The organism is Albidovulum aestuarii (assembly GCF_029961185.1).
Lineage (GTDB): Bacteria > Pseudomonadota > Alphaproteobacteria > Rhodobacterales > Rhodobacteraceae > Albidovulum > Albidovulum aestuarii.
The window spans coordinates 183,539-232,513 of sequence record NZ_JASBQQ010000007.1; the positions used below are offsets into that span (position 1 = coordinate 183,539).

Sequence of the window (48,975 nt, forward strand, 5' to 3'; positions counted from 1 at the left end):
GTCACTGTCGGCGCCATCCCCGCCTATGACACCGCCACCCGCTACCTCGCCAATGGCGGCCGCATGGTTGCGGTCGGCATGCCGCATTCCGGCGCGAAATCGCAGTGGGAACCTGTGATCTTCACCTATACCGGCAACGCAATGATCGGCTCCAACATGGGCGACACGGTCCTGCCCCGCGACATCCCGTGGATTACCGACCTTTACCTCCAGGGTCGCCTGAAGCTTGATGAGCTTATCTCTGGCCGTTGGACACTCGACCAGATCAACGAGGCCATCGCCGACACCAGATCAGGAGCCGCCCGCCGTAACGTCATCCTCTTCTGAATACACTTTCTGTCGAACAATACTCCGCGGGGGGAGGCCCGGATGACATCCGGGCTCGGGGGGCGCGAAGCCCCCCACCGCCGCCAGAAACAGGGACCACATCATGCGCCTAAAGGACCTCGAGATATTCACCGTCGCGCCCCCTTCCCCCGGCTGGGGCGGGCGCTACTGGATTTTCACCAAGCTGACCACGGACAACGGTATCACCGGCTACGGCGAATGTTACGCCTCTTCGGTGGGGCCGAAGGCGATGGAGGCGGTGATTGAGGATGTCTTCAACCGCCACATGGCTGGCGAGAACCCCGAAAACATCGAACTGATGTTCCGCCGCGCCTATTCATCGGGTTTCACGCAGCGGCCCGACCTCACGGTCATGGGCGCCTGGTCGGGGCTTGAGATCGCCTGCTGGGACATCATCGGCAAGGCGCTGAACCGCCCGGTTCACGCCCTTCTAGGAGGCAGGATCAATGAACGGCTGCGCAGCTACACCTACCTTTACCCTGAGGCCGGGAAAGAGACGGCGGAGTTCTGGGTCAACCCGGACATGGCTGCCGAGGCTGCTGCGCGCTTCGCCGATATGGGCTTCACGGCGGTTAAGTTCGACCCTGCCGGCCCCTACACAATCCGTGGCGGACATGACCCAAGCCAAAGCGACATCACCCGCTCCGCAGCCTTCTGCAAGGCGATCCGCGAGGCGGTCGGCGACCGCGCCGACCTTCTCTTCGGCACCCATGGCCAGTTCAACATCGCAGGCGCCGTACGCCTGGCGCAGGCGATCGAACCATACGGGCCCCTCTGGTACGAAGAACCGATCCCTCCCGACAACCTTCTCGATTTCGCTGAGGTGCAAAAGGCCGTGCGCATCCCCGTCGCCACGGGCGAACGCTTCACCACTAAGGCGGAATTCGCCACCGTCCTCAGAACCGGCGGCGCACGCATCCTGCAACCGGCGCTTGGCCGGGCGGGCGGCATCCTCGAATGCAAGAAGATCGCCGCGATTGCCGAGGTCTTCACCGCCCAGATGGCCCCGCATCTCTATGCGGGCCCCGTCGAATGGGCCGCGAACATCCAGCTTGCCGCTTCGATCCCCAACCTCCTGATGGTCGAGACGATCGAAACCGGCGGGGCCTTCCACCTGAAACTGATCAGGAATTCGATCAAGTGGGAAGAGGGTTACGTCATCGTCCCGGACGCGCCCGGTCTCGGCATCGAGTTCGACGAAGACCTCGCCCGCGCCCATCCCTTCACCGGAACGGGGCTGCACCTGCAGATGCAGGAAGCGCCCTGCGATTATTCACGCCCGAACTGGTTCGAAGGCGGTGCGCCTGCAACGAAAAAGCCCGGCTGATATCAGCCGGGCTCTCAAATCCTGGTTTTCCGTCGCTTTACTTCGGATACCGCGCGAAACGCACTGGTACCGGGTCGTGACGGATTGCCGCGTCTTCTGCCACAATCGGTTCTGCCACGGGCGGAACCGGCGGGACATAGTAAGAAACTGGCGGAACTTGATACTGAAGCTCGCTCATGCAGGCTGTCTCCTTTGCGAACCTGGGGCCGCATTCCCTTACAAAGTTCGACCCGGCGGATGGATCCGCCGGGTCGGGGAATAACGTTACTGGAAGACTTAGAGACTGCGACAGCCGTCTACAAGGGGGGGTGTCAGGCACATGACATCCGGGCGATTGTTTGCCGACATATCCTATGCGAACGACGCCAGCGCCAATGCACATGCAAGTGCCGCGACGAAAACGGCGGCCACCCGCAATCCATTGGTACGCAAGAATCCACGGTTCGAAGCCGTTTCATCGGCGTCAAAATTGTCGTGTTCGACATCCGTCGTCTCCGAGCGTTCGGCCGAAGATGTCGGCGCCGACGACGCGTCCAGCAACTCCAACCACTCGGTCGCCGATTGAATGCGCTTGTCCGGAAAGACGTTGAGCGCTGCATCAATGGATTTCAGTACGACCTCGGGATACTCGCCGAACCGGCCAGTCAAGGGGGTGTAAGGGTCGCCCTGATCGAGCGCCAATGCCGAAAGGCGCATCTGGCTGTCCACGGGCGGTTCGCCCGAGATCAGGTGATAGAATGTTGCTGCAAGTGAATACAGATCGCTCGAAGGCGTTTGCGCACAACCGGCGACGTAGAGTTCGTGCGGGGAATATCCGGATTTCACGACCCTCAACGTGGACAAAACCCTGGTTTTTCTGACGGCCAGATCCCGCGCAGAGCCGAAGTCGATGAAAACCGGTTCGTTCTCAGTGTCGATCAGGATGTTGTCAGGCGAAATATCCCGGTGAAGAATGCCGCGATCATGGATGTACTGAACGGCAACCAGTGACTTGCGCAGCCAGCTTTCGAAGACCTCGGGGGCGATAGGCATTCCGTCTTCGATGATTTCCATCATGTCGGAACCGTCGATATAATCGACCGCCATGTACGCTGTGTTGTTGTCGCTGAAGACCTGATGAACGGCCGCGATATTGCGATGCGAAAGCTTCGCCTGGTTGCGCGCTTCCTGCTGGAACAGCTTCACGACTCCGGCAAAGGACGCGGTATGAGCCCGGGAGCGTGTTTGCACCTTGTTCCCGGTACGACGACACATCGCGCTTGGGAAGCACTCCTTGATGACCACATTCCGGTCAAGGCTGTCCTTGGCCAGATAGGTAATCCCGAAACCGCCATTGTTCAGATATTCGGTTATCGAATATTGTCCACTGAGCAGAATAGTGCCGGGACTCAGCTCATCAGTGTACCGAGCATTCTCTTCGCCGAACTCGCGTTCGAAGCTTTCACTTGCAACCATTAACATTACGACCTCACTACCACGAAACACACTTATCTGATTTTGAGAGTATGTGCGAAAAACGCTCTTTGTTTGTAGGAAATACAGCAAAATCGTGGAAAGTATTACGGATATAGCGGCACTGTCTCTGCTACGCGCTCCGATATGCAGCGCGACGATTCCTGTCCGATTGCTCAGATGCTCCGATGGCCGGATCTCAGGACGGCGGTCCCGGTTCGCGGCGTAGCATTGCCCCGAAAAGGATACCGAATGTCCGGCTGCGCTTGCGGCCCCGGCACTCCGTGTTTTGTAGGGGCGGTGCAGGGGGCCGGGCTCACAGATTGGCGCTGCAGCGCTACAAGGACCCCAAACGCCGTTTGTCTATCCAATCGCCCCCGATCCGGTTCCGCAGGCAGGGTGCAGTGTCACGCATCGACCGCCTCGCGCATCCATTGCTGCAGGGTCTGGATCGAGTGCTCGGAATTCAACCCGCAATCGGGATCAAGTACCAGCGGGCCCGGCCGGTAGCCTCGACTTTTCAACCCTTTTGCCACGCTTTCCACCAACCGGATGTCCTCCTCAACCGTCGTCGCGCGGTCCTGGATCGCCAGTCGGCGGATCACCTCGCTGTCCTCGCCTCCGGGCGTGTACCAGCCGCGCCAGACGGTGCAGTGATCCACGTTATGCGCCCGCCAGTGGTATGTGTTCAGCACGTTGCCCGGATAGACCTGGAACGAGAACATCGGCCAGAGGAAGAACGACCTGTATTCACCGCCGTGCGGCACCGAGGTGTCGATCGGATATGTCATCTTGGACAGGTCCTGACATTCGGTCGTGTGCCGCAGGACGTAGCCCCTGTTCATCGGCTGGATGTCGTAGGTTTCTGGCCGGATCACACCGGTCGCGAAAGTCGGGTGGTTGATCGAGCAGTGGTAGCATTCGGAATAGTTCTCGACCGAGACCTTCCAATTGCACTTCTCGGGAATTTCGACCCATTCTAGGGGTTCGAGTTCGGCGATATGCGGGACATATTCGCCAAGCTCTTCGCGCACGCCCGGATACCAGTCGTCCATCGGCGCCGCGTTTTCGTCGAGGTTGACGAAGATGTAGCCGTGGAAGCCTTCCGTGCGGACCGAGGTCAGGCAGATCTTCTTGCGGTCGAAGCCCGGCACCGAATTGACGTTCGGTCCGGCGCGCAACTCGCCCGACAACTCGTAGGTCCAGGCGTGGTAGGGGCAGACGACGACACGGGTTGTGCCGGAGCCCTCGACCATCTGGTGGGCGCGGTGCTGGCAGACGTTGTAAAAGGTCCGGAGCTCACCGTTGCGGCCGCGGATGCAGAAGAGGCTTTCGCCCGCAATCTCGAAGGTGAAGTAGTCGCCGGGATTGCGGACCTGGGCCTCATGCCCGGCGAACTGCCATGTGCGGGCGAGAAGGCCGCGCATCTCGTTCTCGAATATCGCGGGGTCGGTGTAGTAGCGGGCGTCGAGCGAATGGACGAGCGGGGCGTTCATTCGGGATCCTCCAGATAGAGACCGAGCTGGTGTCGGCGTTTGTGGAACTTCTCGACCCGCTCGACGATCTCCGGGCTTGCCACCGCGATGACAAAACTCAGGAGTGTCTCCAGTAGTGCGATGATCGAAACCGACGAGGGGAAGAATTGCGGCGTATCGACCGAGACAGTGAAGCGATGCTGTGCGGCCATCACGATCGGGCTGGCGGGGCTGTCGGAAATGGCAATCACGGTCATGCCCTGTTCGCGGGCGATTCTGACCGTCTCAACGACTTCGCGACGATAGGGGCGACAGGTCATCGCGATCAGCACGTCGCGCCCGTCAGCCCAGGCGATGTCGTCTGCGGGATTTGAGCCCGCCTGCGGGATTGCGTGGAACTCCACCATGCCGGTGGAGGCGAGGTAGGTGAAGTTCCGGGCATTGGCGTTCATGACGCCGACGCCGACCGTGTAGACCCGGCGTGAGGACCAGATCGCTTCGGCCGCCGCCTTCAGCGCCACTTCGTCGATGCCAGCGAACGTATCCTCTATGTTCCGGATCGCAGAGCCGACCATTTCGGCATAAAGCGCGCCGAGCGCGCCTTTCCTGGAGACATCTTGCAGCCAGCGGGCGCGGTCGGGATAACCCGCCGATCCGCTGCGGATCGCCTCGCGGAAGGCGGCGCGGAAATCCTCGTACCCCTCAAAGCCAACCTGGCGCGCCATGCGCACCAAGGTGTTGGGCTTCACATTGGCAGATTCGGCGATCTCGCGCACGGTCGAGACACCGACGCAATGCGGGTTCTCAAGGACGTAACGCGCAGCCTTTTGCGCCTCGGGGGTCAGCGTCTCGAACTCCTCGGAGAGACGGTCTAGGACGACTGATGATACGTTTGTGCCATTCATGATTGACGATGGTATATCTGTCCCATTAGCCTGTCGAGTGAAAACACGACTCATCTCGGGAAATTCTAGAATGTCGGAACGCGCACTTCCCTCCACCGCCCGTGTCGTGATTATCGGTGGCGGGATCATGGGCTGTGGCCTTGCCTACCACCTCGCACATGAGGGCTGGACGGATGTTGTCCTTCTGGAAAAGGCGGAGCTGACGTCGGGCTCCACCTGGCATGCGGCGGGGCAGATCACGCATTCGACGTCGAGCTTCGCCTTAGGCAAATGCGTGGGCTACAACATCGACCTCTATTCCAAGGTACTGGAGGCCGAGACTGGACAGTCGGTGACATGGCATGGCTGCGGCTCACTGCGCCTTGCCTATACCGATGATGAGCTCGACTGGCTGCACCAGACGATTTCGGTCGGCAAGGGGCTCGGCTTCCCGATGGAGATCGTCGGGCCCGAGCGCATCCGCGAGCTGCATCCGTTTTACAATCTAGATGGGGTGAAGGCGGCATTGCACACACCCGACGACGGCCATGTCGACCCGGCGGGCGCGGCCTTTGCGCTCGCCAAGGGGGCGCGGCAACTCGGCGTGAAGGTGATCCGCCGCTGCCGCGCGACAAATGTAACCCAACAGCCGAACGGTGAATGGCTGGTCGAGACCGAGCAGGGCAACATCGCCTGCGAGCATGTCGTGAACGCCGGCGGCACCTATGCGCGTCAGGTCGCGCTTTGGTCGGGTTACGATTTGCCGACCACCTCGATGACACATCACTATCTGATCACTGACACGGTCCCTGAGTTTCAGGCGCTCGACAAGGAACTGCCGGTGGTCCGCGATGACCGGCTGGTGTCGGGTTACATAAGGATGGAGCAGAAGAAGGGCCTGATCGGCATCTACGAAAAGGCCAATCCCAACACCGTCTGGGAGAATCACTGCCCCTGGGAAGCGGAGAACGAGCTCTTTGAGCCGGACTACGACCGGATCATGCCGTGGCTTGAAAACGCGATGGACCGGATGCCGATCCTTGCCGATCTTGGCATCACCCGCGAAGTACACGGTGCGATTTCGCATCCGCCCGACGGTAATCCCCTGATCGGCCCGGCGCCGGGGCTGAAGAACTACTGGTGCTGCTGTGGCACCCAGATCGGTATCGGCTGGGGCCCCGGCCTGACGCGGGAACTCGCGCGATGGATGGTGCATGGCGCGGCCGACATCAACATGCGCGAGTTCGACCCACGCCGGTTCGGGCCCTACGCGGACAAGTCGTTCCAGATCACCAAGGCGAAGGAGGATTACCTCCTGCGCCACGAGATCCCGTTCCCGTTCTTCAACCGTCTCGACGCGCGGCCGGTGAAGCCCTCCGCGCTCTATGATGACCTGAAAGCCGCGGGCGCGGTCTTCGAGGAAGTTTACGGCCACGAGCGCCCGCGCTGGTTCGCGCCGGAAGGCGTCGAGGCCAAGGACATCTACGGCTTCCGCCGCACGAAACTGCACGACATCGTCGGCGCCGAAGTCCGCGCGGTGCGGGAGAAGGCGGGCATCATGGACATCTCGGCCTTCTCAAAGGTCGAGATCTCGGGCCCGGACGCGGCTTCCTTCCTCGACCGGCTGGTGCCGAACAGGCTGCCCGCCGTGGGCCGGATCGGCCTCACGCATCTTCTGAACGATCAGGGTCGGATCGAGCTGGAAAACACCGTCGTCCGGCTGGCTGAAGACCGTCTTTACCTCGTCTGTGCGGCCTTCTTCGAACAGCGGCTGGTCGATTACCTGACCTTCGCGAAGGCCGGTGAGGACGTCACCATCACCAACCGCTCTACCGACTGGGGTGCCTTGGCGCTGAACGGCCCGAAGGCGCGCGATATCCTCGGGGCCTGCACCAGCTCGGACCTCAGCAATGCCGACTTCAAGTGGATGACGGGGCAGGAGATCGCGGTCGGCGGCCACAGGCTCTGGGCCTTCCGCATGTCCTATGCGGGCGAGCTTGGCTGGGAGTTCCACGGGCCTCGCGCGGCGATCCAAGGCGCCTTCCGGGCATTGAAGGCGGCGGGCAAGCGGCACGGGCTGGCCGACTACGGCTCCTTCGCGATGAACGCATTGCGGATGGAGAAGGCGTTCAAAGGCGCGGGCGAACTAACGAACGAGGTTACCCTGCCCGAAGCAGACGTGATGCGTTTTGTGCGGATGGACAAGGCGTTCCGTGGCAAGGCCGCGACTGAAGCAGCGGCGGCAAGTCCGTTACGCTGGGTCTGCGCCTATCTGGAGGTTGCGGGCGATGGCCGATCCGACGGCAATGGCGGCGAGGCGGTGCTCGCGGGCGGCAAACAGGTGGGTACCGTCAGTTCCATCGCCTTTGGTCACTCTGTCGGAAAGCTCCTCGCCTTTGCATATGTGAAGGCGGACCACGCCAAACCGGCTACTGAGCTTGAGGTCGTCATCATGGGCGAGCCGCGCCACGCCAAGGTTCTGAGCGAACCGGCCTACGATCCAGAGGGCCGCGTTCCGCGTGGTGCAGCCTTGCAGGCGGTTCCGGTATGAAGATCACGCGGCTTACGCTCTGGGACGTTCCGTTGACGAGCCACATCGCCTATCACATGGCGGGCGGCAAGACCTGCGACACCGTCACCTCGGTCGTTCTGCGTGTTGACACCGATTCAGGCGTTGAAGGCTGGGGCGAGGTCTGTCCGATCCCGCATTACCTGCCGGCCTATGCAGAGGGCGTACGCCCCGCGCTCGAATACCTCGCACCGGTGGTGATCGGCGCCGATCCGGTGGGGTCGGAGGCGCTGATGAGCCGTGCCGATGCGTGGCTGCAAGGCCATCCCTATGCCAAATCGGCACTCGACATCGCGCTTTGGGACATCACCGGGAAGGTGGCAGGTCTGCCGCTTCACGCCCTCTTGGGCGGGCGGCAGATGACGGACATGCCGCTCTACCATTCGATCACCTGCATCGCGCCTGAAGAGATGGCGCGGATCGCGAAGGAAGCGCAGCGGGAGGGAATTACCCAGTTTCAGGTCAAGCTCGGTGCCGATGGTGATTGGCAGGCCGATGTTGCGCGTCTGCGATTGGTCCGCGAGGCCGTGGGCCATGGCCCGCTCGTTTACGGAGATTGGAACTGCGGTGCCACACGGCTCGACGCGACGCGGGTCGGCAAGGCGGTCGCGGACATGGACGTGATGCTGGAGCAACCCTGCGCCACGCTGGAGGAATGCGCCGCCGTCCGCGCCGCCACGGGTCTGCCGATGAAGATCGACGAGAACGGGTATGATACGGCCTCGCTCCTGAAGGCGTACGAGCTTGGCTGCATGGATGCCGTCGCGCTGAAACTCTCGAAATTCGGCGGGCTCAGCCCGATGCGGCGCGCGCGCGACCTTTGCCTGCATCTCGGCGCGAAGATGTGCGTCGAGGATACCTGGGGCTCGGACGTCACCACCTCGGCGCTCCTCCATCTCGCGGCCGCGACGCCGGAGCGGATGCTGCTGAATACCTGCGACCTCTCGGGCTATGTCGGCCCGCGCCTCGACCCGAATGCACCGTTCCGCAAGGCGGGTCGCATCGCGCCACCCGAAGGGCCGGGTTTGGGGGTCGCACCAGACCGGGATACACTCGGCCAACCCATGGCCGTCATAGACTAGGAGAGACCCCGTGCTCGACAAGACCGTGATGCAGAATTGGGCCGACCGCGCCCGCGCCGTGCTGCCCGCCGGAGGGTTCGGCAATTTCGACCCTTCCGTCTTCATCCGCGAGGGCAAGGGCGCGCGGGTCTGGGACGAGGACGGAAACGAATATGTCGACTACCTGATCGGCTCCGGCCCGATGCTTCTCGGCCACGGCCACCCGGAAGTGCTGGAGGCGGTGGCCGAGCAACTGCCGAAGGGCATGACCTTCTTCGCCAACAATGCGCCGGCCGTGGAACTGGCCGAGGAGATCTGCCGCGCCGTCGAATGTGCCGAGCAAGTGCGGTTCCTGTCCTCGGGCGGCGAGGCCGACATGTACGCGATGCGGCTCGCCCGCGCCTACACCGGCCGCGACAAGATCCTGAAGTTCGAAGGCGGTTATCACGGCATGTCTGCGGAGGCGCAGATGAGCCTCGCTCCGACGCGGCTGGTGAACTTCCCACAGGCGGTGCCCGACAGCGCCGGGATTCCCGAGGCGGTCAGGGCCGAGATGCTGATCGCGCCCTTCAACGATCCCGACTATCTCGAAAGCCTGCTGAAAGAACACGGGACCGACGTGGCGGGCATCATCGTCGAACCGCTGCAGCGGATCATCCCGCCCGCGCCTGGATTCCTGCAGGCGGTGCGGGATCTCTGTGACCGCTACGGCATCGTTCTGATCTTCGACGAGGTCGTGACCGGCTTCCGCTTCGCCTATGGCGGCGCGCAGGAAGCCTACGGCGTGACGCCCGACCTCTGCACGCTCGGCAAGATCATCGGCGGCGGTTTCCCCCTGGCGGCGGTGGCGGGCCGCAAGGACATCATGGACCATTTTGATAAGGCGATAGTCGGGGCGAACCGATGGCTGATGATGCTCGGTACGCTCTCGGGAAATCCGGTCGCCGCCGTTGCCGGGCTGAAAACGATGGAGATCCTGCGCCGAGATGGTGCTTTTGACACTCTATGCGCCCACGGTGAACGGTTGCAGGCGATGCTCGCCCGCCACCTTGATGCCGCCGGTGTTGCGCATCGGATCGTGGGCCATCCGACGCTTTTCGATGTGGTTTTCACCGAGCAAGATGTCCGGACCTATCGCGATGTGCTGGCGGCGGATGCGAAGAAAAGTTCGGCCTTTAATGCGGTTCTGCGTGCGAACGGCATCTTCAAGTCCCCAGGCAAGATTTACCCATGTCTAGCCTTGACTGACTCTGATTTCAGCGTGACCGAGGGTGCCATCGAGAAGGCGGTGGCTGCGATCGCTTGAACCCTCCGCGTGTCGAAAATCCAAGAAGGGTCCTGACGGCAGAGTTGCGGAAACACTGTACCCGTTTCCGCGTCTGTACGGCTCTTCGGACGGAGGTGTTTCCGGGTTCGGCTTTTGGTACGCGACACCGGTGCGCCGATATCCATCAAACTGGCCCATACCCGTCAGCTTGCACGCCGGAACGTCTCAGGAACACCCTGCACAGACTTTGGACGCGTTTTCCATGCGGGATGTCGTTTGATCAACGAAATGCATTGAACGCCGACGGCAATTGATTGAACTGACTTCCGACCCAAAGACGGCAAATAAGCCTTGTGCTTCTTTGTCTTTGCGGGCTATTCCTCGCGGCGGAGACGTGGCCGAGTGGTCGAAGGCACACCCCTGCTAAGGGTGCAGACGGGAAACCGTCTCGAGGGTTCGAATCCCTTCGTCTCCGCCAGCCCATCATTTTCCTCAATACTGCTCGGTACTTCGAAGCCCCTATTTTTCATGGGTTTCGTGCGAATCCATTCTCTGGAGAGTTGCGCCAAACTTTCTTCGATTTACTTCCATTTGTTCTGTTTTGTGGTATCTTATGTGGTACAAAACGGAGGGCGATCATGATTTCCGGCAAGCTGACAAAGGCAAAGGTCGAGGCACTTGGGCCGGGTCGGCATGGCGACGGGAACGGGCTCTACCTAGTGGTCGATCCATCGGGCGCGCGGCGCTGGGTAGTGCGGGTGGTCGTCAAAGGCCAGCGGAACCGGCAGGGCGGGCCACTTCGGACGGATTTCGGCCTTGGTGGTGCTGATGTCGTCACGCTTCAGGAAGCGCGCGCGAAGGCGCTGGAGTATCGCAGGCTCGCCAAGTCAGGGCTCAATCCCCGCTTCAATGCCAAGAAGGAAATTCCGACCTTCGAGGAAGTCGCCCGGCAGGTTCATCTGGAACGCTTACCGACATGGAAGAATGAAAAGCACGGGGCGCAGTGGATCAATACGCTGACCGACTATGCGTTTCCTCTCATCGGCCGTTTGCCCGTCTCTGACATTGACCAGCCGGAAGTGCTTTCCTGCCTGACACCAATCTGGACGCTCAAGCCTGAAACCGCGCGTCGCGTGGCACAGCGCATCAAGGCGGTTCTTGATGTGGCGCGGTCGAAGGGCTATCGCTCGGGTGAGAACCCCGTGGTGGCGATCCGAGACGCTCGCGTCCTGCCGAAGATCAAGGCTAAGGCAGAGCATCACAAGGCGATGGATTGGCGCGACGTGCCTGCCTTCTATGCTGACCTGAAATCACGCGATGCGATGGCCGCCAAAGCGTTGATGTTCACCTGCCTGACCGCATCCCGCACGAGCGAGGCGCTGGGCGCGCGCTGGGAAGAGTTCGACTTAGACGCAATGCTCTGGTCTGTCCCGGCCAGCCGAATGAAGGGGGGCGAGGTGCATCGTGTGCCGCTAACAGCGGAAATGGCGGCGATCCTTGAGCCCTTGAAAGCACTGGAATCCGAAGTCGTATTCGAAGGGCAGAAACGGCACACGCCATTGTCCAACATGTCGATGCTGATGCTCTTGCGCCGAATGAAGGTCGAAGGCGCAACCGTTCACGGGCTCAGAAGCTCGTTCCGGGATTGGGCGGCGGAAGTGGCAAAGGCTCCTCGTGAGGTTGCGGAAATGTGCCTCGCGCACCGAATCGGTTCGGCAGTTGAGAACGCGTATGCGCGTTCCGACCTTCTGGATCGGCGGCGGATGCTACTGGAACGGTGGTCAAAGTTTACGACCGGTAGTTGCGAGCAGGTATTTCAGTTCCCCGTTGGGGGCAAAGGAAAGCAATGAAGGTATCCGGCCTCATACCCTTTTTTTGTAATCATCCAAGAAGTTGGGTCTCATAGACAGCGCTTGAAAGACAAAAAGGTATCCAGCATGTTGCCTTTCTATGGACGAATTCGAACAGATTGACCGCCTATGGGAGGTCGCAGCCCGCTTTGGCGTGAAACGATCAAGTTACACACTGCTAGGCCAAGCTGCCGCACCATTCGACATCTCAAAGCCAAATCAGCACGATAGCAAGGGCGAGTTCCTAGCTGAGGAAGCTGCCGTTGATGCGATTAACGAACATTGTCGAGGTTTGTTGCACCAACTGCTGGGGCGAGAAGACGAAAGTATGGAGGCAGAGCAGGCTCGAAAAAATCTCGTGCTGCTTCTTGACGACAAGGTGAGGCGACGCAACTCCAGAACCGCGCCAGACTCCATCATCACGTTTCTTCGTAAAGGTGCTTCTGAAATCAGCGCTAGCAGCCTCATCGCGTTACTACTTGTTGATATGATTCAAGAGCTTTGGGACAGAAAGCGGGAATTGCACGATCAAGAAACCGAATTCTGGAGTGGAGGTCATCGCCCCCCAAACCACTGGGCACGGACCATCGCGCTAAGGTTTGCTCGCTTCGTCGCGCGACAGACGGGAAAGCGGCCAACAATAGGAGTTGCTCGGGACGGCGGTCACCCATCGACTGAATATGGGCGCGCGCTGGAAGAGGTGTTTGCCATACTTGGGATTGTGGCCAACGTTCGAAATGCGGGGAGATGGGCGATCTCCCAACTAACCGACGACGACCTTCAACCCCCGCACAACGCCCTTGCGGGCTTTTCTGCAGGCCCAGGAATACTCGGAAATGCGCTCAAGATGGCGAATGATAGCGGTCGGTTCGGAACGACAAAAAAAGATCCTACCGAATAGGTGATTTTAACCGACAGTTCCGGACTTTCATGATTTGTTCTCAAGTCTAGTTCGCACGATTAAGTCCATTCCAGTCAAAGCGAAAAGGACTGGAACATGGCAAACCTCTTCGAGCCGAACCGCAACTACGTACTCGGCGACCCCGAGCTTGAACTGATCGGCGACCGAGAAAAGCTCGCGCAATGGCGTCACAAGAAGATCGGCCCGGCCTTCTACCGGCTTGGCCGAAAGATCGTCTATCGGGGCGCTGACCTGAACGCTTGGGCTGAGGCGAACCGGGTTGAGCCCCGTGAACCGGGGCAATCCTGATGCGACGTCGCAAGATCAGTGCCGCCCGCGTCAAGAAGCATCGGGCGTACACGGTCGAGGAACTGGCCGAAACGACGGGTGCTGTAGAGGCAACGGTGCGAACTTGGGTAAAGCGCGGCCTGCCTGCGCTGACCGCCCAGCGCCCGATGCTGATCCTCGGCCGCGACGTGCTGGCATTCATGAACGCAGAGACAAATCGGCGCAGACGACCCATCCAGCTTGGCGAGTTCTTTTGCTTCCGCTGCAAGGAGTCCCGGAAGCCTGCCTTGGGTATCGCCGACTACGTGCCTCTTAGCCGCTCACACGGGCGGTTGGTGGCGCTCTGCGATACCTGCGAGCGGGAATGCAGCCGGATGGTCAGCATCCGCAATCTGCCTAATTGGCACGCATTCTGCGAGATCGGCGGCAGTTACGAGGGGAACGACTAATGGAACCTCTCAAACGATATTGTAAACAGCACTACGGAGGCCGAGCATGACTGCCCGGAAATTCAACGAAGACAACGAGCGCATGAAGCGCGAATACCGACGCTATCTCGCACTGGCCAAGGGCCGGGACGAAAAGACCATCGACAAGGTCGATGCGGCCCTTGCCGAGTTTGAGCAGGTCTTGGGTTACAAGCCCTTCAAGACATTTCACCGCGACTGGTGCGAGCGATTCAAGCGGTATCTGGAGAAGCGGCGCACCGCGACGGGCAATCCGCTATCTCTTACGACACGCGACGCGACCTTGCGGCTGGTGAAGGGGTTCTTCCACTGGCTCGCCTCCCAACCCGGCTACAAGTCCCGCGTGACCTATTCCGATGTCGATTACTTCAACAATAACGCCAAGGACGCCCGTGCAGCCCACTCCGTGCGGCCGAAAATCTATCCGTCGATGGAGCAATGCAACCACGCCTTCCGCAACATGCCGGAGGACAGCGAGGTCGAATGGCGGGACAAGGCAATTTTTGCGCTCCTGATGTTGACCGGCGCACGCGACTCCGCGCTTGCCTCGCTCTGCCTGAAGCATGTCGATCTGATTGAGAACATGGTCTTTCAGGACGGGCGAGAGGTCCGCACGAAAAACAGCAAGACCATCGAGACATGGTTTTTCCCGGTCGATCCTATGTACCGCGCTTTCTTCGAAAGCTGGGTCAGACATCTTCAGGACAACCTCTATGGTCCGGCAGATGCGCTGTTCCCGAAACAGACGATTGCGGCGGGAAAGGAAGGCTTTGCCGCTCAGGGTCTCTCCCGTGAACCCTACAGCAACGCCCAGCGCGTTCGGGACGCGATTAAAGCCGCGTTCCGCAATGTCTCCATGACTGAGTATGGTCCGCACAGCTTTCGCACCATGCTGTCGCTTTACGGCGACAAGGTCTGCAGAACTCTCGAAGCACGAAAGGCGTGGTCGCAGAATCTTGGCCACGAGCGACTGACGACGACTTATTCGGCATATATGCCTGTTTCCCGTGAGCGGCAGAGGGACTTGCTGCGGGGAATTGACAGCATGTGAAGCGCTCCGGGTAAGTGGCGCTCCATATATTTCGCAGAGTATACCACATGTCAGGCGAAAAACGGCGTGCAAACAGAAAATGCGGTTCATCTCTAGCCGTGTTGGAGCGACCGTCGGCAAACTTTCAAACACTCGGCCGGCAAATTCAGTTTGACTCAACGCATTACGCGGGCCAGCCTACCCTTATCGTATGTCTGTTTTCGACTGCGGTAGCCTTGGGGGAGGCTTGTAATGGGTGGATTGATCGGGTGGTGTCGGTTTGCGGCACTTTTTTCTGGAAATGTAATTGCTTCTTCTCTGAGTCGACGACGACGATGATCGTGACTGTCGGCCATCGAGCCGAAGGGGCAGCAATATATCCGTGACATTTCAGATCAAAGGTCTTGGCACGTGCCGATTTCCAACTTTTTTGCAGATACGTTTCGTCAGCCCCTCGGTTCGGGCACTATCACGCCAGGGATTGACGGGGATGGGTATTACGTCGCCCAAAACTTCAATGATTTGAACACAACTCTCAGTTCCTATCACCTCGGCGTGGACTGGAACGGTGAGGGAGGCGGGAACACCGACTTGGGCGATCCGGTGTATGCGATCGGCAACGGCACGGTGGTTGAGGTTGTTTCAAATCAGGGCGGTTCGACGACCGGCTTTGGCAATTACCTCGTGCTGCGGCATGATTTGCCGACGGTGATCAGCGTGAACGGTCAGAGTGTCACCACGGTATATAGCCTTTATGCCCATCTCGACACCGTGGCGGGCGTTTCGCTCGGAGATCAGATAAGCATCGGGACGCAAATCGGCACGCTCGGCCTGTCGGGCGCAAGCGGCGGGGTCGCGCATCTGCATTTCGAGATGACGATCGGCAACACGCTGCCAACGGCCGACGACGGTTACAACCCGTCGGGCGCGCCAACAGCCTGGGTCGATCCCGTGGCGTTTGTGAACACCTTTTCCACTTTGACCGCAGGGAACACAGCACCTGCCTATTACGGCCTAACGATCAACGGAATCGATGCAGGTGATATTAGTGGCTATGCCGTGTCCTCAGCTGGGGACGTGAACGGCGATGGGTTCGACGATCTGTTAATCGGCGCGCCGGGAGGCGACACGACCGGATTTAATGCTGGCGAGAGCTATGTCGTCTTTGGCGGGGCGTCACTGCCGGCGAGCCTGGATCTTTCGTCGCTCGACGGTACAAACGGCTTCATAATCAACGGCATCGATGCCGGTGGATCTAGCGGCGCTTCGGTTTCCTCCGCCGGGGACGTGAACGGCGACGGTTTCGACGATCTCCTGATCGGTGCCTCGTCTGCTGACCCGAACGGTCAGTCGAGTGCTGGCGAGAGTTACGTGGTGTTTGGCGGGGCGTCACTGCCAGCGAGCCTTGATCTTTCGTCGCTCAACGGCACGAACGGCTTCGTGATCAACGGCATCGATTCCGGTGACGATAGCGGCTATTCGGTGTCCTCCGCCGGGGATGTGAACGGCGACGGGTTCGACGATCTCCTTATCGGCGCGTTGGGAGGCGACCCGAACGGCCAAGCGAACGCTGGCGAGAGCTACGTCGTCTATGGTGGGGCGTCACTGCCGGCGAGCCTTGATCTTTCGTCGCTTGACGGTACGAACGGCTTCGTGATCAACGGCATCGATGCGGGTGATTATAGCGGTTTCTCGGTTTCCTCTGCTGGAGACGTGAATGGCGACGGCTTCGACGATGTGCTGATCGGAGCTTACCTCGCTAACCCTAACAGCCAGTCGTTGGCGGGCGAAAGTTATGTTGTCTTTGGCGGGGCGTCACTGCCGGCGAGCCTCGATCTTTCGTCGCTCGACGGTACAAACGGCTTCATAATCAACGGCATCGATTCCGGTGACCATAGCGGCTTTTCGGTTTCCTCCGCCGGGGATGTAAACGGCGACGGTTTCGACGATGTCTTGATCGGTGCGCCCTACAGCGATGTCGGCAGTAGCGGCTATGGTTCAGGCGCGAGCTATGTCGTTTATGGCGGTGCGAACCTGACCGCGAGCCTCGATCTATCGTCGCTCGACGGCAGCAATGGATTCGTGATCAACAGCTCTGCTTCTTATCAATTCGGCGATCACGTTTCCAATGCCGGGGATGTCAACGGCGACGGGTACGATGACATGCTGTTCAGTTGTGTTTTTGACCAAAGTAGTGGCTATGCTGCGAGCTATTTGATCTACGGCGGTGCGAACCTTCCGTCTAGTTTAGACGTTTCATCAATCGACGGCACAAATGGCTTCGCTTTCGATAGCTATTATAACAATTTCTCGTCCGCCTACCCGGTCAGCTATGCTGGGGATTTAAACAACGATGGGTTCGGCGATTTAGTCTTCGGTAATCCCACTGCCGATCTTTTCGGGTACATTGATGCGGGTCAGAGTTATGCCGTCTATGGCGGCCATGGCAACCTGTCTGCTCTCGACGCTGCCGATGGTTTTGCAGACGGTCGGATCTCGCTGGGCATTTTAGGGCAGTCGATAACACAGCAAACAGCAACAATTACCCATTATAAGGGCAGTTACGACGCAAACAACTACGGGGATTTTACCGGCGTGATCATTGGCGATGCCTTTATCGGCGCCAGCGGCTTTGAAAGCACCGTCAGGATCTTACAATCCGCGACGCAATACACTATTCAGAACACTGATCTACCTAACCGAACAACTGTACTCTCAGGAAGCGGATTTACCTTTAACGCTGCCGGCCCAACGTCTGGCACAATCACTGGTATCGATTTCTACGACAACGGTGTTTTGCTGGCTTCGATCTCAAACTTGAGTCTTGACGCCGTCTTTGCCGACAGCGTAGTGGACGGCTTTTCGAATGCAACGTTCACTAACACTTTCGACGCGGTTTTCGCCGGTTACGATTTTGTTTACGATGCTTCGTCCGCAAATGGCCAAGTTAAATCACCAAGTCTTCGTGATACTGGAAACGTCGATGCTCTTGGGAGCGATTTTAGCGACCTGCTGCAAGGCAGCAATGGCGACGATACAATTGATGGTGGTCACGGCAACGACGAGCTGTTCGGCGGCGGCGGAAACGATGCACTGACAGGTGGGTCTGGCGATGACATTCTTTACGATGATCACGGTATAAACTACGTTGATGGAGGTTTGGGCTTGGACACATTTGTGTCCTTTCACTCCGCATCGGAGTTTCAAATCCTTCGCTACGGTAACGAAGTCATCGTAGACGGGTCGGCTTCGGGATTGGGGATAAGCAATCTTATTGATGTCGAGCAAATACAGTTTTCGGATCAGACGATCTCAGTAAGTTCTCTCACTGACTTAAATGCAGCAATCCCGCCTGCTGGCCCCGATCCGCTTGGTGCTCAAGTGCTTGGGGCAAGCACATCTGCAACTGGTGGCAGTTTCGAAGCAACCGGAACAATTTCTGCCGCAGGTGAGGCCGATCTGTTTCGCGTATATCTTGAAGCAGGAACAACCTACCGCGTCGACCTGCTAGGTGCCGCGACAGGAGACGGGACGCTCACCGATCCATACCTGCGTATTCTCGATAGCAATCAAACCCAATTAGACGTTAACGACGACGTCTATCCATGGGCTACATCTCCAGTGAACAATGCTAGGATCGATTTCAATCCACAATATTCAGGGTATTATTATATTTCGGCAGAAGGGTTTAGCGGCGCTACCGGCAGCTACGAGGTCGAAGTTCAGGCAATCCCAAATGCCAGTATTCTTGGCAACATCCTGGAAGGTGGAAGCGTTAGTGGGTATCTATTTGGCGAGGTTGATTTCCGTGTGAATGTCAGTGGGAATACGTCCGCCCCTAGCCTTGTCACGCATTCGGGCGTGGACCTTGGCGGACACGATCTAGATGGCGATGGTAATGTCGCGATTTGGGCAATGTACGATGGTACAGTGCACGCTGTCACCACGGCAGTGAATCAGGTCGGCGGTGTCGGATATGCGGTCATTGTAGAGCATCAGATGAGTGACTATCCGCATGTGTTCGGCTCTGGCACCGGTACTTTTTACACAACCTATTTTCACATGTCCCAAGCTCCATCGGTGGCTGTTAACGATCCCGTGGTCGCTGGAACGACGGTGCTCGGTTATCAGGGCAACACGGGCACCGGTGGTACTCACCTACATTTCGAGGTCCGTGACTTCGGGACATGGTTCTATCCGAATGGCGTCGAATGGGGCATCAACGGTAGCGGAAACATCTATGGCGGCGGTAACCTTAGCGACGATCCTGTCCTGTCGACCCATTGGCGCGACCCGTTGGAACTTCTGAACGACGAGAACGGCATTGGGATCGGGATTGCGGCCACAGCGGCCAATCCGGGGCGAACTTACATCGGCAGTGCCGGGTTGGACACGTTCGCCTTCTCGACCTTTTCGACGGCAAACAGCACTGTCTCAGTCGGGGCCCAAAACGGCAATGCTGTCATTTCGGTCCTTCAGACCGGGCAATCCTATGTGCTCTCCGCCATTGAGGAGCTGCAGTTTCTTCTCGGCAACATTGCCGACGTATTGAATATCGGGAGCCTCTTTGGCACTTCAATATCAAACAACACAATCCGGGTCTCGGCCTATGACGGTGACGATTTGGTTGATGGAACCTTTTCCGATCGTAGAATGGTTATCAATGGTGGCACTGGGAACGACACCATATTGGGCGGTTCGGCCGACGACTTTTTGGTCGGTGCAGATGGTGTGGACTCGCTAGTCGGCGGGATCGGCAATGACGAATTACATGGTGATGCTGGCAACGACCGCCTGGATGGTGAGGCTGGCAACGATACGATCTATGGCGGCGTGGGCAATGACGCGATCCTCGGTCGGTTCGGCAACGATCTGCTTTACGGCGAGAACGGCAATGACAACATCGCGGCCTCGGACGGCAATGACACGGTCTATGGCGGCACCGGTTCCGATTCCATCGGCGGCGGCAACGGCTTTGACTCGATTTACGGCGAGGACGGCAACGACGTCATCGGTTCTGGCAACGATGACGACCTGATCGATGCGGGTAACGGCAAGGACGTGGCCTCGGGCGGTTACGGCGCCGACACCATTCATGGCGGGTTCGGTGACGACACTTTGGCCGGCAGTTTCGGCAATGACATCGTCAATGGCGACGATGGCAATGACCAGATCGGCGGCGGCCGCGGCAAGGACACGATCCATGGTGGGGCTGGCGACGACCAGATCGGCTCGGGTGAAGAGGACGATATGGTCTTCGGCGACGACGGCAATGATTTTCTGGCCGCGAGTACCGGCAATGATCAGCTCTTTGGCGGGAACGATAACGACACGCTGAACGGCGGGTCGGGCAACGACACGCTTGAAGGCGGGGCTGGCGCGGATGTCTTTGTCTTTGCAGCACTGACCAATGGCGAGGCCGACCTGATCACCGATTTCGAGAACGGCATTGATCTGATCCGTCTGCATGGTGTGGCAGGCGCCGGTCAGGCGGGCAAGTTCGCGGCGCTGGGCGTGACGGCCGTGACGGGCGGGGTCGAGATCGACTATAACGGCCACGTCATCACGCTGGATGGTGTCAGTATCGGCGATATCGATCAGAGCGATTTTATCTTCGTGTGAGTCTGGTTGATGTAAAATTAAGACAGCGCGAACTGTGATACCCTAATGTCGCGGTTGCCGTTCCGTGATACGGCGACAAGTGCAGGGCCCACGGCCGTGTAGTGGTATGATATGTGGTATGATCATTATACAACTATATTTTTATAATTATTTTCAATGCATTACTAAATTATATATGCGGACTTCGTCTCCGCCATCGACATAAGTCATTGATATTGCTGTGAAACGCGCCGGATTTTCGGTCGTTTTTTCCGTGCCTTGCGCCTCCTCCTCCCCTACAGAGACTTGGCTGAGAGACCGTTTCGCCGTGAGCGCCGCGATGGGTCTCTGACGGGCCCATCAGCCGGTTCGGTTTTGGCGAAGAATTCCCTGCCAGCAGGGAATTTGCAGGGAATTTTCCGGATCTTGCCTCGGAGCCGCGCTGCCGAGCCAGATTCGGTGATAGGATTCAGTGGTTTACAGAGGAATTCCCTGCCGGCTGCAGCAGGGAATATGCAGGGAATTTCCGACACCGGGCGATCCGGGACGAGGCGCCTGGAGAAGGCCGCCGCCCGGACCGCTGCTCAGACGCCGTAGAGGCGCTCCTGCTCCTGCCAGTCGTGAGGGATCGGGCGTTGCAGGATCCGGTGCAGGGTAAGCTCCGGCGGCAGCGTGCCTTCGCAGATGGCGCGCTGGAGCTTCGGGGAGAGAAGGGCGAGGGGCGCGCGGGTCCGGATGAAGGCGTCATGGTGTCCGGCCTTGCGCGCGATCGCGGCGAGCGGGGTACCGCTGCGCAAGGCCGCGATCCAGCGATGCGCGTCGGAGAGCGTGCGGAGCAGCACCGGGTCAGGATCGGGCTCCGTCTCGCCCGTCACCAGCTTTGCCTCGACGCCGCGGCGGCGGAGATGAACCGGTGCCGAGAGATCGAGGAGGTTCGGCGAAAGATCGTCGGCCGGGAGATGGAGTGCGTCGGACAGGGTGTCGGGATCGAGCGCGAGCACGATCTTCTGCGGCCCGATGGTGCCGCCGACGAGAAGTCGGCGCAACAGGTCAGGGTTTGGTGCGCGGAGTACTTGGACGAGGTCGCGGGCTGCATCGAGATGGCCTGGGTCCGCCCGGAGATCGGGCTTTGCGAGCAGTCGATGCCCGTTCGTCGCCTGCACGATGTGATCGGCGATGGCATTGGCGACGAGGACCTCGAGCTTCCGGCCGGGCAGGCGCCATCCGGTGGGATCGGGCCCACCCGAAATCAGCCGGTTCGAGACATAGTAGGGATGGCGCTTGCCGTCCTTGCGGCTGTGGGTCGGGGTCAGACGGTCGCCGGTCTCGTCGCGGAACTTTCCAGTGAGCGGCGGGGTCTCGGTGTCCGACCTGCGGCCGCGCCTGCGCCGTGAGGCCGCCTGCAACTTCTCCTGGACCCGTGCCCAGAGATTCTCGTCGACGATGGCTGGATGACGCCCGGGCCAGACGAGGGTCCTATGGCGGATCTGGCCGCGGTAGACCGGGTTGGTGAGGATCTTGTGGATCTGGCCGGTGGAGAGATGTCCGCCCCCTTGTTCGCGGCCCGATCGGAACCGATGCAGCTTGGAACGCAGCCCGAGTTCAGAGGCGGCGCGTTCGACATCGGTGATCTTGCCGTGCTGGTCGTAGAGGGAGAAGAGGGTGCGGACCGTCTCCGCCTCGGGTGCATTGACCACGAGTTCCCGCACCATCGGGTCGGGATGCGGATCGTATCCCAGGGGCGGCAGACCGCCCATCCACATCCCCTGCTTCTTCGAGGCGGCGATCTTGTCGCGGATACGCTCGGCGGTGACCTCGCGTTCGAACTGGGCGAAGGACAGGAGAACGTTGAGGGTGAGGCGTCCCATGGAGGTCGCGGTGTTGAAGGCCTGGGTAACGGAGACGAAGGAACAGCCGGCGGCGTCGAACCGCTCGACGAGCTTGGCGAAGTCGGTCAGCGACCGGGTGAGACGATCGATCTTGTAGACCACGACCATGCCGATGCGGCGGGCATCGATCTCGGCGAGGAGGCGGGCAAGGGCCGGACGCTCGAGCGTCCCGCCCGAGACCCCGCCATCATCGAAGCGGTCGCGGGCCAAAACCCAACCTTCATGCTTCTGGCTGGCGATGAAAGCCGCGCAGGCCTCGGCCTGGGCGTCGAGCGAGTTGAAGCTCTGGTCCAGTCCTTCCTCCGAGGACTTGCGGGTATAGATCGCGCAGCGGATCTTCGGCGCCGTCATCAGCTTCCCTCCTTCAGGCCGAAGAACCGGGGCCCGGACCAATGCGCGCCGGTGATGGCGCGGGCCACCGCGGAGAGCGAGAGATAGGTCTCCCGGTTCCAGAGGTAGCCGGCCTCGCTGACCTCGACCTCGTGGGTCACCCCGTTCCATTCCCGAAGAAGGCGGCCACCGGGTTTGAGGGCGGAAGTGGAGGCCGGTCCGCGGCCACTGGCCCGGCGCTCCAACTCCGCCACGAACCCCTTCGGCAGCCCGCCAGAGCGACGCGCCTGGATCTCGAAGGCGAGGAACCGACGCAGGAAGGCCTGGCTCAGGCTCTTCGGCACCGACACGCCGAAGAGATGGTCCCAGGCGGCGACGAGCGCCGCCCGGTCCATGGTCTCGATCTCGGCGACGGAGAGCTTCATGCGGCCTCCGGCGTGGCGGCAATGCGGTAGGCGACCGCACCACCCTCCTTCTTCGGCGGGAGGCGGTCGATGGTATAGCCGGCCTTGCGCAGCGTGCTGAGGGCGGCCCGCACCGAATGCGGCTGCCAGCCGGTGGCGTCCTGCAGAGCGGCGAGATCGGCGCCGGATTTGCGCGCGAGCAGTCGCCTGACGAGGGCGGACTTGGTCTCGCGGGTCGGGGTCTTGGTTGTCTGGGACATTGTCTTCTCCTCGGGTTTGCGGGGTCTGGCATCTTGCCAGCCCTACCGAGGCACGCCCGGGTTTAAAACCGGGCCTGGGACCAATGACGCTCTCTTCAACGGCGAAGTCCAGTCCGTTGTTTCGATTGGGAACGCCATTGCCCCGAGACGCGTTTGTCAACCAAAATCAATTGGTTACGGTATTTTCCTGTTGCTCGACCTTTTCTGTTGGTGTATGTGTCATGAAATTGTCGCAGCAGGATGCTCGCGACCACCGATCACGCAACCCATTGGGGATGTGGAGAGTATCGGCTGGTTGTCACCGCTGCGTCGATTGCTCCCAGCCCCACCTCCGCCTCCCCTTCAAACCGAAGGAGGCAACTATGACTGAACATCCCAACACTGACCCGGCGATTCCGGATCCCCCGGGAACGGACCTGAACGATGCGGCCGCAGAGAACGTGCTGGCATCAACTTGTGTCCAGCTTGAGACTTCCGCAGCGCATGGCAAGAACGACCTGTTCGCGGAGGTCACACTGGTCTGGCTTTTGGTCAAACTGATCGACCAGGCGCCGCGCCGGGTTCGGCGCGCAGTGAAGAGCCAGACCGAAGCGGTGATGCGGTCGATCGAGACCTTCGGCTTCCGGATCCCGATCCTCGTGCGCAGCAAGCCGGGCGGTGAGCGCTACGAGGTGGTCGACGGGCATACCCGGCTCGCGGCCGCCCTGCGTCTCGGCGCCGAGAAACTGCCCTGCATCCTGGTCGACGATCTTCCCGACGTCGAAATCCGCAGGTTGGCGCTCTCTCTCAACAAGCTGCAGGAGACGGCCGAATGGGACAATGAGGCGCTCCGTCTGGAAATCAACGAGATCATCGAGATCGGCGGTGTGCTCGAGATCCCGGGATTCGTTCTGCCGGAGCTTGAGGCGATCCGGTTCGGCGCGGGCGATGCCGAAGAACCCGACCCCGCGGATGATCTCTCGGGGCTTGTGAAACCTGACACGCCGGTCGTGTCCCGGGCGGGGGATGTCTGGGGCCTGGGTGACCACAGGATCCTGTGCGGCTCGGCAAGGGATACGACGGCGATCGCCGCCCTGCTCGACGGGCAGGTTGTCGATGCGGTTTTCAGCGACGCTCCTTACAACCTGAAGGTGAATGGCTTTCTGCGCAGCGCGGCGGCTGGATTTGCCGAGTTCGCGGAAGCCTCGGGCGAGATGTCCCGGCCCGACTTCGTGAGGTTCCTGATTGAAACCTTGGGCAATGCCGCTGCCGTGCTCAAGCCCGGTGGCGTGCTCTTCGCCTGCATGGACTGGCGTCATGTCGGCGAGATGACCGAAGCGCTTGATGCACTGGGACTCGACCTGCTCAATATCTGCGTCTGGGTAAAAACGAACCCCGGTATGGGCAGCCTCTACCGGAGCCAGCATGAACTGGTCTTCGTGGCGCGTCGGTCGGGGGCCGGGCACCAGAACAACGTCCAGCTTGGCAAGTTTGGCCGCAACCGCTCGAACGTCTGGACGTATGCCGGCGCGACCGGTGGGCAGACAGATGCAGACGACGACTTCCACGCTCATCCGACCGTCAAGCCGATCCGGCTCGTCATGGACGCGCTCCTTGACGTGACCGAACCCGGCCATCTGGTGGTGGATCCCTTCCTCGGGTCCGGCACGACGCTGCTTGCCGCAGAGCGGACACGGCGGCGCTGCAGCGGGGTCGAGATCGAGCCGCGTTACGTCGATCTCGCGATCCGGCGCTGGCAGGCGATGACGGGCGGGCAGGCCATCCATGCCGAAAGTGGCGCGACGTTCGACGGCCTTGCTGCTGAAGGTGGGCAAAATGACTGCGACGACAAGGAGGGCTTCTGATGGCGAAGAAAACCACAACCGAGGGCAGCAAGGGGGTAGGCTACAAGAACCCTCCCAAACATACCCAGTGGAAGAAGGGTCAGTCGGGCCACCCAAGTGGAAAGCCGACGAAATCGGAGTCGCTGGAGGCAAAGCTGAAGAAGCTTGCGGGCAAGGAGATCGTCGTCATCCAGAACGGCACGCCGGTGTCGATGACCCAGGACGAGGCGATGCTGGTGGCCGTCCTGATGAAAGCGATGAAGGGCGACATGGCCGCGGTCAAGTTCGTGGCCGACAAGCTGGGTTCGGGCGACGCAAGTGTCACTGAGCCCCCCGCTCTGAAAGTGACCGCCGCCGACCTCAAGGTCCTGGAACATCGTGCCGACTGGATCGGCATCCTGGAGGAGGCAAAGGCGCAATTGGCCGAAGACGAGGGTGACACAACAGTCACCGGGGAGACCGACTATGACGCCTTCTGACACCCTTGCCGCGCTCTACTTCTACAACCCTTGTGCCTTCGTCGAGCGGGCGTTTTACGAACTTAACCCGGGGGCCGCGTATCACTATGGTCACCATATCCGCGCAATTTGCTACCAGCTGGAGCGGGTTCTCCGGGGTGAGACCCGGCGCCTCCTGATCCTGATGCCGCCGCGGCACCTGAAGTCGCATTGCGTCACGGTCGCCTTCCCGGCCTGGGTCCTCGGGCGCGACCCGACCAAGCGGATCGTGACGATCAGTTACGGGGCGAGCCTCTCGGAGACATTCAGCCGGCAGAGCCGCCATCTGATGCTGACCGAATGGTATCGTGCAGTCTTCCCGGACCTCCAGATCGACCCCGCCAAGGCGTCGGTCGAGGAACTGCTCACGACCAAGGCCGGCTTGCGTTTGAGCACGTCAATCGGCGGTGCGCTGACTGGCAAGGGCGGTGACATGCTGATCATCGATGACCCGATGAAGGCCGACGAGGTCGCGTCGGAAACGCGGCGCGAGGCGGTATGGGATTGGTTCAACTCCACCGCCGTGACACGGCTCAACTCACCTAATGAGGGTGCCATCATCGTGGTGGCACAGCGCCTCCACGAGGACGACCTGGCCGGGCGGCTCATCGCAACCGGAGACTGGGATGTCCTGGAACTGCCCGCGATCGAGACCCGTAAACGCGAGATCCACCTGACGGGCGATCTCATCTGGACCCGCAAGCCGGGAGAAATATTGCTGCCGGACCATATGGGGCGGGCAGAGCTGGACCAATACCGGCGCAGTATGGGCAGCCGGGCCTTCGAGACCCAGTACCAGCAGGCGCCGGTTCCCGAAGGCGGCGGCATTATCAAGCCGGAATGGTTCGGCGCCATTCCGACCTTGCTGCGACGCTGCGACTACGAGGCGGTGATCCAGAGCTGGGACCCGGCAGCCGTGCCGGGAGAATCCAATGACTTTTCAGTCTGCACCACGTGGGGTCTTGTCGGCAAACATGTCGACCTGCTCGACGTGCACCGGCGGCAATACCTGTATCCAGACCTGAAAAAGGCCGCTATGACGCTCCGCTCGAAGTGGCAGCCCGATCTCATCGTGGTCGAGGCCGTCGGTGTGGGACACAGCCTCTATGGTGATCTGCGGCGGGCCCAGCCTGCCGGCATTCGCGGATCGACCCCCCGCAAGAGCAAAGTCGAACGCATGTCCATTCAGTCGGCCAAAATCGAGGCGGGGGAGGTTCGGATCCGAAACGACACGCCATGGTGCGAGAGCTTCATCGCCGAGGCTGCCGCTTTTCCTAATGGCAAATACGATGACCAGGTCGACAGTATGTCCCAGGCTCTATACGCGCTCGACTGCCGGTTGCACGAACTCAGGCATTGTTCAAGGTTCAAGGGGTGATGTTGGTGACGTAGGCCTGCCGTCTCAAGGGTTCGAATCCCTTGCCGCCGGGTACAAGAGGTGAGTGGGGCCTCCGGGCGAATGCATCGACTTGACTGCGTGGCCCAAGAGAGCGTGTGTCCAGTCACGCGAACAGCTTGTGACCAGTCCGATGAAACCGAAAGTGGGAGATTTTATCAGCTTCAGATCCGACCGCTTCATCTGGAGCGACGGTGACGAAAGGTCCGGTCACATCCTTCGGATCGAGGGAGACGTCGTCGCGACAACCGGTGGCATTCCAACAGACATGCGGGACGTCAAGCCGCCCGTCTGGAATGCCGATGAAGGGATATGGGTCGTTCCGGTTGGCGACGTGACCGAAGACTGACCGCGTTGATCAGTTCAATCCGAGTGCAGGCTTCCGGACCAGCGCCCCGGCAATCAGGCTCATAACCTGAAGGTCACAGGTTCAAATCCTGTCCCCGCAACCATACTTTACGAACAATCTCAACAAGTTAGGTGTTCAGTCCCGGCATGTGGTGGATCGGCTTAAGGGTGAATCGTTCTGGCTGTGAAGTCCAGCATTTGCAGATGAACTCGTAGGGCGTGAGGCCTTTGAGAGTTTTCAGCCGCCGTCCGAAGTTGTAGGCGTCAATCAAGTTGTCGAGATGCTGGCGCAGCTGATCGTGGTCGTCGTAGTGGAAGCGTTTGACGGTCGCATCCTTGATCGTGCGGTTCATCCGCTCGACCTGACCGTTGGTCCAAGGGTGTTTGACCTTGGTCAGCCTGTGGTCGATTTGATGCTCACGGCAGACCCGGTCGAAGATGTGCTCGAAAGCATGGACATGCCGTTCGTGATTGGTGAACTGGATGCCGTTGTCCGTGAGCAGGGTATGGATCCTGTAGGGCACAGCAGCGATCAGGTTGCGCAGAAAAGCGGCGGCGACCATCTTCCCGGTCTTCGGGTGAAGTTCCACAAAAGCGAACTTCGATGTCCGGTCGATCGCGACGAACATGTAGAGCTTGCCTTCAGCGGTTTGCACTTCGGCGATGTCGATGTGGAAGTAGCCGATCGGGTAGGCCTTGAACTTCCGCTTCGCGGGCTTGTCGCCCTCGACGTCAGGCAGGCGGCTGATGTCATGGCGCTGAAGGCAGCGGTGTAGTGATGATCTCGTCAGATGCGGGATCGAGGGCTGCAAGGCATAGAGGCAATCGTCCAGCGGCAGAAGCGTGTGCCGACGGAAAGCGACGATCATCGCTTCCTCGTCCAGGCTCAGAACCGTCGACTTGGCATCCTTCGGCCCAGCCGGAAGATCGGCGACCGAGGTCCGCTTCTTCCACTTGGCAACGGTCTTTTGGTTGATCCCGTGCCGCTTGGCCAGAACCCTCAGGCTCTCTTCACTATTCTGTATTGCTCGACGGATTGCCTCTGTCGTGGTGGCGCTCCCGTGAAGAACCTGGCCCATAGTGCCTCCTTCCATTCCAAGGAAAAGATCGCACCATCAAACCCTGGGATCAAACACCTAGTAGAATTCGACTTAAGATTTGCCTTCGGCGCTGTGCGGCTGCAGCCACCTGCATCGGTATCGCCTCCTTGTTACTCGCCGACGAGTGTCAACGAGTTCTCCATTCTGAAGTCTGAACCATCCTTGCGATAGATGTCCCAGCATCGTGCGTAGTCAGTTCGTCGAAGTAGCGCTGCCCTGCCGCGCCCTGGGGTGGGTTGGTCCTCTTCGTCCAGTCCATCCGGTAGGTAGGCGCCGCCGAGTTCAGTAAGAACCAAGCGGTCGTGGAATCTTTCCCTTCCTATTTGTTCCAAGCGAATAAATTCGACGACCATCCCAGCCGGTATGACCTGCCGGGGCCAGTTTCGAAGATTCCTCTCGAATAGTTCCCACGAAGGATGGATCTGAGAGTTTTCAGAGAAGATCTGAACTTTTACGTTCTCCGGACCATGACGTGAAGCCGCCGCTGCAAGCAACCGCTGCCACACGTTCTTAAAACGAGCCTCTGCTGGCCTGAGGTTGGCATCAATGAGCTTAAATTGCTTCCCTAGTGTCAGAAGTGGAGCGAAACAATTAAAGAATCCTTCGGCCTCGCGTGTAAAGTTTGCTCTATCTTCCAAATGCCAAGTTGGATTTCGTGGATGAAGATCTTGAAATGTGAGTTCACAAGCATCCGTCTCATCTAACTTTCTGTTCGAGATAATCGCATGAAATGGATTAGACTTGTGCTCCTCATGCGCGGAGCCGAGCCAGTCGGAATCCCATGAACGATTTTCGTAGGCGCGCCTTGCCTGAACCTCTGAAATTGCGTTCACGACTTCTTCGAGACGTATCTGATCTTCGGGACTTCCGCCTGCAAACGCTTGCCAAACCAGGCGCTTCCAAGCCTTGGGAAGCCGGACGGATACTCTGGGTGTTCCAACCCCAAAGGCCTCCACGACGACAGAGTATTTCTCCTTCGACCCCCAGGTAGCAACTTCCAAAGGGTCAAGCGCATATTCGAACATCATGGCTAGAGCAGTTCCTCGCGTCGTTCCGCAAAGAATCCCTTAGGCCACACGGTAGTGAACTCGCCCTCTTCGTCGATTCCGATTTCATAGAAACGGGCGCCGCTCTCCTCCATCTCGACAAAGTATATTGCGAGGTCTTCCGGGTGCAGCGGTGGCAGCCAGTCTGGAAGCTCGCTTTCGTCAGTTTGTCGCAAGCGACGCTTTAGTCGTAGCATCACATGCTCACTATGCGTCTCAACAAGCCACGTATCGCAAATTGGATCGTCTTCGCTGCTAGATGTCATGGTCGAAATAAATAGATCGGCCAGTCGAACTTGAACTCGCGGATGTACGTGAAGCTCTGGTTGCTCGATTGAGAAAAGGCCCGTTCGCTTGTACGGCATCGTTATGATCGGGATTAGCTGAGAGAGGCCGACCCCGATGTCGCTTGGCAGCACATCGATTCCGGTTCGTTCGTCGCGCAGCACTACCTCATGCTTCCAAGGCAAACGCTTCAGCGCGTCCAAGAACTCGTCGGCCGTTCCTTCGTATTCGGCGCGTGCCTCTAGGGCGGCAATATCATCACCATATTCGATACGTCGGAATTTTCTTTGTTCGAAGCGATAACCAGTGTCGAGTCGGTCGCTGTCTCCAAGCCAGAAGTTAACTCGATCGAGTAGTCTGGTCTCTCTCTCATTCGCGGATAGAAGTGCGTCCCATGCTCCAAGGCCATTCGCCCAGCGCTCTTCCGAAGTTATGAGTTGAGGTTGAAATCCGCGTGGAGGAATATCCCGCAAAGGTCCTATGTAAACGCTGTTTTGAAGTAGCTCTTTGGTTGTCTTGAGAGGCGCTTGCATGAGCTCTGAGAGCAGTATCTCGAGCATCGACTTATCAAGAAAAGAACTTGGTTCATCTCCGTCGCTCATGGCTAAGTCTTTAAGATGAAAATCAGGCGCCGAATCTAAGGACGGTAATGCTCCCAACGTGCCGAGTACGTTGACGCTTAGGTCTTTCGGTTCAAGTTCTCCAGATCTCGCTTCTGAAAGAGAAGAAATTGAGAGCGTAGCGACAAGTTCCAATACAGGAGAGATTTCAAACTCCCCGAAAGATACCTGTGACTTTGAGCCCGATAACACAACTCGGAAGAGAGGGTGATCAAAATTAAAGCTTTGAATTCGTGCTTCGTTCGAGAGGTCAGGGGCCACAACTTCGAATACTGAATCATCATTCAGATCCACGGAATATTTTGACACAAATGCCTCGTTACGCCTGTGATCCCATCGAACTTCAAGCTCAATCGCGACCTTCTGAACTACAACCTCTTCAGCGGTTACGTTAAAGAATATACCCTCATCATCTGAATTACCGGTAATCTCATCAGCTCGAGTGAAATAGGCGATATGGCCTATCATAGTATCGAAGAACGCGGGACTGAGGTTATTAGCATTTTCGTCATCCGAACGGACTTCAACGACCCTTCGCCGGCCCACGGGTCTTCCAGACAGTCCCATCCGGTTAACTTTGAAGGCATCTGCGTCAGAATGCGGAACAGTCGAAACCAACCGAATTCGAATTGGTCGATCAAGATCCCTGCCATGCACAATGTTCTGGAAGCCGCCGAGGTTTAGAGCGCCTCCGGCGATAGTTGAGTCAGCGTTTGCGTTGCGCCGCTCTATGATCTCGCGGGCGTAGTGGAGCGCGTGGAGGACAGTGCTCTTCCCTGCGCTGTTTGGACCAAACAGGAGCGTGATTGGGCGCAAGTCAATCGCTTGGCGCCGTCCGATACCCTTGAAGTTTTCAATCTCAATTCGTGTTAGCCGCATCTCATTTACCTATAGTTCACCGCGAAAAGCGCGCTGCGCGACTGAGGCGCACAAATCATCAGCTTCTGCCTTAGCCTTTTTCAGCAACTCCACTGTCCGGGAGTTTTGTTCCAAGACTTTTTCAAATTTGGATTGATCGGACTTTGGAGGGACCAGGATTCTCAAGGACCGAATATCACTGAAGTTGAGACCCGATTTTACACCCACTTTGTCGAGGCTCCGGAATTGCATTTGGCCACCGGCCGACGACAGATACGCGTTCACGTAGTGCGCCGAAATTCCCGCGAGTCGGATAATTGCTAAGTGTTGATTGATGTGAGCGCCCGTAAGTGCTTCAGGCACCACAGCCGTTCGTCCGAGGTCGGCGGTGATACTTAGCAATATATCATTTTTTCTGACCCGCGTTCGCTTTGCCTCGGCTGTGTTTGGTGCTGCTACGTAGACAAGGTCATCAAGCTTGAGATCTCCTCTTCCGACATTTCCGATGCGAAGAAAAATCTGGCCCTCTTCAGAATAATACTTTGCCCAACCACGAGAGCCACTAGTGATGAACTTCTCAAACTCGGAAAGTGGAACGGCTGGATACCGGTTAGTATTGAGCACAGGGTCCCCAAAAATTTCCAAGAATACCGACTTGAGAAACTCACCTGCAAGGCCAAGGGCTTCCTCGTGATTACGGCGAACCGCATCGGCTTTGTCGAGGATCGTGGCAATTCGGCGCTGCTCTTCGATCGATGGGAGCGGTAGCGACAGGTTGTGAAGCATGTCACGCGTAATCACGCCTTGGGCGGCCCCCTGAGAGTTTTCCCGCAACCGAAGGACTTGGCTATCCAAGAAGCGATAGAGGTAGTCGCTGTCAATTTGATCTGAAGGTCTGACAGCGGCAACCGACCGGCCAATGGCACAATCTATAGCTTGGTTGACCTTTCCAGCCGTAGCGCCCACGACGCATACCAGCGAGTCACCAGTTTGAGCCATTTTCAATGGCTTAGTCGTCCACTCTCGCACAACAGGATAGCGATCGCTGAACTCACCGGCTTTGACGAATACTGTTCCAATTCCATCTTTGTTACATTCCCGTCCGGGCGGCGCCTGCCCCATAACCGCATGCGCGACATCACTCAATGCTACTATCGTCATGTAAGCATCTCCTTCAGATCGGAGAGATCTTTGGCGATGTCGGTATTTAGACTTACAATTCGGTCGAGGATGACCGTCGGCTTGTCGTATTCTTCTTCTTCGTAGACACGCTCCCTATAGCGGCTGAGCGAGAGATCATAGTTTGCGTCGCGAATGTCTTGCGCAGATACAAGAAATGCCTTTTGCGTCCTGTCGGTATCGCGATCAGAATTCCGGTTCGTCCACGCTTTAAGGCAATCGGGCAGGTCATCAGCTTTTATCTTGTCGCGCTTGTCGTCCAATGAATAGCCGTCTGCTTCTACATCGTAATAGAAAACGTCGTCGGTCCGTCCGCCCTTTGTGAAGACCATTATAGCTGTGGAAACACCGGCATAGGGCTTGAACACCCCGCTTGGCAGCGAGATCACTGCTTCTAGCTGGTTTTCGTCGAGCAGCTTCTGTCGCAGGTCGCGATGCGCTGTGGATGCGCCAAAGAGTACTCCATCGGGAACAATAACGGCCGCCCGACCACCATCCTTTAACATCCGCAGGATCAAGCCAATGAATAAAAGCTCGGTCTTCTTCGTTTTCACAATCCGCGTCAGCGATCGGTCAATATCTTCGAAGTCGAGCGCACCCTTGAAGGGCGGGTTCGCTAGAATGACGTCGTATGCGTCGCGCTCTTCGTAGTTAGAAGAAAGAGTGTCCTTATACGCGATCCCGGCATCGTTAACGCCGTGCAGCATCATATTCATAGCGGCCAGTCGGAGCATGGTCGCGTCGAAGTCGAAACCATGAAACATTTCGGTTTCGATTCTATTCCACTCCTCTGGGGTTAGCTTGTCGCCAGTATAGGTGACCAACTCCTCGCCAGTTTCGGGATCCGTTTCTCGAAGAATTCCGTCTTCGGAAGTATACTTCTTGCGGAGGTATTCGACGGTTTGCACGAGGAAGCCGCCGGTCCCGCAAGAAGGGTCTGCGATCCGATCTGTAGGCTTGGGATCAACAATTGCGACCATAAGGTCGATAATGTGCCGTGGTGTGCGGAACTGGCCGTTGATGCCGGCCGTCGTCAGCTTCATCAGCAGGTACTCGTAGATGTCACCCTTCTTGTCGCCTTCCGTCAGCGGCAAGAGCTCTACCATCTCGATCGCCTTTGCCAGTAGCGATGGCTTGACGATCATCAGCTGCGCATCGCGCATCAGGTTGGCCAGTGCGCGCTCGTTTGCAATCTCATCGGCCTGGGCCGTCGCAAGCTTTTTGAAGTGCGGGAAAACCTCGTCGCGGACAATTACGAGCAGCTCTTGTGGATCTCCGATTTGGCGGAGGTTGCGCCAACGGATGTGCTGTTCCTTCTCCGAGAAGCGCCGCCGGAACGGGCGGCCAGTGCGGCTGGAGCGGCGCTCGTCAGCGGCCTCTTGTATGTCGAGAAGCCGAGCGAACATCAGGTAGGTAATCTGTTCGATCACTGTCAGCGGATTGGTGATCCCGCCGGTCCAGAATTCTGTCCAAAGGCGATCGATGTCACGTTTGATGGTGCCTGTTATCATTCTTATTGCCTTATTCTTGTATTTCGGGCTTGGGCTCGGGCGCGCTTTCAAACTTCGCCAGAAGTTCGATCAGTTCGTCAACCAGTGCGTCACTGAAGACGCCGTCTACGCCATCTGCAGCAAGCGTTGTAAAGGGTTTCTCGTAGAGCTGTTCGACAGAGATACCGCCGTGCTTCGCGATGTGGTTCTGCAGGAGCTTCAAAAATTGCATTTGCTTGGCCGACAGCTGTGGATGCTCGTGAACGAAGTCCCGGAAGCTGTCGCTCACGGCTTCTTTCTCCATGCCTACGACAGAACGAATGATCTTCTCGAGCGGCTCGGCCACAACATAAAACTCCTTCAGCGTCTTGAGATCGACAGAGGGGTTTTGTGTCAGAACGAGTGAGATCAAAGTGGTGAGCTCTGTCTCAGAGACGGATTCGCCGCGACGAATCTTCTGAAGCGTGGGATTCGAGTCGAAGTGGACCTTCAGCGCATCAAGTACATTGGCGCGATAGGCGGCGAGATCGATCTCTGATATCCGCGTTTTTTCGCGGTTAAGAACCGCGTCTGTATCCTCGACATCAATCGTCTGCGGCTTTACCTGGCTGCCCCCGTCGCTTTGGATGAACCGCATGAGCCCGCGCAGATCTTTGCGGACCTTCTCAAGCTGATCGAAGCTAGGCTTATCTGGCGCCCAAAAGTCTGCCGCCTTTGTTTCTTTGATGGTTTGCGATTTTTCCTTCACCTGATTTAGGTGCATGGGCAGTTGCGCGATTTTGTTTCTGACCTCGTCGGCGACGTCGACGAAGGTAGCGGCACCCGTAAGAGCGGAAAACTGCAGTTGAGCGATGAGCAGATCGAATTCGATCGCAGGCGAGTCCCCACGAATGTTTCGCCATTGCATAAGCGGCGAGATCTCGTTTCTGAGCGAAGATGAAACAGAAGGCGAAAGAATCTTGTTCGCCACGTCTACCTTTGCTCGACGAAGTTCTTGCCACTTGTCTCGGACGCGAATGCTATCGTCCGGAAGAGCATTCATATCCTCTGCAAGCAAATCCATTGCCGCTTTGAAGATCTCGTCTTCGGCTTCAAGCTGCGCCTGCTCTGCCAGCCTGATCCGGGCTTCGAACATTTGTCTCGCGAGGCTCAGCTGTTCAGTGATTTCCGCAGGCTTATAGCGCGTCCCGAAGTATTCGAAGTTTCCCCAATGGTCGAAGATGCGGAACGAAGTTTTGGGTTTCCCCTCACCAAACAGCTTTGGGCAAAGACGAGTTCCACGCCCAATCATCTGCCAGAACTTCACCTTCGACTTTACTGGTTTGGCGAAGACAAGATTAACGACTTCCGGCACGTCGATACCCGTGTCGAGCATGTCGACGGAAATCGCGATGACTAGTTCACTTTTTGGATCCTTGAAGTCATCAATCAGAGCTTCAGCACGAGGTTCATAATTGTCGATAACGGCGCAGAACTTCCCCCCGTACTGGGGGTAGAGTTTGTCGAACCGCTCTTGGAGAAGAGTTGCGTGACGATGGTTTCGGGCAAAAATGATTGTCTTCCCGAGGGTCTGTCCATCGGCCGCTCGAACGCCGTTCTCCATGAGGTTCTTCAGCACCTCGTCGTTCGTACCAGTGACGTACACGGCGCGATCAATCGCGCTTGCATCGAAATCGAGCGTATTCGGATCGACGCCTTCATCCTCGAGCTGACGGATTTGTTCATCCGTCAGCGACGACCCTTGAATGCCTTCACGTAGAAACTTCGTCGTGTGGGTGTAGAGTTCAAAAGGCACCAGGAACGGCGGTTCATTCTCAATCGCCTCTTCATAGGTGTAATTGAAATCCGGTTGTTGGAAAGAGCAGTCAAAGAGGCGACAAGTACTACGGCTAACCATTTCAACCGGAGTAGCCGTAAGGCCGACCTGCAAGCTGTCGAACCAATCAAAGATGTCGCGATAGATGTTGTATATGCTGCGGTGTGACTCGTCGGCGATGATGAGGTCGAAAAAGCCAGGATCGAATGTCTGGTGGATCTTCATCATGGCTGGATAGGTCGCCAGATACACACGATGCTGGCGTTCGGCGGCCGTCGCAGCAGAGACGATCACTGGAGAGTGGCTTGTGTGAGAAGTGAAGGCATCCCTGGCCTGTTTGCGAAGCTCGCGACGATCGCAAAGGAAAAGTACCCGCTTCACCCAATTCGCGCGCATCAAGACATCCGCGAGCGCAATTGCAACGCGCGTCTTGCCGGTACCAGTTGCCTGAACAACAAGCGCCTTGCGCCGCTTGGAATCGAATTTTTCAGTGACGTTTTTGATTGCCTGAATCTGGTAGAAACGGTCGACAATCGCTTTATCGGGTGAAAGCTCGGTCAGTGGCGTCTTATTCGTTCGCTGAAAGACTAGCTGTTGAAGGCTGTCCTTCGAGTAGAAGCCGTAGACTTTCCGAGATGGGTAACCTTGTGCATCGTCCCAAACCCAGATTTCGAAGCCATTGGTGTAGAAAATGACCGGCCGTTGTCCGTACTCTTTTTGAAGCCCATCGGCGTAGTACTTCGCTTGCATTTTGCCCTTTGCGGGGTCTTCTGCGGTTCGCTTCACTTCCACCACAGCAAGCGGTTTGCCGTCATCATTCCAAAGAACGTAATCGGCGCTTCCCTCGCCAGTCTGCGTGGTTTGATGCAGTACTTTCTGCTCTTGCGCGACTTCGTCTGTCGAAGTTCCGCTATCTCCAACAGTCCAGCCGGCATCGATCAGCTGGCGGTCAACAAGCCAGTGGCGTGTTTCCTGTTCGTTAAAACCAAGTTCCTTTGCGGCTGACTGTCCTGCAGCCTCTAACTGTTCCTTTAGATTGGCGGCTTCTGCCTCAGTCGCTTGCCGCGCCTCCTTTTCCTCCTCAATACGCTTGAGAAGTTCGGACAACTGGAGTTCTTGTTCAGCTATCTGGCGCTTTAGGGTCGAAGCGGCCGTTGCGGCAACATCGGGGCTAGGCGGTTCGGAGTACTTCGGAAGCTGATCTGCGCTGACTTTCTTGGCAGATATCGCAAGCCAGCAGGCAACATGATAAAGCTCTTTAAGGAGCACTAGCGCGTTTGCCGCCTTTGAATTCTCACCATGCGCAGCGCGATTGCCGTGCACACGGATCGCGTCAAGCTTGAGCAATATAGCCCTAGGCATTACCGCCTTGAACTCATCGCCGTCGATCAGTTCCACGAGACGTGGATTCGGTTCGTGACCGATACGAAGCCTTCTGTAGAGGTCTTTGACCAATCGCTCGACAAAGATCCGCATTTTCGTGAGCGAAGAGTCGGGGTCCGAATGGGCATACGACTCCGCAAAGCGTCCGAGCTCTGCGAGATCAGGCCACTGCGGCTCAAGGATATCGAAATTTGACGGCTTCATCGTTCGGTCTGTCTCAGGGTATCTGCACTTCGTATTTCGACATCCAGTTTGTTAGCGTCTGGTAGCTGGGCAATCCAACGAGTCTTGCGGCATTTGTCTTATTCCCCTCGGCATGCGCAATCGCGCGTGTGATGTAATGCCGAGCAACCTCCGCCATGATTTCCTGCAGGTTCACGCCTTCGTCGATCGGTTTATCCAGAATACTATTCTGCGCCCCGGCCGGCGCTGGCGCCGTAAAGACGGCATCCCAGATATCGTCCTCCGTGATCTGAGGTCCTTCGCTCCAGATCGCCGCGCGACGTAGCGAGTTTTCAAGTTCGCGGAGGTTTCCGGGCCAGGTGCGCTGAAGGAGCACATTTTTCGCGCCTGGCGAAAGCGTCTTCTTCTCAAAGCCGGGTTCGCCAGCGCTCTGTTCATTGATCCGGTCGAGCAGCATTTCGATGAGCGGGCCGAGATCTCCCTTTCGCTCTCGGAGGGGAGGGATCTTGAGGACAAGCACAGCCAGCCCGAAAAAGAGTTCTTCGCGGAAGTCGCCGGCGGCCACAGCGTCGATCAACTGCTTTCGTGTGGCTGCAATGATCCGCACATCCGCTTTTCCAACTTGTGAAGCTGCAACCTCATCACCTGTCATCTCATCAAGGAGAACCTGAAGTCGGACCTGCGCTTGCGGCGGCAAGAGCTCGACTTCATCGAGATAGAGGGTGCCGCCGGAAGCTTCCGCTAGCGCGCCGGTGCCATTGTCTGATCCAAATATCTCTGCGTCGATCTGGTCCGGCTTGAGGGCGCCGCAGTTTAGCGAGACGAAAGGCTCGGTGCGCCTTGGGCCGAATTCGTGGATGGCTCGCGCCAGGACTTCTTTCTCTGTGCCGGCTTCCCCCTCGATCAGAATAGGCACATTGCGCAAAGCGGCCTTCTTCGCTTTGCTCGCCATGCGGTCCATGGCCGGACTTCTGAAGATGAGATCGCCGAACGTTTTGGTGTCTAGACCGCCGCTCAGCTTTGCCAGCCTCGCATCCGCTGACTCAATGATCTTTGGAAGGAGTTCGGCTGAGACGTCGAACGGGACTTCTATCGTCTGAACGCCGCCTTCCCGCGACGACTGCAGCAATTCAGCCGGAAAGCGCGTTGCGCCCAGTATGGCCCAGACGAGCGCCATGGCCCAGGTGCCTGGGCTCAGATGAAACGTGAGTTCAGGGATGTCAGGGGCAGCGGCCCGCCGGCAGCGGTCCACAACATCCACCGTGATCTCGTGGATCGCCGCGATATCGGTTGGATCGCTCAGCCGGACGCTCTCGACGACGATTTCCGCCGGAGTCCGCTGGCTCAACCAATCCGTGTAGGCTGCTACCCTCGAGCCGTCCTGGTTCGCGATGAGAACCAGGCGGTCAAAGCGCCGCTCCTCTACCGCACTGCAGATCGGGCCCGTCTGCCCCTCAGGGTGGGTCGGGGCGGCGAGGTCCTGCGTGCCTATCCATGCCATCAGAATCTTCATGTGGACCCAAATAGAAGGAATCTTGCGCTGACGCAAGACCCTTTATGTTTTCCCATCAGGATGCCCGGGATCCTTATTGGAGAATATAACATAGTAAAAACATATATTTATGGATAACTCGGGCGGAGATCATCCCGATGGCATAAGAAAATTTGCGCTGAAACACAAAAAATATCTTGCAACATGACGTAAGGTTTCTTATCTCGGGGTCAGCAGCGGCGAGGCCGCAATTTTTGGGGATGTCGCAAGATGGCGCAGCGAGAGAGAGACGAGCTGGAGGAGGTCACCTCCAAAGTGAGTGCGCTCACCAAGGCGCTTCTCGATGAGGGCAACGATCCCTCGATGGTCGCCTTCGCACTGACGTCGGTAGCGGCCGACATGGGGCTGCAGATCTGTGGCGACCCGATGCGGGTCATCCCGGTGCTGCTCGGCGCAATCTCTCAGCAAGCGCACATGCGCGCAGGGGGTGCTGCCGAGAAGGACGCCGAAGAGCCGGCGTCTGTCCCGCTTGGTGTGACTGTCCACTGAGTTGGTGAGGGTGTGGATCTGAGAGAAGGGAGAGGCGAGATGAAGACCAGGCAAAAGCTCCGGGGCGTGTCCCTACTTTCGGCGGTCTTTGCCGAGCTGTCTCAGCAGCTGCCTGAGGGCATCATCTCGACCGAGGAGTTGCTTGGGGCAGCCCAGAAACTGATTAAGCTCTCGAAACGAGAGTACATCACCGACGGGCATCCTGAGGGGCGGCGTCATCAGGGATACTATTCCTATGATCTCTGCACCGCATTCGACAAATTCCAGGGGCGAATTCTGGAGACAGAGACGGGCTTACAGTACGACCGGATCGCCGGTTGCGGTCGGCTTGATGGTTTGAAGGAGCTGCTGAATGGCAGCCGTGAAGATATGGTTCTGGAGGAAATCTATGGCTGAGTACAAAGCGGCATCCGCCCTGCGAGAGCACATGCTCGAGGGGCATCCGGTCACACTTTTGGAAGCGATCTTGCTCTTCGGAGTTCAGGGCCCGAACGCAGAGTTCGGTCGCATGAAGAAGGACGGATTTCTGGTCGCATCAAGGCAGGTCCCGATGGCGAAGGTGATCCGCCGGATCAACGAATACACGGTCTGCAAGGTTCCTGAGGGCCTTCCCTACAAGGAAATTCAGCTGACCGAGTACTGGATCAAGAAATGAGGCGTGCGTTCACACCTCGGCAAAGGCGCGTCCTGCGGATGCTCGCCGGCAACCTCTGCCAGAAATGCGGAGCGGTGCTTGATGCGGATTTCCATGCGGATCATGTGCGCGCCCACTCGAGGGGTGGACCCACGATACTGGAGAACGGGCAGGCGCTCTGTGCCAGCTGCAACCTGAAGAAAGGTGCGAGCCATGACGACGATTAATCTGAGACCCTGGCAGGCCGCCTGCGCCAACAAAGCAATGGACTGGCTCAAGGCCGGCGAAGATCGGCATTTCCTGATCAATGCGGCACCGGGCGCCGGCAAGACCATCTGCGCCTCCGTCATCGCGCAGCGTTTGCTTGATGCGGACCTGATCGATCGGGTGATCGTGATCGCCCCGCGCAAAGCGGTCGTGAAGCAGTGGGCGACGGAATTCAAGCTCGTGACCGGGCGTCCGATCCTTCAGATCACCGGGGCCGACGAAGAACCCGAAGAATATGGCGTCGACCTGTGCGCGACATGGTCGGCGATCCAGAGCTCGCTCGATGGACTTCAGGCCGTGTGCCGGAAGGACCGGACGCTCGTCATCTGTGATGAGCATCACCATGCTGCCGTCGCGGCGGCATGGGGAGATGGCGCAAACGGTGCCTTCGCGGACGCTAGGTATGCGTTGATCCTCACCGGAACCCCGATCCGGTCCGACGGAAAGGAATCCGTCTGGCTGGCCTATGATGATCAGGGGCTGATCGATCACCCCGCGGGAGGGTCCTACACACTCACCTATGGTGAGGCCGTCGACCTCGAGTATTGCCGGCCGATCACGTTCCACCGGCACGAAGGAAAGTTCTCTGTGAAGCTGGATGACGGGGAAAACATTTCCGTGTCCGGCATGGAGGACACCCAGTTCTCGCCCGCGCTGAAGCGGATCCGGGGGCTTCAGCAAGCCTTGGACTACTACAAGCTCGCCTGCACACCGAAGTATCTGGCCTCGGGCGCGGCAGACCCTGATTCCTATCAGGCCAGCATTCTTCAGTGGTGCATCGACAAGCTGAATGACCTTCGGCTTCGCATGCCCGAGGCCGGCGGCCTCGTGATTGCGCCCAACATTCCGGTTGCAGAGTACATGGCGGAGCTGCTCGAGCTGCTCGATGGTGAGAAGCCCGTGGTCGTCCATAACCAGGTCGCCAACCCTGAAGGCAAGATCACGGCGTTTCGCAACAGCAAGAAGCGTTGGATCGTGTCTGTTGCCATGATCTCCGAGGGCGTCGATATCCAGCGCTTGCGCATCCTTGCCTATCTGCCGAATGCGCAGACGGAGCTCTCATTCCGGCAGGCTATGGGCCGGGTTGTACGGAACTTCGGGCCGCAGGACGACTCGCGTGCCTATGTGGTGATGCCGACGCATCGCATCTTCGAGGAGTACGCGCGCCGGGTAGAGGCCGAAATGTCGCCGGCCAAACTGCGCCCGTCGGATACGCCAGACACCAAGGTCTGCCCGGACTGTGGCGCAGAGTGCGCGAAGGACGCGACTGCCTGCCATGTCTGCGATGCGGAGTTTCCTGTCCGTCAGCCCAGGATGAAGACCTGCGACGCTTGCGGGGCGCTCAATCCTCTCAGCGCCAAGGACTGTCAGTCTTGCGGCGCGACGTTCGCACATGCCTTCGAGATCTCTCTGAATGAGGCCTTGCGGGTTGGGGCCATCATCCGGGGCATGGATCTCGAGGAAGAGGAGGTTCAGGAGGGGGAAGCCATCCGCGATGTCTTCCGGAAGGGCGTTCTGAGCAGCGGGGATGACCAGCTGATCAAAATCCTCAAGCTCCTACCCGAGGAAAGCTATGGACGCCTCGCCCGCATGTTCGAGGAGAACAAGTGATGCGCGTTGCGTTTGACAGGAAGCAGGTGACGCGATGAACGATCACAGTTTCTTTGCGATCGGTGCAGAGCACGTCATTCAGAGCGGGGCGCAAGCCCATGCGGATGATTGGCGGCTCCTTCGCCGGCTTGCTCTGCCGCGCCGCCTGAATGATCCACGTGGCGGTACGGTCAAGCGCGCCCTGGTCATCGATGTCGAGACCACCGGCCTTTCGCTCGAGGGTGACGAAGTGATCCAGCTGGCCATGCTGCCGTTCTCCTATGAGCTCGAGACCGGAAGGATTATCGAGATCGAGCACGACCGGGCCTTTGAAGGACTGCGCGAGCCAGGCGTCCCGATCTCGGAGGAGGCCAGTCTGGTCACCGGCCTGACGGCTGAAGCCGTCGCGGGTCGGACGATCAACGGTTCTGCCGTGGAGGCGCTAGTAGCCGATGCGGATCTGATCATCGCCCACAACGCCAGTTTTGACCGAGTCATGGTCGAGACGCTCTGGCCCTGCTTTGCCGGGAAGCCCTGGGGGTGCTCTCTCACGAGTATCGACTGGCTGCGCGAGGGCTTCTCCGCGGGAAAACTCGACTATCTCGGCATGCAGTTCGGCTGGTTCTACGACGGTCACCGGGCGCTTGCGGATTGCGAAGCCTGCCTCGCTCTGCTCGCACAGGAGCTCCCCCAGTCGGGCAAGCGTGTCATGTCCGCGGTCCGGGATGCCGCGCTTCGGGACGACTACCTCGTTCGGGCGGTCGATGCCCCCTTCGACGAACGCCAGAAACTCAAGGAGCGCGGGTATCGCTGGCGGCCGGCGGAGCTTCCGCTGGGAAGGGTCTGGTGGACGATCACCTCCGACCCCGCGTCGGAGATCGCCTGGCTCCGGGCTGAAATCTACGGCCGGGACGCCAATGTGCCGACACACAAGGTCACGGCCCTTAACCGCTTCTCGGAGCGTCTCTGGGAAGCGCAGCCATGAAAAAGCATGTCGATCAGATCGTCCTGAGCGCTTCCGACCTCGTTGGCCATCTGAACTGCGGCCATCTGACCGTGCTGGATCTGCAGGTCGCTGAAGGAGCGCTTGCGAAGCCGAAGCATTGGGATCCGCTTCTCGAGGTTCTTCGAGAGCGGGGTGACCAGCATGAAAAGGCCTTCATCGCGCACCTTGAGGCTCAGGGCCTGACGTCCATCCGGATCGACGGAGTCGACAACACGCCAGCAGCCGTCACCGAGACCCTAACTGCGATGGAGTCTGGCGCTCAGATCATCGTCCAGGCGGCGCTTGCACATGGCAGGTGGGTCGGGCGGGCCGATATCCTGCGGCGGGTCGAGAAACCCAGCCATCTCGGGTCTTGGTCCTACGAGATCATCGACACGAAACTTGCCCGCGAGACCAAGGCTGGCTCGGTGCTTCAGCTTTGTCTCTACGCCGACCTGTTGGAACAGGTGCAGGGGATCGCGCCTGAATATGTCTACGTCGTGGCGCCCTGGTCCGACTTCGAACCTCAAGTGTTTCGATATGCGGACTACGCCGCGTATTTCCGGAAAGCCAAGGCCGCCGCTGAAGCGGCGACTGCCGACGGAGTGCTGGGCGGTCAGTATCCTGAGCCGAAGGAGCACTGCGACATCTGCCGATGGCGGACCCGGTGCGACGCGAGGCGGCGCGCAGATGACCATCTCTGCCTGGTCGCCGGGATCAGCAAGAACCAGACATCCGAGCTTCAGGACAACGGGATCACGACCGCAGCCGCGCTCGCGGCGATGCCCACGCCGATGCCCTGGAAGCCGAAGAAGGGATCTGCGTTCTCCTACGAGAAGGCACGTGAACAGGCCCGTATTCAGATCGAGTCTCGCGAAGCCGGAGAAGTCCGATACGAACTCCTGCCGATCGTCGAGGATATCGGCCTGTGTCTGCTGCCTGAACCTTCTGACGGAGATATCTTCTTCGACATCGAAAGCGATGCGTTCGTTGGGGAACACGGCCTCGAGTATCTCTTCGGCTATATCTATCGCGATGAAAACGGCGCCTGGACCTACACGGCAGACTGGGCGTTTGATCGGGAAGGCGAGAAGGCGATCTTCGAGCGCTTCGTGGACTTCGTGAATGCGCGCAGAGAGCAGTATCCGGACCTGCATGTCTTTCATTACGCACCCTATGAACCCGGGGCGCTGAAACGCCTGATGGGCCGGTACGCGACCCGCGAAGGCGAGATCGACGACTTCCTGCGCAGCAATCTGCTGGTCGATCTCTACAGCGTCGTGCGCAATGGGCTGCGCGCCGGGGTCGAGAGCTACTCGATCAAGAAGCTGGAGCCGATCTACGGCTTTGTGCGGGATACCAGCCTGCCAGATGCGAACGTGGCTCTTGCGCGCCTGCAGGCCGGGCTTGAACTGGGCGACATCGATGCCATTGACGGCGAGGTGCGCGCGACCGTGAAGTCTTACAATTACGAGGACTGCACCTCGACCATTGCCCTCCGCGACTGGCTTGAAGATCGCCGCCAGGAGGTTGTCGATGCCGGAACCGATGTTCCGCGTCCCTTGCCGTCCGATCAGGAGCCCAGCGAGGCGCTCACTGAGCGTCAGGAGGCCGTTCAGGCATTGATCGCGCGCCTCACGGCCGACGTGCCCGCGGATATCGAAGAACGGAGCGAAGTACAGCACGCCCGGTGGATCCTCGCGAATATCCTCGACTGGCATCGCCGTGAGGACAAGGCCGCGTGGTGGGAATACTTCCGGCTCTCCGCGCTCACGCCAGAAGAACTCGTCGACGAGCGCGCCGCGCTGTCGCAGCTGACGTTTGTCGGGGACGTCTCGCCACCGGGCGCGCGGACGCCGGTTCACCGGTATGCGTTCCCACAGCAGGACACGGATCTCCGCGGTGACGAAGATCTGCGGATGAATGGCGGCGACAAGATCGGCAGCGTTGTCGCGGTTTCTGCGGATGATCGCACGGTCGACATCAAGAAGATGGGGAAGACGGCCGACATCCACCCCGAGGGCGTCTTCGCGCATCAGATGTTCAATACCAAGGAACAGGCCGACAGCCTGATGCGGCTTGGGGAGTACGTCGCCGACCATGGCATCGAAGGGGAAGGGCCCTATCAGAGCGCCCGGGCACTCTTGCTGCGTCTCAAACCGCAACTTGGCGATGGACCGATCCGACAGCCGGGAGAAACGACCCTGCAGGCTGTGCTTCGCGTCGCTCGCGAGCTTAGTGAAGGCGTCTTCCCGATCCAGGGCCCTCCGGGAACGGGAAAGTCGTACACGGGCGCGCGCATGATCTGTGAACTCGTCAAGCGTGGAAAGAAGGTCGGGATCACGGCAAACAGTCACAAGGTGATCCGCAACCTGCTGGACAAGGTCGTCGAAGCCGCCCCGGAGATGAAGGTCGATCTCTGCTGCGTTCAGAAACCGAAGTCCGGCGAGATGGAACCTGATCAGGACAGGTTGAAGTTCGTGTCCGACAATACCGGCGTTTATGCCGCATTGGGCTCGGGTTCCGCGCAGGTTGCCGGTGCGACGCACTTCCTCTGGTCACGCGCTGACGCACATGAAGTTCTCGATGTGCTCGTGATTGATGAAGCCGCGCAGATGTCACTGGCCAATGTCCTGGCAGTCGCTCAGAGCGCGAAGATCCTGATCTTGCTTGGAGATCCGCAGCAGCTGGACCAGCCCACGCAGGGCACGCATCCGGACGGCACAGGCGTATCCGCGCTCGAGCATGTTCTTGGTGGCGCACATACGATTGCCCAAGACGAGGGCCTTTTCCTGGAGGAAACCTGGCGCTTGCACCCCGATATCTGCCAGTTCAATTCCGAGCTTTTCTATGACGACAAGCTGCATTCCGTGGAGGGATGCGAGCTGCAGGAAATCCGCCGTGCCGGGCCCCTTACAGGAACAGGTCTTCGTTATTTGCCGGTGGAGCACTCAGGGAATCAAAGCTCTTCGATTGAGGAGGCCGATGCCGTTGCCGGACTTGTTGAAGAGATCTTGTCCGGTCAGCCGACATGGATTGATCGAGAGGGTCAGGAGAGACCTCTCACCCTCGAGGACATCCTGATCATCGCGCCGTACAATGCGCAGGTCTTTGAGATTCAGCAGCGTCTGCCCGGCGCGCGCGTTGGGACTGTCGACAAGTTCCAGGGCCAGGAGGCACCCATAGCGATCTACTCGATGGCGACATCAAGCCATGCTGACGCGCCGCGGGGCATGGAGTTCCTGTACAGTGCAAACCGCTTCAACGTTGCAATCTCACGAGCGAAGTGCGTTGCGGTCCTGGTGGCATCGCCTAAAGTGTTCGAGGCGGAATGTCGGACACCGCGACAGATGCAAATGGCCAATGCATTTTGTAGGTATCTTGAATGCTCAATCAAAATCAATTTTCCTGTTCTCTAAAAAAGACAAAAAATCAATTGCAAGAGAGGGCAGGAGGCGCCGGCGCAAAAGAATACATCGAGCAGCTATCGCATGAAGATACTTAATGAAATCCTGGACGATAGTGGATGCTTAGCCTCGCCCGACGGCAGGCCACTATTTTCTTACAATTACTCATCTGAAGCTCATTCCCGTTTGGGGTCAATTCTACCTGCCCGATTGTCCATTGGACAGACATTGCCGGAGACTTCCGCCGCCTTTGTTCTCTGGGCTTCAGAACACATACGAGCGAACTTTCGCGGAGGACAGCTAACTTGGAGCTTCGTATTTGCCGGACTGGGGATTGCCGAGGATCGTCAACTAGCTGTGAGTCTGGTCGATCAGGGATTGAAGTGGTGGTACAGAAGAGTCCGCACAACTGAAACTGGAATCCACCAATATCTGTACTCTCTGATGTCGGAAGGCGGGCTGCCCCAGGCACTTCTGCAGCAGCAGGGTCTGTACAACAGAGTTGTTGTAGGGTTGTTGAGAGAGATTGAAGCGGAGGGCGGAACTCACGCACGAGCTATCGCGCCAACGATTGCGGGCAGATATATCGTCACTCTTCCGCAGGCCTTTCACAATGCGGATTGGGTTAAAGCGCTCTCGGAATTCGGTATGTCGCTCGTCGAGCTTCGCGAGCGAGTTCCTGAAGGAATCGAGCCGGGACTGATCGAGAACTGGCTCGACAACAATGTCCGTGATTGGAAAAAAACTCTGCCGTTGCGTCTCTCATCTGAGGCGTATGAGGCTCTAATCAGGCCAGCTCTAAAGTCTGAACGAGCTCGTCTCGTCAGGACGGACATCCCAATAGCACGACAATTGCGCCGAGGCAGTGACGGTGTCTGGAGGGGCTATGTTAAGTACGCACCGAGTGGAACCATCCCTGGAGACTTGCTTCCGGAGGCGGTGGGGCAGAGGTTGAGGCTGGTCGCCACGTCCGATCGAGGAGGCGCATCTGTCAGCTACAGTGCGTCGCCCGAAGAAAGAGCATGGAGCCTACGTCGATTTGGGACGCAGCAAACGACGTCTTCTCTATTGAATATTTCAGAAACGATCGTTTTCGAGGCGTATGCGGACGGACGTACTCTGGGCTCGGTTGTTATGGACCCCGGTCTACCTCACCCTCTGGAGGCTCCGAGCATCTGGAGGGCCACTGATCAGGTTGAAGGCTTGGCGGCCGATACGTTGCTTCCATCTTCAGGACGTACGCAATCAGAGGCGCTTTGGATCCTCACAAATGCTGACTGCCAACCTGCCGTGAGTGACGGGCTTCATATCGGAGACTCCCAAGAAGCGGAAAACGGACGACTTTGGCCAGTGTATGGAAACGGAATTGTTGCCGTGCAGGGCCTACAACTTCGCATTGGTACGGGTGTCGGAAACGCCGAGGATCGTGCCCGTATCATTCCGATCGGCGACACTCTGACCGGGTGGCGCTTGAAGGACGGAAGCCCGATCTTTTTGGGAGAGCCAACAGTTCTTGCTGGGATTGGTGACGCTCCCTTGCGCGCTCCTGATCAATCTTCAGTAATTGTACAAGAAGGTCGGCGCTTGGGGGCAAAAGTAATCTCTTGGAGCGGCGACGCTTTTGGCATCGCCCAAATGAGGATTGTCAGTCTTCCCTCAGCAGCGAGCCTCGTTCTGAGAGAAATATCTGCGGGAACGGTAGAGCTGTCCGCGAATGGGTTCCCCGATAATTGGACGCTTGTATTGTCTTTGGGAGAACAAGTGGTTCGCCAGGAAGTTGGCTCTGCACCAGGCAGACTTAGCCTAACCGCGCCGGGGTCTCCAATCGGGCTGATCACGCTAAGGCTCTCAGATCCAGGATCAGGTCGAAACTTGGAACTTCTTGCTGCCTGGCCATCGCGCGAGGGAATGCTTCTGGATCCGAACGGAAATCGGCTTCAAGACAATAGGCCAATCTTCCCCGACGCCCTGCGCGGATGGCGAGCGGTAGTCCCTTCTGGATCAGCCGGCGATATCCAGCTGAAACTCAACAATGAACCGCCGATTGCGCTCCGAATTCAGGGGGAAGCGTCGCTGGGTGCAATGTCTCAACTGGTGTGGCTCATGCTCGCCCACGGCGGGCCTGACGCTCAGGTTGACTTACGTCTGATTGTTGGAGGCAACGAGAGCAGACGACTGGAAATTCGGAGGTATGAAAATCACGCCGCCGTTAGAGGTTCTATCCTGAGGCTCGGGCAAGAGCGTGATCCTCAGCGGCCGGGTGATCTACCGCAAATCGTAATTGAGAGCGAAGAAGATCGCGCCGAAATCGTAGCCATCAGCCTCACATCAGATGCTGCTCCGGTCTCCGCGAGGTTTACAGTTTCGGATATCGATCTTTCTGATTTCCTAGAAACCGACCTCGGCCCCTGGCTCCTCTTTTCCCGTCTCGATGGCAGAACTCAACGTGCCGCAGTTTGGGTTCCCGAAGAGCGAAACCTAGGGCGCCGAGAGGACCGCATTGCTGCCTATGTCAACGAGTGGCAGGCCTTGGTGGATCAACCCGACTGAGGTGCCCCTAGTTTTCTAGACACCCGCCTTGGTCAGTTTCTGCTGCCTGATCTCGAAATCAACGGGCGACAGCA

Annotated in this window: 36 protein-coding genes and 2 tRNA genes (1 of these 38 running past the window's edge); 25 read left to right on the plus strand and 13 right to left on the minus strand. The window is 58.5% G+C overall.

Features of this window, described 5'->3' with window-relative positions; all coding sequences use genetic code 11:
• Together QKW60_RS16010 and QKW60_RS16015 are read left to right on the plus strand one after the other, a co-directional pair.
• Nucleotides 1–327, plus strand: the 3' portion of a protein-coding gene (locus QKW60_RS16010; RefSeq protein WP_282370150.1) for a zinc-binding dehydrogenase. 747 nt of this gene lie to the left of the window's left edge; 327 of the gene's 1,074 nt are visible here — the last part of the coding sequence; the start codon falls outside the window, past its left edge; it ends in the stop codon at nt 325–327.
• Nucleotides 328–430: 103 nt separating this feature from the next.
• Nucleotides 431–1,675 carry a mandelate racemase/muconate lactonizing enzyme family protein gene (locus QKW60_RS16015; protein ID WP_282370152.1) on the plus strand — a complete coding sequence of 415 codons (1,245 nt, stop codon included), beginning with the start codon at nt 431–433 and terminating at the stop codon, nt 1,673–1,675.
• Nucleotides 1,676–2,026: 351 nt separating this feature from the next.
• Here the strand turns inward: QKW60_RS16015 and QKW60_RS16020 are convergent, their stop codons facing one another.
• The 3 genes from QKW60_RS16020 to QKW60_RS16030 form a co-directional block, all read right to left on the minus strand.
• A complete protein-coding gene (locus QKW60_RS16020) occupies nt 2,027–3,160 on the minus strand; it encodes a serine/threonine-protein kinase (RefSeq protein WP_282370153.1) in 1,134 nt (377 codons plus the stop codon).
• Between the two features lie 374 nt (nt 3,161–3,534).
• Entirely contained in the window at nt 3,535–4,623 is a 1,089-nt protein-coding gene (locus QKW60_RS16025; protein WP_282370154.1) for an aromatic ring-hydroxylating oxygenase subunit alpha, read from the minus strand.
• The gene (locus QKW60_RS16030; protein WP_282370155.1) at nt 4,620–5,507 is read right to left on the minus strand and encodes a MurR/RpiR family transcriptional regulator; all 888 of its coding nucleotides are present in this window, start codon (nt 5,505–5,507) and stop codon (nt 4,620–4,622) included. The genes QKW60_RS16025 and QKW60_RS16030 overlap by 4 nt, the downstream gene beginning before the upstream one ends.
• A 70-nt stretch (nt 5,508–5,577) precedes the next feature.
• Between QKW60_RS16030 and QKW60_RS16035 the strand changes: the two genes are divergently transcribed.
• The 10 genes from QKW60_RS16035 to QKW60_RS16080 all read left to right on the plus strand — a co-directional run bounded on the left by QKW60_RS16035 (nt 5,578) and on the right by QKW60_RS16080 (nt 20,541).
• A complete protein-coding gene (locus QKW60_RS16035; RefSeq protein ID WP_282370156.1) occupies nt 5,578–8,037 on the plus strand; it encodes an FAD-dependent oxidoreductase in 2,460 nt (819 codons plus the stop codon).
• Nucleotides 8,034–9,137 (plus strand): mandelate racemase/muconate lactonizing enzyme family protein, encoded by a 1,104-nt coding sequence (locus QKW60_RS16040; protein ID WP_282370158.1) that lies wholly within the window; start codon nt 8,034–8,036, stop codon nt 9,135–9,137. The genes QKW60_RS16035 and QKW60_RS16040 overlap by 4 nt, the downstream gene beginning before the upstream one ends.
• Nucleotides 9,138–9,165: 28 nt before the next feature.
• Complete coding sequence (locus tag QKW60_RS16045) at nt 9,166–10,422, plus strand: aspartate aminotransferase family protein (protein WP_282370205.1); 1,257 nt, start codon at nt 9,166–9,168, stop codon at nt 10,420–10,422.
• Nucleotides 10,423–10,771: 349 nt separating this feature from the next.
• A tRNA-Ser gene (locus QKW60_RS16050) sits at nt 10,772–10,861 on the plus strand.
• Nucleotides 10,862–11,021: 160 nt separating this feature from the next.
• Nucleotides 11,022–12,233, plus strand: coding sequence for a tyrosine-type recombinase/integrase (locus tag QKW60_RS16055; RefSeq protein ID WP_282370160.1), 1,212 nt, complete (start codon nt 11,022–11,024; stop codon nt 12,231–12,233).
• Nucleotides 12,234–12,333: 100 nt separating this feature from the next.
• Nucleotides 12,334–13,134, plus strand: a complete 801-nt coding sequence (locus QKW60_RS16060) for a hypothetical protein (RefSeq protein ID WP_282370164.1) — start codon at nt 12,334–12,336, stop codon at nt 13,132–13,134.
• A gap of 96 nt (nt 13,135–13,230) precedes the next feature.
• Entirely contained in the window at nt 13,231–13,443 is a 213-nt protein-coding gene (locus QKW60_RS16065) for a MerR family transcriptional regulator (protein ID WP_282370166.1), read from the plus strand.
• On the plus strand, nt 13,443–13,871 hold the full coding sequence (locus QKW60_RS16070) for a helix-turn-helix domain-containing protein (protein ID WP_282370167.1): 429 nt from the start codon (nt 13,443–13,445) through the stop codon (nt 13,869–13,871). Before QKW60_RS16065 ends, QKW60_RS16070 begins: the two co-directional genes overlap by 1 nt.
• Before the next feature lie 46 nt (nt 13,872–13,917).
• Nucleotides 13,918–14,940, plus strand: a complete 1,023-nt coding sequence (locus QKW60_RS16075) for a site-specific integrase (protein ID WP_282370168.1) — start codon at nt 13,918–13,920, stop codon at nt 14,938–14,940.
• 390 nt (nt 14,941–15,330) lie between these two features.
• A complete protein-coding gene (locus QKW60_RS16080; RefSeq protein WP_282370169.1) occupies nt 15,331–20,541 on the plus strand; it encodes a peptidoglycan DD-metalloendopeptidase family protein in 5,211 nt (1,736 codons plus the stop codon).
• Nucleotides 20,542–21,104: 563 nt separating this feature from the next.
• On the opposite strand, the gene QKW60_RS16085 is transcribed toward QKW60_RS16080, so the two are convergent.
• The 3 genes from QKW60_RS16085 to QKW60_RS16095 are packed head-to-tail and all read right to left on the minus strand — an operon-like array spanning nt 21,105 to nt 23,403.
• Nucleotides 21,105–22,760 carry a recombinase family protein gene (locus QKW60_RS16085; protein ID WP_282370171.1) on the minus strand — a complete coding sequence of 552 codons (1,656 nt, stop codon included), beginning with the start codon at nt 22,758–22,760 and terminating at the stop codon, nt 21,105–21,107.
• Complete coding sequence (locus QKW60_RS16090) at nt 22,760–23,164, minus strand: DUF2924 domain-containing protein (protein ID WP_282370172.1); 405 nt, start codon at nt 23,162–23,164, stop codon at nt 22,760–22,762. Before QKW60_RS16090 ends, QKW60_RS16085 begins: the two co-directional genes overlap by 1 nt.
• The gene (locus QKW60_RS16095; RefSeq protein WP_282370173.1) at nt 23,161–23,403 is read right to left on the minus strand and encodes a DUF3489 domain-containing protein; all 243 of its coding nucleotides are present in this window, start codon (nt 23,401–23,403) and stop codon (nt 23,161–23,163) included. The genes QKW60_RS16090 and QKW60_RS16095 overlap by 4 nt, the downstream gene beginning before the upstream one ends.
• Nucleotides 23,404–23,765: 362 nt before the next feature.
• Between QKW60_RS16095 and QKW60_RS16100 the strand changes: the two genes are divergently transcribed.
• From QKW60_RS16100 to QKW60_RS16120, 5 genes are all read left to right on the plus strand, one after another.
• Nucleotides 23,766–25,247, plus strand: a complete 1,482-nt coding sequence (locus QKW60_RS16100) for a DNA modification methylase (RefSeq protein ID WP_282370174.1) — start codon at nt 23,766–23,768, stop codon at nt 25,245–25,247.
• Nucleotides 25,247–25,705, plus strand: a complete 459-nt coding sequence (locus tag QKW60_RS16105) for a DUF5681 domain-containing protein (protein ID WP_282370175.1) — start codon at nt 25,247–25,249, stop codon at nt 25,703–25,705. Before QKW60_RS16100 ends, QKW60_RS16105 begins: the two co-directional genes overlap by 1 nt.
• Nucleotides 25,692–27,101 (plus strand): phage terminase large subunit, encoded by a 1,410-nt coding sequence (terL, locus tag QKW60_RS16110; RefSeq protein WP_282370176.1) that lies wholly within the window; start codon nt 25,692–25,694, stop codon nt 27,099–27,101. Before QKW60_RS16105 ends, terL begins: the two co-directional genes overlap by 14 nt.
• 151 nt (nt 27,102–27,252) lie before the next feature.
• Entirely contained in the window at nt 27,253–27,468 is a 216-nt protein-coding gene (locus QKW60_RS16115; protein ID WP_282370177.1) for a hypothetical protein, read from the plus strand.
• A 1-nt stretch (nt 27,469) separates the two neighbouring features.
• Nucleotides 27,470–27,571, plus strand: a tRNA-Leu gene (locus QKW60_RS16120).
• Nucleotides 27,572–27,595: 24 nt separating this feature from the next.
• On the opposite strand, the gene QKW60_RS16125 is transcribed toward QKW60_RS16120, so the two are convergent.
• The 7 genes from QKW60_RS16125 to QKW60_RS16155 all read right to left on the minus strand — a co-directional run bounded on the left by QKW60_RS16125 (nt 27,596) and on the right by QKW60_RS16155 (nt 38,940).
• Complete coding sequence (locus QKW60_RS16125) at nt 27,596–28,546, minus strand: IS481 family transposase (RefSeq protein WP_282370178.1); 951 nt, start codon at nt 28,544–28,546, stop codon at nt 27,596–27,598.
• Between the two features lie 131 nt (nt 28,547–28,677).
• Nucleotides 28,678–29,595, minus strand: a complete 918-nt coding sequence (locus QKW60_RS16130; RefSeq protein WP_282370179.1) for a hypothetical protein — start codon at nt 29,593–29,595, stop codon at nt 28,678–28,680.
• 2 nt (nt 29,596–29,597) lie between these two features.
• Entirely contained in the window at nt 29,598–31,397 is a 1,800-nt protein-coding gene (locus QKW60_RS16135; RefSeq protein WP_282370180.1) for an AAA family ATPase, read from the minus strand.
• Between the two features lie 9 nt (nt 31,398–31,406).
• Nucleotides 31,407–32,537, minus strand: coding sequence for a restriction endonuclease subunit S (locus QKW60_RS16140; RefSeq protein ID WP_282370181.1), 1,131 nt, complete (start codon nt 32,535–32,537; stop codon nt 31,407–31,409).
• Entirely contained in the window at nt 32,534–34,066 is a 1,533-nt protein-coding gene (locus tag QKW60_RS16145; RefSeq protein WP_282370183.1) for a type I restriction-modification system subunit M, read from the minus strand. The genes QKW60_RS16140 and QKW60_RS16145 overlap by 4 nt, the downstream gene beginning before the upstream one ends.
• Before the next feature lie 10 nt (nt 34,067–34,076).
• Nucleotides 34,077–37,448 (minus strand): DEAD/DEAH box helicase family protein, encoded by a 3,372-nt coding sequence (locus QKW60_RS16150; protein WP_282370184.1) that lies wholly within the window; start codon nt 37,446–37,448, stop codon nt 34,077–34,079.
• Nucleotides 37,449–37,461: 13 nt separating this feature from the next.
• The gene (locus QKW60_RS16155; protein WP_282370185.1) at nt 37,462–38,940 is read right to left on the minus strand and encodes a sigma 54-interacting transcriptional regulator; all 1,479 of its coding nucleotides are present in this window, start codon (nt 38,938–38,940) and stop codon (nt 37,462–37,464) included.
• Between the two features lie 294 nt (nt 38,941–39,234).
• On the opposite strand from QKW60_RS16155, the gene QKW60_RS16160 reads away from it, so the two are divergent.
• The 8 genes from QKW60_RS16160 to QKW60_RS16195 all read left to right on the plus strand — a co-directional run bounded on the left by QKW60_RS16160 (nt 39,235) and on the right by QKW60_RS16195 (nt 48,901).
• Complete coding sequence (locus tag QKW60_RS16160) at nt 39,235–39,468, plus strand: hypothetical protein (RefSeq protein WP_282370186.1); 234 nt, start codon at nt 39,235–39,237, stop codon at nt 39,466–39,468.
• A 39-nt stretch (nt 39,469–39,507) separates the two neighbouring features.
• Nucleotides 39,508–39,864 (plus strand): hypothetical protein, encoded by a 357-nt coding sequence (locus QKW60_RS16165; protein WP_282370187.1) that lies wholly within the window; start codon nt 39,508–39,510, stop codon nt 39,862–39,864.
• Entirely contained in the window at nt 39,857–40,123 is a 267-nt protein-coding gene (locus QKW60_RS16170; protein WP_282370188.1) for a hypothetical protein, read from the plus strand. The genes QKW60_RS16165 and QKW60_RS16170 overlap by 8 nt, the downstream gene beginning before the upstream one ends.
• Complete coding sequence (locus tag QKW60_RS16175; RefSeq protein ID WP_282370189.1) at nt 40,120–40,329, plus strand: HNH endonuclease; 210 nt, start codon at nt 40,120–40,122, stop codon at nt 40,327–40,329. The genes QKW60_RS16170 and QKW60_RS16175 overlap by 4 nt, the downstream gene beginning before the upstream one ends.
• The gene (locus tag QKW60_RS16180) at nt 40,316–41,980 is read left to right on the plus strand and encodes a DEAD/DEAH box helicase (RefSeq protein WP_336619174.1); all 1,665 of its coding nucleotides are present in this window, start codon (nt 40,316–40,318) and stop codon (nt 41,978–41,980) included. Before QKW60_RS16175 ends, QKW60_RS16180 begins: the two co-directional genes overlap by 14 nt.
• A gap of 34 nt (nt 41,981–42,014) precedes the next feature.
• Nucleotides 42,015–42,944 carry a 3'-5' exonuclease gene (locus QKW60_RS16185; protein ID WP_282370191.1) on the plus strand — a complete coding sequence of 310 codons (930 nt, stop codon included), beginning with the start codon at nt 42,015–42,017 and terminating at the stop codon, nt 42,942–42,944.
• Nucleotides 42,941–46,363: a TM0106 family RecB-like putative nuclease gene (locus tag QKW60_RS16190; protein WP_282370192.1), complete on the plus strand. Its 3,423-nt coding sequence runs from the start codon at nt 42,941–42,943 to the stop codon at nt 46,361–46,363. Before QKW60_RS16185 ends, QKW60_RS16190 begins: the two co-directional genes overlap by 4 nt.
• A 72-nt stretch (nt 46,364–46,435) precedes the next feature.
• Complete coding sequence (locus QKW60_RS16195) at nt 46,436–48,901, plus strand: STY4851/ECs_5259 family protein (protein ID WP_282370193.1); 2,466 nt, start codon at nt 46,436–46,438, stop codon at nt 48,899–48,901.
• Nucleotides 48,902–48,975 lie beyond the last annotated feature (74 nt).

Excerpts from the sequence above, each read along its gene's own strand:
- QKW60_RS16015 (WP_282370152.1), top strand. The coding sequence starts at position 431 with ATGCGCCTAAAGGACCTCGAGATATTCACCGTCGCGCCCCCTTCCCCC.
- QKW60_RS16025 (WP_282370154.1), bottom strand. The coding sequence starts at position 4,623 with ATGAACGCCCCGCTCGTCCATTCGCTCGACGCCCGCTACTACACCGAC.
- QKW60_RS16030 (WP_282370155.1), bottom strand. The coding sequence starts at position 5,507 with ATGAATGGCACAAACGTATCATCAGTCGTCCTAGACCGTCTCTCCGAG.
- QKW60_RS16035 (WP_282370156.1), top strand. The coding sequence starts at position 5,578 with ATGTCGGAACGCGCACTTCCCTCCACCGCCCGTGTCGTGATTATCGGT.
- QKW60_RS16040 (WP_282370158.1), top strand. The coding sequence starts at position 8,034 with ATGAAGATCACGCGGCTTACGCTCTGGGACGTTCCGTTGACGAGCCAC.
- QKW60_RS16045 (WP_282370205.1), top strand. The coding sequence starts at position 9,166 with ATGCAGAATTGGGCCGACCGCGCCCGCGCCGTGCTGCCCGCCGGAGGG.
- QKW60_RS16055 (WP_282370160.1), top strand. The coding sequence starts at position 11,022 with ATGATTTCCGGCAAGCTGACAAAGGCAAAGGTCGAGGCACTTGGGCCG.
- QKW60_RS16060 (WP_282370164.1), top strand. The coding sequence starts at position 12,334 with ATGGACGAATTCGAACAGATTGACCGCCTATGGGAGGTCGCAGCCCGC.
- QKW60_RS16065 (WP_282370166.1), top strand. The coding sequence starts at position 13,231 with ATGGCAAACCTCTTCGAGCCGAACCGCAACTACGTACTCGGCGACCCC.
- QKW60_RS16070 (WP_282370167.1), top strand. The coding sequence starts at position 13,443 with ATGCGACGTCGCAAGATCAGTGCCGCCCGCGTCAAGAAGCATCGGGCG.
- QKW60_RS16075 (WP_282370168.1), top strand. The coding sequence starts at position 13,918 with ATGACTGCCCGGAAATTCAACGAAGACAACGAGCGCATGAAGCGCGAA.
- QKW60_RS16085 (WP_282370171.1), bottom strand. The coding sequence starts at position 22,760 with ATGACGGCGCCGAAGATCCGCTGCGCGATCTATACCCGCAAGTCCTCG.
- QKW60_RS16090 (WP_282370172.1), bottom strand. The coding sequence starts at position 23,164 with ATGAAGCTCTCCGTCGCCGAGATCGAGACCATGGACCGGGCGGCGCTC.
- QKW60_RS16095 (WP_282370173.1), bottom strand. The coding sequence starts at position 23,403 with ATGTCCCAGACAACCAAGACCCCGACCCGCGAGACCAAGTCCGCCCTC.
- QKW60_RS16100 (WP_282370174.1), top strand. The coding sequence starts at position 23,766 with ATGACTGAACATCCCAACACTGACCCGGCGATTCCGGATCCCCCGGGA.
- QKW60_RS16105 (WP_282370175.1), top strand. The coding sequence starts at position 25,247 with ATGGCGAAGAAAACCACAACCGAGGGCAGCAAGGGGGTAGGCTACAAG.
- terL (WP_282370176.1), top strand. The coding sequence starts at position 25,692 with ATGACGCCTTCTGACACCCTTGCCGCGCTCTACTTCTACAACCCTTGT.
- QKW60_RS16115 (WP_282370177.1), top strand. The coding sequence starts at position 27,253 with ATGAAACCGAAAGTGGGAGATTTTATCAGCTTCAGATCCGACCGCTTC.
- QKW60_RS16125 (WP_282370178.1), bottom strand. The coding sequence starts at position 28,546 with ATGGGCCAGGTTCTTCACGGGAGCGCCACCACGACAGAGGCAATCCGT.
- QKW60_RS16130 (WP_282370179.1), bottom strand. The coding sequence starts at position 29,595 with ATGATGTTCGAATATGCGCTTGACCCTTTGGAAGTTGCTACCTGGGGG.
- QKW60_RS16135 (WP_282370180.1), bottom strand. The coding sequence starts at position 31,397 with ATGCGGCTAACACGAATTGAGATTGAAAACTTCAAGGGTATCGGACGG.
- QKW60_RS16140 (WP_282370181.1), bottom strand. The coding sequence starts at position 32,537 with ATGACGATAGTAGCATTGAGTGATGTCGCGCATGCGGTTATGGGGCAG.
- QKW60_RS16145 (WP_282370183.1), bottom strand. The coding sequence starts at position 34,066 with ATGATAACAGGCACCATCAAACGTGACATCGATCGCCTTTGGACAGAA.
- QKW60_RS16150 (WP_282370184.1), bottom strand. The coding sequence starts at position 37,448 with ATGAAGCCGTCAAATTTCGATATCCTTGAGCCGCAGTGGCCTGATCTC.
- QKW60_RS16155 (WP_282370185.1), bottom strand. The coding sequence starts at position 38,940 with ATGAAGATTCTGATGGCATGGATAGGCACGCAGGACCTCGCCGCCCCG.
- QKW60_RS16165 (WP_282370187.1), top strand. The coding sequence starts at position 39,508 with ATGAAGACCAGGCAAAAGCTCCGGGGCGTGTCCCTACTTTCGGCGGTC.
- QKW60_RS16170 (WP_282370188.1), top strand. The coding sequence starts at position 39,857 with ATGGCTGAGTACAAAGCGGCATCCGCCCTGCGAGAGCACATGCTCGAG.
- QKW60_RS16175 (WP_282370189.1), top strand. The coding sequence starts at position 40,120 with ATGAGGCGTGCGTTCACACCTCGGCAAAGGCGCGTCCTGCGGATGCTC.
- QKW60_RS16180 (WP_336619174.1), top strand. The coding sequence starts at position 40,316 with ATGACGACGATTAATCTGAGACCCTGGCAGGCCGCCTGCGCCAACAAA.
- QKW60_RS16185 (WP_282370191.1), top strand. The coding sequence starts at position 42,015 with ATGAACGATCACAGTTTCTTTGCGATCGGTGCAGAGCACGTCATTCAG.
- QKW60_RS16190 (WP_282370192.1), top strand. The coding sequence starts at position 42,941 with ATGAAAAAGCATGTCGATCAGATCGTCCTGAGCGCTTCCGACCTCGTT.
- QKW60_RS16195 (WP_282370193.1), top strand. The coding sequence starts at position 46,436 with ATGAAGATACTTAATGAAATCCTGGACGATAGTGGATGCTTAGCCTCG.